Below are 56604 nucleotides of genomic sequence, written 5' to 3' on the forward strand. Positions count from 1 at the left end.
CCGGTCCCGGATCGAGGTGAAGTCCGGCAGGATCACGTCCACGCCGGGCTGGGTCTCCTCGGGGAACAGCACGCCGCAGTCGACGATGAGCAGCTTGCCCGCGTGCTCGAAGACGGTCATGTTGCGGCCGATCTCACCCAGGCCGCCCAGGGCGATGACCCGCAGCCCCCCTTCGGGAAGAGGCGGGGCGGCTTTCAACTCGGGGTGCGGATGACTCATACCCTGACGGTACCCGGAGAGCGGGACAGGATGATCCATCGCCTGTGCGATCTCCTTTTCCCGACGGAGCGGGACACCCGCAGCGGGTGCCTCGGCACGATCGGATCAGGTCGGCGGCCGGAACAGGCGAGGGTGAAAAGCGCTATCACCTTCCGTGGCCGAACCGTTTGCCCGGTGCTGGAGAAGATCTCGTGCACCCTGTCGTGTATTCCGGCGTGCGCCACCTCCCGTTGGGCCTCGGCACTGGTCCACTCGAAGTGGTCGAGACGCGGGTGCCGTCGGCGCTCAGGAGCAAGTGGGCCGAGAGCGCCCCGAGGCAGCTTCCCTTGCCGGGCGTGACAGTTGGCTGTGTCCCCGAAGCGCTCGCCGCCCCCGCCAGCCATGCCGGAACCTGGTGACGTCCGTGAACGCGAGGAGCAGCCCCGCACGCCGTCCGGGTGGCGTGGGACTGCGGCGCAGCCGCAGCGATGCGCGGAGCTCCCGCCCGTGATCACCCAGAAGAAACACGTCACCCGCAGCTCTAGAAGAACCCAAGTTTCTTCGGACCATATGAAACAAGAACGTTCTTCGTCTGCTGGTGGTAGACGGGTGCCGCACGCGTTGACCTGCACAGATGACGCAAACCGGAGGCTGGCCCAGTGCCTCGGTCCCTGAATGGTCCGGATCTTGAATCGGTAACGCTGTGTGATTGGCCGGGCTTCAGGCTCCCCGGCGTCGCCCAGACCTTGCCAGTGGGCTGGATGGTGAAGGCTGCTCGGCCCTCCGGAGGATGCCCCCACTCGACCGGCAGATCCGGACCAGTGGACGGGGATGCAGGGATCGCCTCGGCGGTGCCTCACCAGTCGCGTGGTGACTGCCTTGTGTAGAGACTGCGTCCGGCCGAGTCGAGGATTACTCACCGGTGCTCGTCGTCGGTGAAGGCGGTGCCGGCCAGTGGGCCACGCCGCAACAGCGACCGGACGCCCTCAAAGGGGTATCGAGCACGAGTCGATACGCGCCGGAGGGCGGATGCCGTCTCGGGTGACGGCGTCAGGGCGCGGCCGAAACCTGCCGAGAAGGCCAGTGGGAGCCACGGCAGGCACGGCCGGGACCCTGGCATCAGCGTGAGCCGCTTCTCCGCAGGATCTGGTCGACGCCGACCGCGACGACGACGAGGGTCCCGGTCGCGACATCCTGGTAGAGACTGTCGATGCCCGCCTGAGTGAGACCGGAGCGGAGTACGTTGACGATGAGGGCCCCGATGAGCGTGCCGATGATGCTGCCCCGGCCGCCGAACAAGCTGGTGCCGCCGAGCACGACGGCGGTGATGCTCTCCAAGTTGGCCGTCTGGTAGGCGTTCGGGTCGGCGTTGGCGATCCGGCCGAGGGCCTGCCAGGCGGCGATGCCGTAGAGGAATCCGGCGGTGACGTAGACCGAGAGGACCGTGCTCCCGACGTTGATGCCGGTCAGACGGGCGGACTCAGGTGCGTCGCCGACGGCGTAAACGTGCGGGCCCCAGGCGGTGTTGGCAAGTACGTACCAAAAGAGCGCGTAAAGGCCGATGAGCATGAACGTCCCCCAGGTGAGGCGCACCGCTCCGAGCTGGATGCCGTACCCCCAGAACAGGAGCAGATCGGAGGTCACCTGATAGCTGCGCGAATCGGCGTAGAGCCGGCTCACCGCGAAGATGACGGTCAAGGCACCCAGGGTCACGATGAAGGGGGGCAAGCCCAGCCGGGCAACGAGCAGGCCGTTCACCAGTCCCAGGAACGTCGCCACGGCCAGACCGAGAAGCAGGGCCACCCCGGGGTTGCTGCCCTCGAAGGCAAGTTTGGCCATGACGATCGTGCCGAGGACCGCGATGGCGCCGTTCGAGAGGTCGATGCCGCCTGTGAGGATGATCAGGGACTGGCCCAGTGCCAGAGTGCCGATCACGATGGACTGCTGGAGCACCAGCGAGAGGTTCTGCGACGTCAGGAACGTATCCGTGGTGATCGAGAAGACCACCACGGCAATGAACAGAGCGGCGAGAGGGCCGACGGCCGGCGTGCGCAGGGCGTACCGGAGTCTCTCCCGGAGCCGGGCGTGCCGTTCATTGCCGACGGCGCGTCCGGTGGCAGGTGTTCTCATCGGTCAGCCTGATCCCCTTCGACCGCTCGACGTCGGTAGGTCATCCCCAGCAATGCTTCAGTCCCCAGTCCGTATTCTGAGACGCCAGTCCGTCCACTGGCTTGTCGGTGATGAGCACGGTGCCCGTGTCCGAGAGTCGGTGCGGCTTCTTCCCGCTCCTGGCGTACTCGACGACCGAGTCGACGCCTCGCGTGGCCATCCTGACCGGGAACTGCATGACCGTGGCGGCGTACTTGCCGGACCGGACGTCGCGGACGCCGTCGCACCCACCGTCGATGGAGCCGATGGTCACCTTCTGGGTGAGGCCGCGGGCCGCCATGGCCGCGGAGGCGCCGCCGGCCACCGGCTCGTTGATCGTGTAGACCGTGTTGATGTCGCTCGTGCGCTCCAGAAGGTTCTCCGTCGCAGCCTGTGCCGGATTGCGTTCTCCATTGGTGTTCGCCTGTCCGCGAATCGCCGGGGAGTCGTTCGCGATGCCGAAGCCCTTGAGGAACCCCTCGTGACGCTGCTCGCTGACGGTGGAGTCGTCCGTGCCGTCGAGCATGATCACCTTGGGCGGCCGGCCGGCGAGAGCAGCCCGGAGGTAGGCACCCTGGAGGCGTCCCGCTTTGACGTTGTCCGTCGCGTAGGTGGCGTCGGTCGCGCTCGGCGGCTCGGTGGTGGAGTCCAGCGCGATCACCACAATGCCCCGTCGGCGGGCCTCCGCGATGGTGCTCAGGAGCCCCGTGCCGTTCGACGGGGTGATGAGGATGCCCTTCACACCGGCGGAGATGAGACTCTCCATCGCGGCGACCTGGCCCTCGTTGTCCCCGTCGAACCGGCCGGCCAGGGCGATGAGCTTGGCGCCGTTCTCCTTCGCCGCCGCTGAGGCGGCCTCGCGCAGGGTCACGAAGTACGGATTGGTCTCGGTCTTGGTCACTAGGCCGATCTTGACCTTCCCCGACCCCGCGCCACCGCTGTCACTTTGCCCCCCGCCGCATCCTGCGGCCCCGAGCAGAAGGCCACCCGCCATGAGGAGCGCCGCTCCCCGTCGGCAACGCCACTGACATGCGCGCTCGCGGCTCGAACGGTCGTGTGTCATGGTCACGCCCTCCTTCGGCCGGTCCAACGCCCCACGATTCCTACCTCCGCCTCACGTGTCGAGATTATTCCGAAAGGTCACGTAAGCGAGCTTTGACCTACCGTTGACCACGGGGCGGATTTCCGCCGAGACCTTGTACTCTCGGCGCCGTCGCACGGAGGAGGCGAGGTACGCGTGACCGGTTCGCCGCTGCTCGCACTGCGTGGCATCTCCAAGCGGTTCGGTGCCGTGCAGGCCCTCAAGGACGTCGAGCTGGAAGTCCACCCCGGCGAGGTCGTCGCCCTTCTGGGGGACAACGGCGCCGGCAAGTCCACTCTCGTCAGGGTCATCGCGGGCGTCGCACCGGCCGACGACGGCGTCATCGAGTGGGAGGGTCGGGCGGTGCAGATCAGGACCCCTCAGGCCGCCCAACACCTCGGTATCGCGACCGTGTACCAGAACCTGGCGCTGTGCGACGGCCTCGATGTGGCCGAAAACCTTTTTCTCGGCCGGGAGCGGATACGCCCCGGTGTCCTGGGCCGCCTCCTCCGGCACATGGACAAGAGCAGCATGCGCGTGGAGGCACGTCGGCAGCTGGACGCACTGGGCATTCGCGTCCCCGACGTGCGCACCCCCGTCGCCACGCTGTCGGCGGGCCAGCGGCAGACGGTCGCGATCTCCCGGGCGCTCCTGGGCAAACCGAAGGCCGTCCTGCTCGACGAGCCCACCGCGGCACTCGGCACACAGCAGGCGGGCCATGTCCTCGACCTGGTCGACGAGCTCCGCGAACAGGGGATCGGGGTGATCCTCATCAGTCACAACATGGGAGACGTCAAGGCCGTCGCGGACCGGGCCGCGGTGCTGCGGCTCGGCTACAACAACGGTTTCTTCCACGTGCCGACCACATCTCAGGACCGGATCATCTCCTCCATCACAGGCATCTCGAGCAGCCCCTGATCCGCGCAGGATCCGCCCCACGCGGGACCGGAAAGCCGGTGCTGAGCTTGTCCCACCCGTTCCGGTACTCCAGCAACGTTTTACTGTCTGGCCTGGTCAGAGGCATTGTCCGGAGTGTAGTTGGATGGTGTGCGTCAGGGGCGTCTTGCCGGACCACCCCTGCAACGAGTGGATTCGTTGCTGACGCAGCGGGAGCGTCGCTTTCGGTAGGCGGGCCGCAAGCTGTTGCCGGACCGGGAGGTGCTGTGCGGGGTCTCGGGCGGAGGCGCTGCGGGACGCTGGCGGCGTTCCACTCCCACAGCCCCGGTCAGCAGGTCATGGCCGAGCCGCAGCCCAGCTCCTGGTGCGTCGCCGATCCCGGCGGCCCCAGATGTCGCCCTCCGCCTGCGCGAGGCACGCAATCGGGCTCGACCCAAGATTGGCGGGATTTCCCCCGATGGTCTGAGTCGCCATCCGACCAGGTCCGCCACCTTTCCCAGTTGCGGTGAACGTCGAAGCGGGGTCGCGGTCGCAGGTATCGGCCGAGGGAGCCGGGTTGGCCTCCGGTATCGGGCGGGCAGTTCGGGCTTGGCTGCGGTCAGGGCGACTGAGGTGGGGGTGCGGGCCCAGACACTGGGGGATGGCCGACCTTCGACCGCGCCGGACGCACCCCTCGGAAGTGGTTCCAGGAGGGGTGCCATTGGCTCGCGGCCGACCCGGGGCGGTGACCTGGAGTTGGAGCGTGACACCTGTATCGGATTGCCTGGAGCGCAACGATGCCTTCAGGCAACCGACTTGAGGCTTTAGAAGAACCCAAGTTTCTTCGGACTGTATGAAACAAGAAGGTTTTTCGTCTGCTGGTAGTGCTCCAGCATCATCTTGTGGGTCTCACGGCCGATCCCCGACTGCTTGTACCCGCCGAAGGCGGCGTGGGCCGGGTAGGCGTGGTAGCAGTTGGTCCAGACGCGGCCCGCCTGGATCGAGCGGCCCGCTCGGTACGCGGTGTTGATGTCGCGGGTCCAGACGCCCGCGCCGAGGCCGTACGACGTGTCGTTGGCGATCTTGACGGCGTCGTCGAAGTCGTCGAAGGACGTCACGGAGACCACCGGACCGAAGATCTCCTCCTGGAAGACCCGCATGCGGTTGTCGCCCTCGAAGATGGTCGGCTGGACGTAGTAACCGCCCTTCAACTCGCCCTCTTGGTCGAGGCGTTCACCGCCGGTGAGGACCTTGGCGCCCTCCTTGCGGCCGATGTCCAGGTAGGAAAGGATCTTCGCCAGCTGATCGCCGGATGCCTGGGCGCCGATCATGGTGTCGGTGTCGAGGGGGTGGCCGGGCTTGATCAGCTCCGTGCGGGCGACGGCTGCCTGAAGGAAGTCGCCGTAGTTGCCGCTCTGGATCAGCCCGCGCGACGGACAGGTGCACACCTCGCCCTGGTTGAGCGCGAACATGGTGAAGCCCTCGAGTGCCTTGTCGCGCAGGTCGTCGTCCTTGTCCCACACGTCGTCGAAGAAGATGTTCGGCGACTTGCCGCCGAGCTCCAGCGTCACCGGCTTGAGGTTCTCCGCGGCGTACTGCATGATCAGCCGCCCCGTCGACGTCTCCCCGGTGAAGGCCACCTTCGCCACCCGCGGACTGGATGCGAGTGGCTTTCCGGCCTCCGGGCCGAAGCCGTTGACGATGTTCACCACGCCCGGCGGGAGCAGGTCCGCCACCAGACTCATCCAGTAGTGGATGGACACCGGCGTCTGCTCGGCCGGCTTGAGGACGACCGCGTTGCCCGCCGCGATCGCCGGGGCGAGCTTCCACGCCGCCATCAGGATGGGGAAGTTCCACGGGATGATCTGCGCGACGACGCCGAGCGGCTCGTGGAAGTGGTATGCGACCGTGTCGTCGTCGACCTCGCCCAGCGAGCCCTCCTGAGCGCGGATCGCACCCGCGAAGTAGCGGAAGTGGTCGATGGCGAGCGGGATGTCGGCCGCCAGTGTCTCCCGGACCGGCTTGCCGTTCTCCCAGCTCTCGGCGACCGCCAGTGCCTCCAGGTTCGCCTCCATGCGGTCGGCGATCCTGAGCAGGACGTCCGAGCGCTCGGCGGCGGACTTGCGGCCCCAGCCGGGCGCCGCCGCGTGCGCCGCGTCGAGCGCCACCTCCACGTCCTCCGCCGTACCGCGTGCCACCTCGGTGAAGGGCTGTCCGTTCACCGGGCTGGGGTTCTCGAAGTACTGCCCGCGGGCCGGGGGCACGTACTCACCGCCGATGAAGTGGTCGTAGCGCGCCTGGTAGGAGACGATCGCGCCTTCCGTGCCGGGCGCCGCGTAACGGGTCATGCCGGTCTGCCTCCTTCAGCAGCGCTGCCCGCCGTTGGGCAGCTCTCGTCGGCGAGGCTAGGGAAGCGGACGTTGCAACCAGGTTGCGCCGCCGTCAGGGGGTAGGAGGTCAGGGAGCCGCCAGCTCGGACTCCAGGGCTGCCAGCCGGGACCGTACCGTCGCCGTCGGCCGTACCGCTGCCAGCGCACGCCACACCTCGACGTCGTCCTCACCCCAGGGCGTGTGGGCCCAGTCCGCCAGCAGGTCGGGGTCGCGTCGGGCTGTCAGCGCGGCCCGCAGCTCGTCGGCGAGGCGGTCGCGGATCCGAGCCACGGCCGGTGCGCGCGAGACGGGCAGCAGGGGACCGGCGTACGCCGTCGCGGCCGCCGTGACCGCACCGGCCGCCAGGCGCCGCTCCACGACGGCGAGGTCCGATTCGACCGGCACGGTGAGCCGGTACGGTCGCGAGGCCAGCAGCGCCGGCCCGAGGACCCCGCGCAGCCGGGCCAGTTCGGCGCGCAGGGTCACCGGCGTCACCGACTCGTCCTCGTACAGGGCGCACAGCAGCTCGTCACCGGTCAGTCCCTCCGGACGGCGGGACAACAACACCAGCAGCTCACTGTGCCTGCGGCTGAGCCTGATGCTGCGGCCGTCGGCGACGAGCAGTGCCTCGTCGCGGCCCAGCACGGTGAGTCGGAGCGCGTCGAACGCGGGCGGTTCCGGGGCGAGCAGCGCCAGGTGGGCCTCCGCGGCTCGGGCCACGGCCTGGACGAAGCCCAGGCTGTGCGGGTGCGCGAGACCGTCGCCGCCGGTGACGTCGACAGCGCCGAGCACCCGCCCGGTCCGCGGATCGTGCACCGGTGCCGCCGCACACGTCCAGGGCTGCACCCGGCGGATGAAGTGCTCGGCGGCGAACACCTGCACCGGGCGGTCGACGGCGACCGCAGTGCCGGGAGCGTTCGTCCCGACCGCGGACTCCGCCCAGCGCGCGCCGGGTACGAAGTTCATCCGCCCCGCTCTGCGCCGTGTCGCCGCGTGGCCTTCCACCCACAGCAGCCGACCGTGCGCGTCGCACACCGCGAGCAGATGCGACCCGTCGGCGGCGAACGTGCCCATGAGTTCCCGGAACAGCGGCATGACCCGCGCCAGCGGATGCTCGGCGCGCACCGCGTCGAGGTCGCCGTCCGCGATCTCGACGCTCGCGGTGCCGTCCGGCCCGACACCGGCCCGCGCGGAGCGCCGCCAGGAAGCGGCCACCACCGAACGCACCGGCCGCGCCACCGTGCCCGCCTCGGTGAACGTCTCGTGCGCGCGACGGAGGACCCGCGTACGTTCGGCGGGGTCGGCCCCGGACTCCAGGGCCACCCAGGGATCGGTCAACGCGGCCTCCCTCAGGGCGATGCGGCTGGGGACATCGTTGCGCCGGGTGCCCGCGCCGACAACCGTTTCGGCCATCGTCCCGGCCCCGGGACACTGTCAGGCGAGGTTGACCATTCTCAGATAGCGCACCCAGTCCCAGAGCGGCCCGGGGTCGGTGTGGTCGCTGCCGGGTACCTCGTAGTGCCCGATGATGTGCTCCCGGTCCTTGGGGATGCCGTATCTGTCACAGACCCACGCCGTGAGTCTCGCCGACCGCGCGTACAGGGCGTCGGTGAAGTAAGCGGGCCGGTCCACCCATCCCTCGTGCTCGATGCCGATGCTGCGCGTGTTGTGGTCCCAGTCGCCCGCGTGCCAGGCGACGTCGCTCTCCCGCACGCACTGCGCCACGTACCCGTCGACGGACCGCACCACATAGTGCGCGGACACGCCCTTGCCGGGGTCCCGGAAGATGGACAGGGCCTCGGAGTAAGTGGTCTGAGTGACGTGGATGACGACGCGGTCGACGGTGTAGTCCGCGGGGCGTCCCGCGGGGGTGTAGTTCGAGGGGGTCGCCGGCTGCCACTCGGCGAGGGGGTAGTCGACCGCCGCCTGTGCGCCGGCCCGGGTGCCGCTGAGCCATGCGTACGGCACGGCGGCGAAGGCCGCGCCCTTCAGGAGCCGTCGTCTGCTGGGACGCGGCCTGGCTCGTTCCATGGAGGGTCCCTTCGGTGCTGGGGTGGGGCGAGGGTGGAGGTCACGCACGGAGACGGGGACCGGGATATCCGGGACCGGACGGTCGAAATGCCGGGGTCACTCATCGCATGGGGCTCCGTTCTGCGCACAGCGGGCGCGTCTCGTGTGCATCACGGTACGGCGCTCCCCGATCATGCGGACGGGAGCGGCGCGTTTCCGTGGACAGCCACGGGCTTGTGGACAACTCGCCCACTCGAATGGGTGATTCCGGTGTAGCCCGCCGTATGGTGACGGGCCGTCAGGCCCGGTCCGCCGCCACCGCCGCCGGATCGTCCAGTACGGCCCGCACCACCGAGTGCGCGGCCCCCAGCAGCGGCCCTTCGGAGCCCAGCCGGGACACCGATACGGGGCAAGCGGGCCCCGCCGTGCGCCGCGCCAGTTCGCTCCGCAGGGCCGGCACGAGCCACGGAGCGAGTCCGGCCAGCGCACCGCCGAGGACGACGCCCTCGGGGTCCAGCAGGTTCACGGCCCCGGTCAGGGCGACGCCGAGCGCCGTACCGGCCTCGCGCAGGGCTCGCCGTACGTCCTCGTCACCGTCGGTGGCGCGTCCCGCCAGCAGCCCGACGCGGTCCTCGCCCAGCTCCAGGCCCGCGGCGCGCAGCACCGCCTCCTCGCCGGCGTACTGCTCCAGGCAGCCGCGTCCGCCGCACGCGCACTCCGGCCCGTCCGGCCGTACCGGCACATGCCCCAACTCGCCGGCGAACCCGCGTGTTCCCCGCAGCAGGTGCCCGTCCACGACGACGGCCGCACCGATGCCGATCTCGGCCGACACGTGCAGGAAGTCCCTCGGGGTGTCCTCACCGAGCCAGAGTTCGGCGAGTCCGCCGAAGTTGGCCTCGTTGTCCACGGTGAGCGGGAACTCCGCGGGCAGCAGGGCGCCGAGGTCGGTGTCGTGCCAGTCGAGGTTCGGGGCGCGTACGACGGTCCGCGCGTCGCGTGCCACCAGTCCGGGAACGGCCACCGCGAGCCCGGCCGGCCACAGCCCCTCCTGCTCCGCCTCGGCGACGACCCGGCGTACCAGCTCCGTGAGTTCCCCGATCACCGGCTCCGGGGCGCGGCCGCGGTTCGTGCCGTGCCGCACGGCACGCGCCCGCACCTTTCCGCGCAGGTCGACCGCGCAGACCGCGAGGTGGTCGACCCCCACCTCGGCGCCGATCCCCGCCGGACCGTGCCCACTGACCGTGAGCGCCGACCCCGGACGGCCCACTCGTCCGGGCCGCGCCCCTCCCGCGCGGCCCACCCCGCCGGGCCGTTCGGGACCCAGCTCCTCGAGCAGGCCGGAGCGTATGAGCTCGTCGACGAGAGTGGACACCGCCGCACGTGTCAGCCCGATGTGTGAGGCGACCGCGGCACGGGACAACGGCCCCTCGGCGCTGACGGCGTGCATCACCCGGGCCAGGTTGCGGCGGCGCATGCCCTGCTGGGTGTCGGGCAGCGCACGTCCGGGACCGGCCGAGTTGGTCTCGTGCGGCGGTGCGGTCATGCCTGTCGATCCCTCAGTGCGCGTCCGTGCCCCGCTCCAGCAGCGGGGCCGCGTCGGAGAGTACCCCGGCGATCCTGGTCAGCGTCTCCTCGTCCCTCTCCACGGCGTCCAGGACCGGTCCCTGAGCGGTGTTCCAGCGCCGGGCGACGGCGGCCGGGTCCTCGCCGGTCAGGAGGCCGGCGGCCTGTGCGGCGGCGCCGAGTGCGACGAGTTCCTTGGCCTCCGGAATCTGGACGGGGCGTCCCGACAGCCGTCGTACGGTCTGCTGCCAGGCCCTGCCGCGGGCGCCGCCACCGATCAGCAGCAGCGGCGCGGAGCGGTCCGCGTCCGCGTCGAGGACCAGGTCGAGCGCACCGAGCAGCGAGTGGACGGCGCCGTCGTAGGCGGCCTGGAGGAGCTGGCCGGCGGTGGTGTCGTGGCGCAGGCCGTGCAGGAGTCCCGAGGCGCCCGGCAGGTTCGGGGTGCGTTCGCCGTCCAGGTACGGCAGCAGCGTGATGGCGGTCGTCGGTTCCACGGCTTCCCGGTCCAGGCCCAGCAGGGCCGCGAGGCGGTCCACGGCGAGGGTGCAGTTCAGCGTGCAGGCCAGCGGCAGCCAGTCGCCGTGGGCGTCGGCGAAGCCCGCCACCGTGCCGGTCGGGTCGGCGGGGCGCTGCCGGGAGACGGCGTACACCGTGCCCGAGGTGCCCAGGCTCAGCACCGGCGTGCCGGGGCGCAGGCCCAGCCCCAGCGCGGCCGCCGCGTTGTCGCCGGTGCCGGGGGCCACCAGGGTGCCCTTGGCGAACGGCAGGTCATGGCTGTCGCGGACGGTGCCCGCCACCTCGCCCGGCCGTACGACGCGGGGCAGCAGAGCCGGGTCGAGCCCCACGTGCGCGAGGGTATCCGCGTCGTACGACTCCGTCCCGGACGCCCACCAGCCCGTGCCGGAGGCGTCGCCGCGGTCGGTCGTGCCCTGCCCGGTGAGGCGCTCGGTCAGGTAGTCGTGGGGGAGGCGTACGGCCTTCGTCGCGCGGACCGCCTCCGGCTCCTGCTGGGCCAGCCAGGCCCACTTCGTGACGGTGAAGGACGCGCCGGGCACGCTTCCCGTGCGCTCGGCCCAGGCCTTCGGGCCGCCCAGCTCCTCGATCAGCCGGCGCGCCTGCGGCGCCGAGCGCACGTCGTTCCACAGCAGCGCCGGGCGCACGGGCTCACCCCGTTCGTCGAGCGTGACGAGACCGTGCTGCTGACCGCCGATCGACACCGCCGCGGCCTCGTGCGCCGCGTCCCCGCACTGGCGCAGCGCCTCGCACAGAGCGTCCCACCACTGACGCGGGTCGCTCTCCCGGCCGGCCCCTGAGGACACGATGTGCGGGGCCTGACCGCTCGCGACGACCTGCCCGGTGGCCGCGTCGACGACGAGCACCTTGGTGGACTGGGTGGACGAGTCCACGCCGACGACGAGCGGACCCTCGGCTGCTGACATCGGGTTCTCCCTTTTTCCGCGGCTCCGCAGGCTCTGACCTGCATGTTCTTCATCTTTTCCGAGTCGCCCGGACCCGGAACCCACCCCTCGGGGACCTCTTGTCCCTTCCCAGAGCTGCGTCGGCATACTAATTTGTAAACGGCCATGACGAAATAGCCAGCAGCAAGGAGCCGCGGCATGAACTACCAGCCCACCCCCGAGCACAGGTTCACCTTCGGCCTGTGGACCGTCGGCTGGCAGGGGAGGGACCCGTTCGGCGACGCCACCCGCCGCGCCCTCGACCCCGTCGAGACGGTGCAGCGCCTGGCCGAGCTCGGCGCGTACGGTGTGACCTTCCACGACGACGACCTGATTCCCTTCGGCTCTTCGGACTCCGAGCGCGAGTCGCACATCAAGCGCTTCCGCCAGGCGCTCGACACGACCGGCATGACCGTTCCGATGGCCACCACCAACCTGTTCACCCACCCCGTCTTCAAGGACGGCGCGTTCACCGCCAACGACCGTGATGTGCGCCGCTACGCCCTGCGCAAGACGATCCGCAACATCGACCTCGCCGTCGAGCTGGGCGCGAAGACGTACGTCGCCTGGGGTGGCCGCGAAGGTGCCGAGTCCGGCGCCGCCAAGGACGTGCGCGTCGCGCTCGACCGCATGAAGGAGGCCTTCGACCTCCTCGGCGAGTACGTCACCTCGCAGGGCTACGACCTGCGCTTCGCCATCGAGCCCAAGCCGAACGAGCCGCGCGGCGACATCCTTCTGCCCACCGTCGGCCACGCGCTCGCCTTCATCGAGCGCCTGGAGCGCCCCGAGCTCTACGGCGTCAACCCCGAGGTCGGCCACGAGCAGATGGCCGGGCTCAACTTCCCGCACGGCATCGCCCAGGCCCTGTGGGCGGGCAAGCTCTTCCACATCGACCTCAACGGCCAGTCCGGCATCAAGTACGACCAGGACCTGCGCTTCGGCGCCGGCGACCTGCGCTCGGCCTTCTGGCTGGTCGACCTGCTGGAGAGCGCCGGTTACGACGGCCCGCGCCACTTCGACTTCAAGCCGCCGCGGACCGAGGACCTCGACGGCGTGTGGGCGTCGGCCGCGGGCTGCATGCGCAACTACCTCATCCTCAAGGAGCGCGCGGCGGCCTTCCGCGCCGACCCGGAGGTCCAGGAGGCCCTGCGTGCGTCCCGTCTGGACGAGCTGGCGCAGGCCACCGCGGCGGAGGGCCTTCAGGCGCTGCTCGCCGACCGCTCCGCCTTCGAGGAGTTCGACGTGGAGGCGGCCGCCGCCCGCGGGATGGCCTTCGAGCAGCTCGACCAGCTGGCCATGGACCACCTCCTGGGGACCCGCGGCTGAACGCACACGCGCGTGCTCGCGCCTGCGCCTACTGCGCGCGTACCGACGTGTACGCGCGCAGAGCGGTGATCGGCCCCCACGCGGAATGCTCCGGAATCGTGCGATCCATGGCATGAGTCCGTATCAACTCCCGCGCGGGGGTCGCCCACCGCCCGGTCCGAGACGACCCTGGGCGCCATGGCCAAGCCGCCCGTACCGCCCCAGCCGCCCGGACCGCCGGGTGACATGCCGCCTCCGGGCGGCTTCGGACCGCCCACTCAGGTCCTCGTCTCGGCCGGAGGTCCGAGAAGGCGTCCGAACCCCCTCTTCATCCTGCTCGTCGTGCTCGTCGCGATCGCAGCCGTCTCCGCCGTGGTGCTGCTGGCGTCCAACAGGGGCGACTCCCCGGGCGGCAAACCGTCCGGAGGGGGCAGCGCCAGTCCCAGCGGCTCGGCCGACCCCTCGTTCGGCATTCCGAGCGAGCTGCCCAGCGGACTGCCGAGCCGGATTCCCACTCTGCCGTCGCAGTTCCCCACCGAGCTGCCGAGCGGTCTGCCGAGCGATCTCGAGTCACTGGTGCCGTCCTTGGACGACCTCCTGCCGTAGCCGAGGTTCAGGCTCCTGCCGTAGCCGAGGTTCAGGCCTTGTCCTCATCGGGGCCCGGCTCCAGCGAGGCCAGGGCCGTCGCCGGGTCCCGGGCCGGCCCTCCCGCGGGGACCCAACGACCACGTTCCTCGCGGTACGGCCACCAGCGTCCGTCCCGGCCGAGGCGCAGCTGGTGGGGTGTGCCGACGACGGTCCACCGGTTGCCGCCCGTCTCCAGCGGCGGCTGTTCGTCCTGCTCCCAGGCCGCCTCCAGGGCGGCACGCGCGCGTGCCAGCGCCTCGCCCCGAACGGGCCACTCCTCCTCGAGGACCGACAGCCCGACCGCGCCCCCGTGGTGCCAGGCCCGCACGGCCGCCGCCAACTCCTCCCGGTCACGCCCCGACCCCTCGGCCAGCCGGTCCGCGATGACCTCCTCCGGCCCGCCCGCGGCAAGGCGGACGGCGTCCTGGGACACGGTCGGCTCAGCCCCGAGCGGCTGCTGCCGCCCCTGGAGCGCCTCGGCGAGCAAGCGGTGTGCCTCCGCCGCGGTGCGGGCCGCCACGAACTCCAGCGCGACCGGATCGACCCCCGGCGCGGGCTGCGCCTCCGTGTCGAGCGACGGTGGCACGCCGGGTTCCTCGGGCAGCCCGGGCAAGCCGGGCAGGGGCGGCAGGATCTCACCGGTCGCGTACGCCTCCGCCGCGTCCACGCCCTCGGCGTCCGCTGGGACAGGCGCCTCGGGCGGTGTGCGGGTGCCAAGGGCCTGGAGATCGTCCAGGACCGTCCGTTCACCGCGCCCCCGCATCAGCAGCAGGACGAACGGGTCCTGGTCGAGCAGGCGCGCCACCTGGTAGCAGAGTGCCGCCGTGTGTCCGCAGTGGTCCCAGGCCCCGCAGCCGCACTCCGGCTCCATGTCACCCATGCCGGGCAGCAGGTCGATGCCCGCGGCCGCCGCGTCCTCGACCAGGTGCGGCGGCATCTCGCGGTCCAACAGCGCCGCCACATGACCGGCCCGCTGCGAGGCCATGTCCAGGAATCGCTCCCACTGCGCGTCGGACAGCTCGTCCAACAGGACATCGGCCCGATGCGTGGAGCGGTCCGGGTCCTGTACGACGGCCGTGATCCGCCCAGGTCGCACCGACACCGCTCCCACGGCGCCCGCGCGCGCGAGTCTGCGGCCCGTCTTCACCTGCTGTCCGTCCAGCGCCCCCTCCTCCAGCGCCTTCAGCCAGGCCCGGCCCCACCACGTCTCCGCGAAGCCCCGACCGTGCGCGGGCGGCATCGCGGCGAACGTCCGCTCCGTCTCCCTGTCGTTCCGGCTCATCGGTTCCCCCCTCGCAGCTCGACCAGATCGGCGAGTTCCGCATCCGTCAGTTCGGTGAGCGCGGCCTCGCCGGAGCCCAGTACGGCGTCGGCGAGCCGCTGTTTGCGGCTGAGCATGTCGGCGATGCGGTCCTCGATCGTGCCCTCCGCGATCAGCCGGTGCACCTGCACGGGCCGGGTCTGGCCGATGCGGTACGCGCGGTCGGTGGCCTGCGCCTCGACGGCCGGGTTCCACCAGCGGTCGTAGTGCACGACGTGCTCGGCCCGAGTGAGGTTCAGCCCCGTGCCGGCCGCCTTCAACGACAGCAGGAAGACCGGCACCTCGCCGTCCTGGAAGCGCTGCACCAGCGCCTCTCGCTCGGCGATCGGTGTCCCGCCGTGCAGGAACTGTGTGGGCACTCCCCGGGCCGCGAGATGTCGCTCGATGAGGCGGGCCATGCGCACGTACTGCGTGAAGACCAGGACACCCGCCCCCTCCGAGAGGATCGTGTCGAGCAGCTCGTCCAGCAGCTCCAGCTTTCCCGAGCGCCCTGGGATGCTCGGCCGCTCCTCCTTGAGGAACTGCGCCGGGTGGTTGCAGATCTGCTTCAGACCCGTCAGCAGCTTCACGATCAGCCCCCGGCGTGCCATGGCGTCGGCGGCCGAGATCTCCGCGAGCGTCTTGCGTACCAGGGCCTCGTACAGGCCCGCTTGTTCCCTGGTGAGCGACACCGGGTGATCGGTCTCGGTCTTGGGCGGCAGTTCCGGCGCGATGCCAGGATCCGACTTGCGGCGGCGCAGCAGGAACGGACCCACGAGCCGGGCCAGCCGCTCGGCGGCGGCCGGGTCGCGGCCACCCTCGACCGCCTGCGCGTACCGCGTCCGGAAGGCGCCGAGCCGGCCCAGCAGGCCCGGCGTGGTCCAGTCGAGGATCGCCCACAGCTCGGAGAGGTTGTTCTCCACCGGTGTACCGGTCAGCGCCACACGCGCGCGTGCGCCGATGGAACGCAGCTCCCGCGCGGTGGCCGAGTACGGGTTCTTCACGTGCTGGGCCTCGTCCGCCACGACCAGTCCCCACGGCACCTCGGCGAGCCGCCGCGCGTCCTGGCGCATCGTGCCGTACGTGGTGAGCACGAACTCCCCGTCGGACACCTCCGCCAGATCCCGCCGCTGTCCGTGGAAGCGGCGCACGGGCGTCCCGGGGGCGAACTTCTCGATCTCCCGCTGCCAGTTGCCCATCAGCGACGTCGGGCAGACCACGAGGGTGGGGCCTGTCGTCGACGGATCGGTCTGCCGGTGCAGATGCAGGGAGATCAGCGTGATCGTCTTCCCGAGCCCCATGTCGTCGGCCAGGCAGCAGCCGAGCCCCAGGGACGTCATGTGGGCCAGCCAGCTCAAACCCCGCTGCTGGTAGTCCCGCAGCGTGGCCGCGAGCGTGGCCGGTCGGCCGACCGGCTCCTGGGCCTCGGGGTTGGCGATCCGTTCCCGCAGGGCCGCCAGCCATCCCGTGGCCTGTACGTCCACGCGGCGGCCGTCCACCTCCGCGGAGCCCGTGAGAGCAGCGCTCAGCGCGTCGACGGGCGTGACTTTGCGATCCTGCTGCGCGCGAGCCCGGCGCACCTCCTGGGGGTCGATCAGGACCCACTGGTCACGCAGGCGCACGACCGGCCGGCTGGCCTCGGCGAGACGGTCCAGCTCCTCGTGCGTGAGCCGCTGGTCGCCGAGGGCGAACCGCCAGTCGAAGGCGAGCAGGGCGTCCGCGGACAGGAACGACGGCACGTCCGACGAGGCCTTCTCGGGCCCCTCGCCTTCGTCCGGCGGACCGACCACCACGCGGGCGGTCAGTTCACGCGCGAGGCCCTTGGGCCAGTGCACGTCGACTCCCGCGGCGGCAAGGGCCCGTGAGCCTTCTCCGAGCAGCTCGGTGACCTCCTCGTCGGCGAGATCGAGGGCGTCCGGCACGGCCGTCCCGAGCAGAGGGGTGAGCGAGGGCCAGGCCCGGCCCGCGCGGCGCAGGGCGAGCAGCGCGTCCATTCGCGCGCGTGGGCCGAAGGCCGCGCCGGTGTCGCCGGAATCGGCCCATACGTCGGAGACGTCCGCGACGAGAGCTGGGTCGCTCAGGCTGTGCACCTGGAGCACGGCCCGGAACGTGACAGCGGTGTCGCCGGGCTCGGCGGTGCCGTGCTTGCCGGTGGCCCGGGGAACGTGCACGCCGGTACCGGTCACCTCGGTACCGGTGATGCCCATCGTGTCCGCTTCCTCACCGGTGATGCCGATGCCCCTCACCCCGCTGCCGGGCGCGCCGATACCCGAGACCTCGACCCGGAGTGAGATCCGCACGCCGGCGTCGTGGCCTGCGGCCACATCGGCGGCCCAGGCCCGCTGCTCGGGCATGTGGTGCGGCTCCCGTGCGGCGTAGGCAGGGCCGCCCGTGGCCAGGTGCGCGGCGGGGGAGCGGGGCAGCGTGTCGGCCACCGCGTCGAGAAAGGCCCGCACCGAGCGCTCCGGGTCGGGCAGCCGCAGCGGCACGGCGCCGGCGACCGGCAGGGCGTGTGCCTCGGGCGGCATCGCGGCGGCGAGATCGCGGACGCGGTCGGCGTCCTCCGTGCCCAGCGGGCCCACGCGCCAGGCGTCGTGGTCGCTCGCCGACAGGCCTGGCAGGAGCAGTCCGCGTGCCGTGAAGTGGAGCGCGAGCACGGTGGCGGCGCCCCAGAACCTGGTGGCGCGGTGCCCGTGTGCGTCGGTACGCGCGTGCGCGAGGACGGGCAGGGCCGCGCGCACCGGCAACAGCAGGGCGGGCACCGTCACCGCCTCGACGCCCTCGTCACCGGGCAGGGCGACGACCAGGTCCCCGGCGGAACCCGACGCGACGTCGGGGGGAGCGTCCCCGTCGGGGCGCCAGAAGGCGACGGTGCCGGTACGGGCCGGATCGCCGGGCACGAATACGGCGCAGCAGCGGGCCAGTTCGGAGATGTCGGACGGTGTTGCCTCGGGAACCCACTCCGCGGTGATGAGCCCACTCCTCAAATTTGACTACTGGGTCGAGTCGCTGATTATACAGCGCGTTGATACTCTGCCTCGATCGACTGTCTTATGATCTGCGTCACCCTCGCCGGTTGGCTGGGGCTCACCTCAGGGGTATGTAAGGGGTGTGTCAGGGGTGTCTCAGGGTCGCGGACGGAACTGTGGCATGCACGGGCCCGTTCTCAGAGCAGAGAGCGGCAGTGGCCGCGAAGGAGGCGACGCACATGTCCAAGAACGCGAAGATCGCCGCAGGGGGTGTGGCGGTCGGGCTCCTCTTGTTGATCTGGTTGCCCTGGTGGGCCTCACTCCTGATCATTCTGGGAGTTCCGGCGGTCGCCTACCTCACCCTGGACCCCTCGCAGCGGCGCAGGCTCAGGCGGGCGACGCGCAAGGAGCTCGGCCGCTGAGGCACCACCGCCGCGGGCCGCAACGGCCGTGCGGCGCGCCCGAGGCGATCGCATCCCCGTCCGCGGTCCACGGCCGTCCGGCCGTACGGCCCGCGGACGGAGCGGTGCCACGCTCCACGGCGTCGAGTCTCCAGCACACCGGGTCCTGAGCGCCGGGTCCTCAAGCACCGAGTCCGAAAGCGCCGCATCAGAACACCCCGCATCGGAACGCGCCGAGTCCGAGCGGTGGCTCAGCTGGGCCGTACGGCCATCTTGTCCAGCGCCTCCAGTAGGCCCGGCAGCTCAGGTCCCCGGCCCACTGGCAGTACCTCGCCCGGCTCCTCGTCGAGCAGCACGAACGCGATGTCGTCGGTGCGGGCCACGAGCGACCAGCCCGGGCCGTCGGCACGCAGGGTACGCGCGTCGCCCGACGCGAAGGCCGACCGGACGCGCCCCAGGGGCGGTGGGGTGTCCACGTAGGCGCGCGCCTCCGCGAGGACACGCCGGACGCCGTTGTGGCCCTTGGGCGCGCTTGCCGTGCTCTGTGCCCCCCGCGTGCCCTCCTCGGCCCCCGGGCCCTCCTGTGCGCCGTCCGAGGGCGCGGGCGAGGCCTCCGAGGGTGCGAAGTCGGCGTCGTCTATCTGCTCCCGCCACATCGCCCACTGGAGCGCGATCTCGTCCGCGCCCAGGCGTCGCTGTGCCGGACCCCAGGTGGCCGTGTCGGGCGGGGTCAGCGGGGGGCCCTCGCCGGCCTCCGGGCCGGGATCGTGCGGCGCGGGCACGCCGGGGGCCGCCACGGCGACCGCCAGCGGCCAACCCGGCAGCCCGGCCACGACCGACCGCTCGTCGGGCGAGAGGTCGTACTCCATACCGCAGTCCCAGGACGCGATGGCGACGGCCACCAGTGACACGTCGTCCACGACGACGGTCCAACGCGCGCCCTCCCCGTCCTGGCCCAACACCAGGCCGTACCCGTCGGCAAGTGGTGGGAGCCCGAGCGCCGCGCAGGCCTCCGGGTAGTCGTCGCCCAGCACACTCGGGAACTTCGCCGGCGTCAGCAGCACCGCCGTGAGCACGTAGAGCGCATCGTCCTCGGCGGCGACGGCGTCCTCGCCCGTCCCGGCCATCCCAGCCTCCCCATGGGTTTGTCCAACGGCGCGCACCCTAGTGCGACCGGAAGGCCCTTGTCACGACTCCCCACCACACCGGAGCTGCAGTTTTCCACCTGGACGGGGCGAATCGGCCATCCACCGCCCGGATGATCAAGCAGCGGGCAGTCCGAGCAGCGCACGGGCCACGGCCCGCGGCGACTCGTCGCGCTCCCGCGCGAGGGCTATCACCGCGCGGCACGCCAGTTCGTTGACGCCGAAGGACAGCGCCTCCGGCGACACCCAGCCCGCCGCCTCGTCGATCCGCTCCTGGTCGTCGTCCGCGCACGCCGAGACGTACGCGGCCGCGGCCTCAAAGAGGTTGTGGGTGCGCTTCTCCGGGGTGCTCCGCCCACCATCGGTGTCCGTCCCCACGCGCGCGGCGTCCTTCGCGCGCGTGGCGCCCAGAAAACGGGCACACGCCTTGCGAAACGTGTCTGACATGCCGACCACCTTCCCCATCGGGTTGCCTGACCGATCTCCCAGTTCCTGCCCCACAACGTAGAGTTGGAGCTTCGGCCGCAGAAGGGGGAGAGCGCGATGAAGCGCTTCGAACGGCTCGCACAGATCCGGCGGATGGATCCGTACGAGGACGCTTCCGACATCTACCGGCTCACCTCGGCGTACGAGTTCCCCTGGGACGTCACCCGCGCACTTGAGTTGGCTCTGTACCGCACCTACGCCGTACCCAGCATCGGCCGCCTGCTCGCCGAGACGGGGGAGCTCACCGACCGCGCACAGAAGCGCTACGACGACACCTCGCTGCTCCTCGACGCCGTGGTCGAGCACGGCTTCGACAGTCCGCAGGGGCGCACGGCCGTTCGCCGCATCAACCAGATGCACCGCGGCTACGACATCGGCAACGACGACATGCGGTACGTCCTGTCGACGTTCGTCGTGATGCCCAAGCGCTGGATCGACGCCTACGGGTGGCGCAGGATGTCGCGTCACGAGGTCGTCGCCTCCGCCGTCCACTATCGCACCCTGGGACGGCACATGGGCATCGGAGACATCCCCGAGACCTACGAGGAGTTCGAGGATCTGCTCGACACCTACGAGGAGGCGCACTTCGCCTGGGACCCGGGCGCGCGCCGCGTCTCGGACGCCACGCTGGACCTGATGGCCTCCTGGTACCCTCGCCCGCTCGCACCGCTGCTGCGCTCCTCGACGCTCGCCCTGCTCGACGAGTCCCTCTTGAGGGCCTTCCGTTACCCGCCGCCCCGTGCCGCCACCCGCGCGCTGGTGCGTCGCGCGGTGCGCCTGCGCGGGCGTGCCGTCCGTCTGCTGCCGTCGCGCGGCGCCCCCCACCACGCGCGGCAGAACCGGGAGATCAAGGGCTACCCGAACGGCTACCGGCTGGAGGAACTCGGCACCCGTCCGGTGCCCGGTGTCCGTGGGTGCCCCGTGCTGCACGTGGGCGACTCAGCCGCCCAGTGAGGCGAGCGTGTCCCGCAGCCAGGTGAGTTCGGCCCGGGACGTGGCGCGCGCGATGGTGAGGATGCCGCGCCGGAACGGATCGTCCAACTCCTCGGCGCGCAGCGGCCGGTCGCCCTCGTAGAAGAAGCTCGCCGGTTCCTCCAGGAAGGTGAGGCGGCGCCGCAGGACGGCCGACTGGGCGTCGGGGTCTTCCAAGTGCCGGAGGAAGGCGAGAACCGTGAACCAGCGGTTCTCGTCTGAGATGTCGCGCTGGACGGGGTCGGCGAGCCGGTGGCGCAGCTCCTGCCTGCCCTCGTCGGTGAGGGTCAGTGTGTGACGGGGGGCTGCCACGGCACCGGGCTCCGTGGCACGTGCCAGGAAGCCCGCCTTCTCCAGCCGCTTGATGGCGGGATACAGCGTGCTCTCGGCAACGGGACGCACATGCCCCGTCAAGGCTGTGAGGCGTTTGCGCAACTCGTAGCCGTGCAGCGGGGCGTCGTACAGGAATCCGAGGATGGCGAGTTCCAGCATGCCCGCATTCTCTCCCATACGCGTGGTACATCGAGTACGGAGTATTACTGTATGGGAATACCTCGGTACCGATGTATTGTGTGGTCGTGACGCCGACCGGGCGGACAGGGGAGGACACGATGAAGCAGGCCGAGTTCGACGACCAGGGAAGCCGCATCCGCTGGACGGAGGTGGCCGGAGCCGAGCCCGCGCGTGTGTATGTGCACGGGCTGGGAGCGGCGTCCGGCGTGTACCACGCGCACATAGCGGCGCGCCCCGAACTCGCCGGCCGACGCAGCCTGTTCGTCGACCTTCCGGGGCACGGCATCAGTGACCGGCCGGCTCACTACGAGTACACGCTCGAGGACCACGCCGACGCCCTCGCGGCCGCCCTGGACCAGGCGGGAGTGAAGGGCGCCGAACTCATCGCGCACAGCATGGGCGGCTCCGTGGCCCTGGTGCTCGCCCACCGTCGGCCCGACCTGGTCTCCCGGCTGGTCCTCACCGAGGCCAATCTCGACGCCTTCCCGCCGCCTACCGCCGGGAGCAGCGGCATCGCCTCGTACGAGGAGGACGCGTTCGTCGACGGTGGGCACGCACGCGTGCTGGAGAAGGTCGGCCCGCTGTGGGCCGCCACCATGCGCCTCGCCGATCCGCGCGCCCTGCACCGCAGTGCCGTGGGGCTGAGGCGCGGATCCGACCCGATCATGCGGGACATCATCGAAAGGCTGCCCATCGAGCGCGTCTATCTCCAGGGCGGGCTGAGCGGGGAGCTCCCCGGCACGGATGCCCTGGAAGCGGCGGGCGTGCGCGTGGTGACCGTGCCGGGTGCGGGGCACAACGTCATGTTCGACAACCCCGACGCCTTCGCGGCAGCGGTCGCCGGAGAGGTGTGACGAGCGGTCAGGCTTCCCGTACGGCCAGGACCAGGAACCGTACGTCCTCGTCGACGTAGGACGTCATCCGCCACCCGGATGCCGCCAGCAGGGGGCGGAGACGGGGCTCCGCGCGCAGGTCGTCCGGGGTGATCCGGCGGCCCTGGCGGGCCGCGAGCGCCGCCCTGCCGATCGGATGGAAGAGCGCCAGCGTGCCGCCGGGCCGCACCACCCGAGCCAACTCCCGCAGGTTCGCTGCCGGATCGGGCAGGTGCGAGATGAGGCCGGCCCCGAACACGGCGTCGAGCGACTGCGAGCGCAGCGGCAGCGCGGTCACGTCGGCGAGCATCAACCGTCCGTCCCGATCCCGTCCGGCTCGTACGGCCTGCTCCAGCATGGCCGGGGTCAGATCGGCTCCGACGACCACTCCCGAGGGCCCCACGGCCGCCCGCAGTGGTGGCAGCGCCCGCCCGGTCCCGCAGCCCGCGTCGAGCACTCGGTCGCCCTCGCGCAGAGCGAGATCGGCGACCGCGGCCGCGTAGGCGGGGCCGTCGTCGGGGAAGCGGCTGTCCCAGTCGGCCGCGCGGGCGGTGAAGAACTCCTGCACGTGTGTGTGATCGTCGCTCATGTTCTGCATGATCCCTCACCGGTACGGAGGATGACTCTGCGCACATGTTCGAGCGGGACGCGATCGTTCCGGCGCATTTCTGTGTCATATTCCAGCACCTTTCGAAACGCGCCCCCTTTGTGCCTCCGTCCCCCCTAGCGTCCCTGGGCCATGGGACACCTGGACCACGCCACCTTCGGCTGGCTGACCCCCGTGCTGTCGTACGCGATGGCCTGCACGGGCGCCGCGCTCGGCCTGCGCTGCACCGTGCGTGCGCTCGGCGCCACCGGCCGGTCGCGCCGCAACTGGCTCGTCACCGCCGCCTCCGCTCTCGGCACCGGCATCTGGACCATGCACTTCGTGGCCATGCTCGGCTTCGGCGTCAGCGGCACGGACATCCGCTACGACGTGCCGCTGACCGTCCTCAGCCTCCTCGTCGCCATGACCGTCGTCTGCGCGGGCGTCTTCGCCGTCGGCTACAGCCGTGACCGCACGCGCGCACTCCTCCTCGGTGGGCTCACCACCGGACTCGGGGTCGCGAGCATGCACTACCTCGGCATGGCCGCGGTGCGCCTGCACGGGGACGTGACCTACGACCCGGTGCTCGTCGGGCTCTCCGTCCTGATCGCGGTCGTGGCGGCGACGGCGGCCCTGTGGGCGGCCCTCAACATCAAGTCGCCCCGCGCGGTCACCCTCGCCTCGCTCGTCATGGGGGCGGCGGTGAGCAGCATGCACTACACCGCGATGTTCGCGGTGCACGTGCGCGTCGCCCCCTCCGGCGAGGTGCTGCCCGGGGCCACGGCGATGCAGTTCATCTTCCCCCTCGCCGTCGGCCTCGGGTCCTACCTCTTCCTGACCTCCGCCTTCGTCGCGCTGTCGCCCACCTCCGGCGAACGCGAGGCGTCCGCCTCGGCCCAGCGACCTGTCGAGCGCGTCGCCGGCTAGGGGCGGGCGTGCACCCCGACGGGCCACACGGCACGCGAACCACATCCGAGCGAGGAGGCCATGCGTACACCCCGTAGGACCCCTGCAGCCGGCGTCGAGACGCCACCACCCGTACGCGGCCGCCGCGCGCACGCCGGACCGCCCGCCCACGAGGGACCGGACGAGCAGACGGACACCGCGGCGAACGACGCCCCCACGCGCGCGGGGGGACTGCACCTGCGCCCGCGCACCGTCCGGGCCAAGATCGTCTGCCTGCTGATGGTGCCGGTCGTCTCCCTCCTCGCCCTCTGGGCGTACGCCACGGTCACCACGGCCCAGGACGTCTCCCGCCTGCGCCAGTTGCAGCGCGTGGACTCCCAGGTCCGGGCGCCCGTCGCCGACGCGGTCGCCGCGCTCCAGTCCGAGCGGGCCGCCGCCGTCGACCACGCGACCGCTCCCACCGCCGGGCGGGGCGACAGGTACCAGCAGCTCTCCAAGCGCACCGATCTGGCCGTCGCGAAGCTGCGCCTCGGCGACGACCGAACCGTCGCCGACGGCCAGGAACTGCCCGGTGCGGTGGCCCAGCGCCTCGAGACGTTCGTCAGCGGCGCGGAGGAACTGCGCTCCCTGCGGAGCGCGGTGCTCGACGGCCGCGCGGGCTGGGACGAGGCGTACGGGCGGTACACGAAGAGCATCTCGGCGGCCTTCGCGGTGGGTGGTGCGCTCTCCGGCATCCAGGACGCCGAACTGGGCTCCGAAGCCCGCGTGCTGCTCGAGTTCTCCCGCGCGGCGGAAGCGCTCGCCCAGGAGGACGTCGTGTTCGCCGGCGCGCGGCTCGCCGGCCGCCTCGACGGCGAGCGGCTGCGGCTGTTCACGGGCGCCGTCGACACACGCCGCGCCCTCACGGAGTCCGCCGCGGCGGACCTGCGCGGCCCCGAGCGCGCCGCCTGGCAGAACCTCGCCGCCTCCGACGCCTACACCGCACTCGGCGAAGCCGAGGACAAGGTACTCACCGGCAAGCCGGGAGCACACGCGATCGCCGCGGTCCCCAAGGCCGGATGGGACAACCCGCGCACGCGCGTGCAGGACGACATGCGGACCATCGAGAAGGACGCCGGACACGGCGTGGCGAACCGGGCCGACCCCTTCACCCGCGGCCTGCTCACCCCGGCCGGCGCCGCGGTCCTGCTCGGCCTCGCCGCCGTCGCGGCCTCACTCGTCATCTCCGTGCGCATCGGACGCGGCCTCGTGGTCGAACTGGTCAGCCTGCGCAACAGCGCCCTGGAGATCGCCCGCCGCAAACTCCCCGAGGCCATGCGGAGGCTCCGCGCGGGGGAGGAGATCGACGTCCGGACGGAGGCGCCGCCCGGACCACCCGCCGAGGACGAGACCGGACAGGTCGCCGAGGCCCTGGGCACCGTGCACCGCGCCGCGTTGCGCGCCGCCGTGGAGCGCGCCGAACTGGCCAGCGGCATCTCCGGCGTCTTCGTCAACCTCGCCCGACGCAGCCAGGTCCTCGTCCACCGTCAGTTGAGCCTCCTCGACAGCATGGAACGCCGATCCGAGGACCCGAGCGAGCTCAGCGACCTCTTCCGCCTCGACCACCTCACCACCCGCATGCGGCGCCACGCCGAGAGCCTGATCATCCTGTCCGGAGCGGCCCCCGGCAGGGCCTGGCGCATGCCGGTCTCCCTGACCAACGTGATCCGCGCGGCGGTGTCCGAGGTCGAGGACTACGCGCGCGTGGAGGTACGACAACTTCCGGAGGCCGCTGTCATCGGCGCGGCCGTCGCCGACCTCACCCACCTCCTGGCCGAGATCGTCGAGAACGCGGCCCAGTTCTCGCCCCCGCACACGCGTGTGCGCGTCACCGGCGAGCCCGTCGGCAACGGCTACGCCGTCGAGGTGGAGGACCGCGGTCTCGGCATGGGCCAGGAGGCCCTCGCCGATGCCAACCGCCGTATCGAACAGTCCGAGGCCCTGGACCTGTTCGACAGCGACCGGCTCGGCCTCTTCGTGGTCAGCAGGCTGGCGGCACGCCACGGCATCAGGGTCCACCTGCGGACCTCGCCCTACGGCGGCACCACCGCGGTCGTCCTGCTGCCCACCGCGCTGCTGCACAGCGGCGCGCCGGAACACGCCCCTCGGGTGGCCGACGCCGGACCCGAGCACGCACGCGTGGCCGACTCCGCCGCGCAACAGGAGTCCATGCCGGCCGCTGTCGACCGGCCCGCGCTGGTCGCCCCCGTCCGGGCCGTCGCGGAGGCCACGACCGACACCCCACCACCGGGAGTCACCACCTTGCGCCTGCACCGCCCCCCGGACGAATCCGAAGAATCCGACGACCTCCCGCGCCGAGTACGGCAGGCGAGTCTCGCGCCACAGCTGCGCGAGCCGCGCCCCGCGGAACCGGCGTCCGCCCCCGGCTCGGGGCGCGACGACCGGCGCAGCCCCGAACTGGTCCGGGACCGCATGGCCGCCTACCGCGACGGCTGGGCGCGCGGCGGAGGCAGACACCCCGGCCGCGGTGCCGGCCCGAGCTCCGCACCGAGCAGCGACAGCAGCGAAGGAGACCCCGCATGATCCAGGACCCGAGCATGAGGGCAGCCCAGAGGTCAGGCGAACTCGACTGGCTGCTGGACGACTTGGTGACGCGTGTGAGCGAGGTGCGGCACGCGGTGGTGCTGTCCAACGACGGCCTGGCAGTAGGTGCCTCGAGCGGCCTCAGGCGCGAGGACGCCGAACACCTGGCCGCGGTCGCCTCCGGCTTCCACAGCCTCGCCAAGGGCGCGGGACGGCACTTCGGCGCCGGCGGTGTGCGCCAGACCATGGTCGAGATGGACGACGGCTTCCTGTTCGTGGCGGCCGCCGGCGACGGCTCGTGCCTCGCCGTCCTCACCGGGGTGACCGCCGACATCGGCCTGGTGGGGTACGAGATGGCGCGACTGGTCAAACGCGTCGGCGAGCACCTCTACACGCCCCCGCGCGCCGGCGCGCGGCCCCCCGCCGCAGGATGACATGAGAGGGCGGCCCGCACCGATGACCGAGGACACGACGGGAGCCCCGCGCGAGCCGGGCAGCCAGTGGTACGACAACGAGGCCGGACCCCTGGTCCGCCCGTACGCCATGACGGGCGGCCGGACGAAGCCCGGCCCCACGGGGGTGCGCTTCGACCTGATCGCCCTCGTCACCCTGGACCCGGCCGCGCCCGACGTCGCCGACGACCTGGCTCTCGGGCCGGAACACCGGACGCTGATCGCCCTGTGCCGTGCCGAGACACAGTCCGTCGCCGAACTCGCCGCGGGCGCCGACCTGCCCGTGGGCGTCGTCCGGGTGCTCCTCGGCGACCTCCTGGAACTCGGCCGCGTCACCGTCAGCCGTCCGGTGCCCCCCGCCCAGCTTCCCGACGAACGGATCCTGCGCGAGGTCATCGAGGGGCTGCGGGCCCTCTAGATGAACGCTGCGCGCCATGCCGGCACTCCCGAGAGAAGTGATCGATGATCTCCGAGCACTCCGACGCCACGGCCGACGAGACGGCCCCACTGGCATTGAAGATCCTGGTCGCCGGCGGATTCGGCGTGGGCAAGACGACCCTGGTGGGCGCGGTCAGCGAGATCAGACCGCTGCGCACCGAGGAACTGCTCAGTCAGGCCGGTCAGTTGGTCGACGACACCGACGGCGTGGACCAGAAGGTCACCACGACCGTGGCCATGGACTTCGGGCGCATCACCATCCGCTCGGGCCTCTCCCTGTACCTGTTCGGCACGCCCGGCCAGGACCGCTTCTGGTTCCTGTGGGACGAACTGGCACAGGGAGCCCTCGGAGCCGTGGTCCTCGCGGACACCCGACGCCTGGAGGACTGTTTCCCGGCCGTCGACTACTTCGAGCACCGACGCATCCCCTTCGTGGTCGCCGTCAACTGCTTCGCGGGCGCCCGGACCTACGGCTCCCAGGACGTCTGCAGAGCCCTCGACCTGGACCGGGGAACACCCGTGGTCCTCTGCGACGCCCGAGACCGCGACTCGGGGAAGGAGGTGTTGATCCGGCTCGTGGAGTACGCCGGACGTATGCACACCGCCCGGCTGCTCGACTCGGTCGGCTGACCGTCGGGCGCACCCGTTCCATTCCGGTCACTCCACGACGGAAGGCCGCTCAGTCCGCGAGGGACTTCTGCGCCAGCACCTTGTCGATCCTGACGCGGACCAGCAGTTCGCCCGGTACGCCGTTGCGCGCGCCGAACTCCTCGGCGCGTTCCTCGCCCATGTAGCGCGCACCGAGGCGTCCGGCCCAGGGGCGCAGCTCGTCGAGATCCTCCGAGATACGGGTGCGTACCTGCAGGATCACGAAGTCGAACGGCGGCCGGTCGTCGTCCACACAGGGCGACCCGGCCGTCCCGGGCCAGATTGCGCCCCTTCACCGTCTCTTTTCCGGTGCTGAACACCACGTCGTCCCCGTCGAGCAGGAACCAGATCGGGGCCACATGCGGACTCCCGTCGGCCCGAACGGTGGACAGCTTCGCGGTGCGCGTGCCGTACGACACGAACGCCCGCCACTCTCCATCGGTCATCTTGTGTGCCATGTACCCGTCCTCCTTGCCCGGCGGGCAGTCGTGGGGAAGGCTGGCGAGGAGATCCTCCTGCCCAGGGGGAGACGTCGCACGGGGAGATCGGATCATGGCGCAGAGCCAGGGACTCGGCTGGTTGCTGGACGACCTGACCGAACGGGTCGAGCACGTACGGCACGCACTAGTACTGTCCAACGACGGGCTGGTGACAGGGGCGAGCACGGGACTGAGGCGCGAGGACGCCGAACATCTCGCCGCCGTCTCGTCCGGACTGCACAGCCTCGCCAAGGGCTCCGGACGGCACTTCGGGGCCGGCAGAGTCCGCCAGACGATGGTCGAGTTCGACGAGGCGGTGCTCTTCGTCACCGCTGCGGGCACAGGCAGTTGTCTGTGCGTTCTCAGCGGTGCGGAGGCCGACATCGGCCAGATCGGCTACGAGATGACGCTGCTCGTCAACCGGGTCGGCGAGCACCTCGCCGTGGACGCCCGGCAACCCGAGCGGACTCCGACAGCGGACATGTGACCTGCTGTTTTGTCGTTCCCCGTGGAGTTATCCACAGGCCCGCCACGAAAAGCGCCGGATTGGCTACCGTCTTTTCACGGCGAACGCACTCGGCGTGAGCCACCCACTCCACGGGGGAGACCGACCATGTCCGGCGACACGCTCACCACACCGCACGACCTGACTCGCACGCCCAGCCGTGCCGCACGCGAACTGGCACTCAAACGCAGTGAGTTCGATCTCGCGGTGCACCTCGGGCGCATTCGGACCGTGCCCGACGAAGGAGGCGGGGGACGCCGTCGTGTCACGCTTACCGAGATCGAGCGGCTGCGCTCGGCGGAGGGCTTTCCCGAAGCGCTCAGGGAGAGCGTCAGGGCCGTGGGCACCACGGAGGGCGCGGCCATCCTGGAGGTGACGCCCGCCAGGTTCACCCGCCTGGCGCGGCTCGGCCTCGTCGTTCCGGTCAAGTTCTACCTCAATCGCTACCGCACCGTCGTCTGGCTCTATCTCGCCGACGAACTCGAGCAGTTCGCCAAGGGCGGCGGCAACGACCAACTGCTGAGCGGCCGCACACCGGAGAGGATGCGGGACCAACTCGCGGCGGGCGTGGACCTGCGGCCCCGGAACTGGCGGGGAAGGTACCTGGGATTCCTGCGGCGTCAGACCGCCGATCCCTGGCAGAGCGCCGGGGCCGTGGCCGCCCTGCTCGACCCCCTGCAGATCGCGGAGATCGTCCAGGACCCCTACGAACGCGCCTGTCTCAACCGGTTCCGGCCCTCTCCGCCCGCCCACGGTGCGCCGGGTTCGCCCGCCGCGCACCTCGTCGAGAGGATCATGACGGCGGACGACCCCGACGAGATCAGCTGGCTGAGGTCCGACCTGGAGCAAGCCCTGGACCAGGCACGGGCCCATCGGCCCGCCCCGCGTCCGGCCCCCAGGGCGACCGTCTCCGCGCCGCCCGAACCGTCCGCGCCGCCCGAACCGTCCGAAGCACCCGAGCGCACACGCGGCCTGCTGGGCTGGCTGCGCCGCAGAAGCTCCTGAACCGTCCGGACGCTACAGCGCCCGGAACAGCCCCTCCTGGACGACGGACACCAGCAGGCGTCCCTGAAGGTCGTAGATCCGCCCCCGGGCCAGGCCCCGGCCCCCGGTGGCGATCGGCGACTCCTGGTCGTACAGGAACCACTCGTCCGCGCGGAAGGGCCGGTGGAACCACATCGCGTGGTCCAGCGACGCCATGTCGAAGTTCCGCGGCCCCCACAGCGGCTCGACCGGGAGGCGGACGGCGTCCAGGAGCGTCATGTCGCTGGCGTACGTCAACGCGCAGGTGTGTACGAGCGGATCGTCGCCGAGGGGCCCCACCGCGCGCATCCACACGGCGCTGCGCGGCTCGGCGTCCTCGACGTCCTCGGCTCTCCAGCGCAGCCGGTCCACGTACCGGATGTCGAAGGGCTGACGGCGCGCCATCCGCTCCAACTGCTCGGGCAGTGCGCCCAGATGCTGCCGGACCTCTTCCGTGACCGTCGGCAGGGACTCCGGGTCCGGCACCTTGCGGGCCGGCGGCAGCTGGTGCTCGAAGGATCCTTCCTCAGGCTTGTGAAAGGAGGCGGTCAGATTGAAGATCGTGCGGCCCTGCTGTACGGCGGTGACCCGGCGGGTCGTGAACGACCGGCCGTCGCGCACCCGCTCGACCTGGTACACGATCGGCACCCCCGGCCTGCCGGGGCGCAGGAAGTACGCGTGCAGTGAGTGCACCGGGCGCTCGCCGTCCGTGGTACGGCCCGCGGCGACCATCGCCTGGCCGGCGACCTGGCCGCCGAAGACCCGCTGCAGGGACTCCTGCGGGCTGCGGCCACGGAAGATGTTGACCTCGATCTGCTCCAGGTCGAGCAGGTCCACCAGCCGCTCCGCGGGATTCGTCATGACGGGGATTCTCCTTGACTCACAGCTGGCCGACGTCGGTGACGCGGATGACGGCACGGCCCTCCGCGTCGGAGGCGGCGAGATCGACCTCGGCACTGATGCCCCAGTCATGATCGTCGTTCGGGTCGTCGAAGATCTGCCGGACCCGCCACAGGCGGTTCTGCGGCTCCTCCTCGATCACCAGCAACTTGGGGCCGCGCGCGTCGGGGCCGGTTCCCAGGTCGTCGTACTCGTCCCAGTACTTGTCCATCGCCTCGCCCCAGGCGTCGGCGTCCCAGCCGGACTCCGCGTCCATGTCGCCCAGTTCCCCGACCTGGTCGAGGGCGGCGAGTTCCGCCCGGCGGAACATGGCGTTGCGGACCAGGACCCGGAACGCACGCGCGTTGCTGGTGACCGGCTTGACCTGGTCGGCCTTCTCCTGCGCCTCCTCCGCGGTCATCTCCTCCGGGTTGGCGAGCTGCTCCCACTCGTCCAGCAGGCTGGAGTCGACCTGGCGCACCATCTCGCCCAGCCACTCGATCAGGTCCTGGAGATCCTCGGACTTGAGGTCGTCCGGGACGGTGTGGTCGAGGGCCTTGAAGGCGCTCGCGAGGTAGCGCAGCACGATGCCCTCGGTGCGCGCCAGCTCGTAGTGGGACACCAACTCGGTGAAGGACATCGCCCGTTCGTACATGTCACGGATGACGGACTTCGGCGACAGCGGGTGGTCCCCGACCCAGGGGTGGCTCTTGCGGTACGTGTTGTACGCGTGGAAGAGCAACTCCTCCAGCGGCTTGGGGTAGGTGACGTCCTGGAGGCGCTCCATGCGCTCCTCGTACTCGACTCCGTCCGCCTTCATCGCGGCCACGGCCTCGCCGCGTGCCTTGTTCTGCTGGGCGGCGAGGATCTGCCGCGGGTCGTCCAGCGTGGACTCCACGACCGACACCATGTCCAGCGCGTACGACGGCGACTCCGGGTCCAGCAGCTCGAACGCGGCCAGCGCGAAGGTGGACAGCGGCTGGTTCAGCGCGAAGTCCTGTTGCAGGTCCACCGTCAGGCGGACGACGCGCCCGGTGGCGTCCGGCTCGTCCAGCTTCTCGACAATGCCGCCGTCCAGCAGCGAGCGGTAGATCGCGATCGCGCGACGGATGTGCCGCAGCTGCTGCCTGCGGGGCTCGTGGTTGTCCTCCAGGAGGCGCCGCATCGCCTCGAAGGCGTTGCCGGGTCGCGCGATCACCGACAGCAGCATCGTGTGCGTCACGCGGAAACGGGACGTCAGCGGTTCCGGCTCGGAGGCGATCAGCTTCTCGAAGGTCGAGTCCGACCAGGCGACGAAGCCCTCCGGCGCCTTCTTGCGGACGACCTTGCGACGCTTCTTCGGGTCGTCGCCCGCCTTCGCCAGCGCCTTCTCGTTCTCGATGACATGCTCGGGCGCCTGCGCGACGACGAAGCCCTCCGTGTCGAAGCCCGCGCGCCCGGCACGGCCGGCGATCTGGTGGAACTCACGGGCCCGCAGCGTGCGCACGCGGTTGCCGTCGTACTTGGTCAGGGCCGTGAACAGCACCGTACGAATGGGGACGTTGACACCGACACCCAGGGTGTCCGTGCCGCAGATGACCTTCAGCAGACCGGCCTGCGCGAGCTTCTCCACCAGACGCCGGTACTTCGGCAGCATGCCGGCGTGGTGGACACCGATGCCGTGGCGCACGTAACGGGAGAGGTTGCGGCCGAACTTGGTGGTGAAGCGGAAGTTGCCGATCAGCTCGGCGATCTGCTCCTTCTCCTCCTTCGAGCACATGTTGATGCTCATCAGCGCCTGCGCCCGCTCCACGGCCTGTGCCTGCGTGAAGTGCACGATGTAGACGGGCGCCTGCCTCGTCTGCAGCAACTCCGTCAGCGTCTCCGTGAGCGGGGTGCGCTGGTACTCGTACGACAGCGGGACGGGGCGGGTGGCCGAGCGGACCACCGCGGTCGGGCGGCCGGTGCGCCGGGTGAGGTCCTTCTCGAACATCGACATGTCGCCGAGCGTGGCCGACATGAGGATGAACTGCGCCTGCGGCAGCTCCAGGATCGGAATCTGCCAGGCCCAGCCGCGGTCGGGTTCCGCGTAGAAGTGGAACTCGTCCATGACGACCTGGCCGACGTCGGCGTCCTTGCCGTCGCGCAGCGCGATGGAGGCCAGCACCTCGGCGGTGCAGCAGATGACGGGGGCGTCGGCGTTGACGGACGCGTCGCCGGTCAGCATGCCGACGTTCTCCGTGCCGAAGATCTTGCACAGTTCGAAGAACTTCTCCGACACCAGCGCCTTGATGGGAGCCGTGTAGAAGGTGACCTCGTCGCGGGCGAGCGCGGCGAAGTGGGCGCCCGCCGCGATCATGCTCTTGCCGGAGCCGGTGGGGGTCGACACGATCACGTTCGCGCCGGACACCACCTCGATCAGCGCCTCCTCCTGGTGGGGGTAGAGCGTGAGACCCCGCTCCTGCGCCCACGACTCGAAGGCTTCGTAGAGGGCGTCGGGGTCGGCGGTCGGCGGCAGCTGATCGATGAGGGTCACGCACCCATCTTGCCTGCCCGCCCCCTCGATGGGGGAATCGGATGCCGGTCCGAAGATCACGACCGCTACGCTGTGTCGCCGACGGAATGTCATCGCACCCGGTCAACTGGACAGCGGCACACGAGGAATGAGGCGGGCAACGGCCATGATGGGACCAGCACACTCACTGTCGGGCGCCGCGGCCTGGCTCGGCGTCGGAGCGGCGGCGGCCGCGGCCGGACACCCGATGCCCTGGCCGGTCCTGCTGTGCGGTGCGCTGATCTGTGCAGGTGCCGCACTCGCCCCGGACCTCGACCACAAGGCCGCCACCATCTCCCGCTCCTTCGGCCCGGTCTCGCGGTGGCTGTGCGAGATCGTCGACAAGCTCTCGTACGCCGTCTACAAGGCGACCAGGAAGCAGGGCGACCCGCGCCGCTCCGGCGGGCACCGCACCCTGACCCACACCTGGCTGTGGGCCGCCCTGATCGGCGCGGGCGCCTCGGCTCTGGCGATCACCGGCGGCCGGTGGGCCGTGCTGGCGATCCTCTTCGTGCACATGGTGCTGGCCATCGAAGGGCTGCTGTGGCGGGCGGCACGTGGCTCCAGCAGCGACGTCCTGGTCTGGCTGCTGGCCGCGACCAGCGCCTGGATCCTGGCCGGGGTGTTGGACAAGCCGGGCAACGGCGCGGACTGGCTGTTCACGGCGCCGGGCCAGGAGTACCTGTGGCTGGGGCTGCCGATCGTGCTGGGCGCCCTGGTGCACGACATCGGGGACGCGCTGACCGTGTCCGGCTGCCCGATCCTGTGGCCGATCCCCTTGGGCCGCAAGCGCTGGTACCCGATCGGCCCGCCCAAGGTCATGCGCTTCCGGGCGGGCAGCTGGGTCGAGCTGAAGGTGCTGATGCCGGTGTTCATGCTGCTCGGGGGAGTGGGCGGCGCGGCCGCGCTCAACTTCATCTGAGGGGCGCGGCCCTCCTCGGCTCAGCCGGCTCAGCGAGCTCAGCCGGCCCCGCCGGCGCCGTAGCGCCGCTCGAAGCGGGCGACGCGGCCCTCCGTGTCCACCGTGCGGGCCTTGCCGGTGTAGAAGGGGTGGCTCTCCGAGGAGATCTCCACGTCCACGACCGGGTAGGTCTCGCCGTCGTCCCACTCGATGGTCTGGTCGCTGCTCGCCGTGGACCGGGTCAGGAAGGCGTAACCGGCCACGCGGTCGCGGAAGACGACGGGGTGGTACTCAGGGTGCTTGTCCTGCTGCATGAGCGCTCCTCGTGCGGTGGGGACGTGGGCCACGCGCCGCTGCGGAGGCCCGGAAGGGTCCGGTCAGCCGGAAACGGTGTCCTCGTCGACGATGTGCACCGCGGCCTCCTCGGCGGAGGCGGCGCCGCCGTCGATGCCCACGTCGGTGGCGACCAGCGCGGCCTCCTCGTCCTCGTGCGCTCCCTCGTCCGGGGCCACGAGCCGGCCGGAGCGAGCGGCGCCGACCTCGTTGTCCAGGGCTTCGCCGTCGGTGTCGCCGACGTCGCCGATGCCGTCACCGTCCGGTGCCGCGAGGTCCGGCGCCTCCTCGGCGAGCCGCTGGTCGAGGGTCTCGCCCTGGTGGCGCTCCGACGCCGTCACACCGGTGTGCTCCACGGCCCAGGGCCTCTCCGGAGGGGACCAGCCCCGGTCGAGGGGGTCGTCGACACCGTCGTTCTCCAGCGTGTCCTCCGCGTCCAGCAGCCCCGCGTCGTCCTGGATATCGGACGCGTCGGGCTGGTACACGTCGTCTCCCCATCCGTCGGCGCTGTTCACGGGTACCTCCAGGGAGTGGGGACGGGCCCGTGCCGGCCGCGGTCGGCGCCGGACCGCCGCCGCACGGGACACCGGCTGCGCGCGACGCGAACCGAGACCTTCCGGGACGCTTCTCGAGCGGGTGCCGCTACCAGCGTTCCACTCCGAATCGGGGCCGCGCAACGGCAGACGGTGAGGAAGGACGACGAAGCGGCCGCAACCTGCGGCTCGCGGCGGGGGCACCGCGGAGGGGCAGCGCACGGGTGGCGCCCGCCGCCGGGTCGGCAGCGGGCCGGATCCGTTCGCCAGGGGCTCCGGCAGCGCGTGCGGGCCCTCCCGCAGGGGACGGGCCCCCGATCGGCCGACGCCGACCTCACCGCCCCGTCGGTGCCCCCCTCACCCGTGCCACGACCTCCACAGCGCCGCGTACGCGCCGTCCGCCGCGACCAGGTCGTCGTGGCTGCCCAGCTCGGTGATGCGGCCGTTCTCGACGACGGCGATGACGTCCGCGTCGTGAGCGGTGTGCAGGCGGTGGGCGATGGCGACCACGGTGCGGCCGTCCAGGACGCGGGCCAGGGACCGCTCCAGGTGACGGGCCGCGCGTGGATCGAGCAGCGAGGTCGCCTCGTCCAGCACCAGCGTGTGCGGGTCCGCCAGCACCAACCGGGCCAGCGCGATCTGCTGAGCCTGGGCCGGGGTGAGTGCGAGTCCGCCCGAGCCGACGTCTGTGTCGAGGCCGTCGTCGAGCACGCGCGCCCACTCGTCCGCGTCGACCGCGCCGAGCGCCGCCCACAGCTCGGCGTCCTCCGCGTCTCCGCAGGCCAGCCGCAGGTTGTCGCGCAGGGAGCCCACGAACACGTGGTGCTCCTGGTTGACCAGGGCGACGTGCGAGCGCACCCGCTCCGCCGGCATGCGGGACAGTTCCGCACCGCCGAGGGCGACCCGGCCGGCGCGGGGCGCGTAGATCCCGGCGAGCAGCCGGCCCAGCGTCGATTTGCCGGCGCCCGAGGGGCCCACCAGTGCCAGCCGGGTGCCGGGGGCGACTTCCAGGGACACCTTCCGCAGCACGTCCACCCCCTCGCGGTAGCCGAAATGGACCCGCTCCGCGAGCACCTCCCGCCCCTCGGGCGTCAGCGTGGCGTCCCCGGCGTCGGGCTCGATGTCACGGACCCCGACCAGCCGGGCCAGCGACACCTGGGCCACCTGGAGCTCGTCGTACCAGCGCAGGATCAGGTTCACCGGGTCGACGAGCATCTGGGCCAGCAACGCCCCGGTCGTCAGCTGACCGACCCCGATCCAGCCCTGGAGTACGAAGACGCCGCCGAGCATCAGGACGGAGCCGAGCACCGTCACATGGACGACGTTGATCACCGGGAAGAGCACCGACCGCAGCCAGAGGGTGTAGCGCTCCCACGCCGTCCACTGCCGGATCCGCAGCTCCGACAACTCGACGCGACGGTCGCCGAGGCGGTGGGCCTCCACGGTGCGTCCGGCGTCGACCGTCTCCGCGAGGGCGGCGGCCACGGCGGCGTAGCCGGCGGCCTCCGAGCGGTAACCGGCCCCGGCCCGCTTGAAGTACCAGCGGCAGCCGGCCACCAGCAGCGGCACGGCGACCAGTACGGCCGGGGCGAGCGGCGGCGCCATGACGACGAGGCCGCCGAGCAGCAGCCCCGCCCACATCACCCCGATCGTCAGCTGCGGCACGGCCTCGCGCATCGCGTTGGCGAGTCGGTCGATGTCGGTGGTGATGCGGGACAGCAGGTCACCCGTCCCCGCCCGCTCCAGGACGCCGGGCGGCAGCCGGACCGACCGTACGAGGAAGTCCTCGCGCAGGTCCGCCAGCATCCGCTCGCCGAGCATCGCGCCGCGCAGCCGCACCTGTCGCACGAACGCGGCCTGCACGACAAGGGCGAGCACGAACACGGTGACGGTGAACCCCAGATGGAGCTCGTGCGCTCCGTCCGACACGCGCTCGACGAGGTCGCCCAGCAGCCACGGCCCCACCATCGAGGCGACCGTGGCGGCCGTGTTGACCGCGACGAGGAGCACGAAGGCACGGCGGTGCCGTTGGAGCAGCTCGCGCACGTAGGCGCGCACGGTCGAGGGGGCGCCGACGGGCAGCGTGTTCGCCGTCGTCGGCGCGGCCGGGTCGTACGCAGGTGGCGCCACGCCGATCATGCGGTCTCCTCGATCTCTTCGAGTTCCTTCTCTTCCAGTTCCTTCAGCACACCGTCGATGGCGACGTCCTCGTCCCGCAGCGCGACCTCCTCCTCGGTCTCGCGCGTCACCACCGCGCGGTACCGGCGGTCCTCGTGCAGCAGTTCGCGGTGCACGCCCACGGCCGCGACCTCGCCCTCGTGCACCAGGACGACGCGGTCCGCGCGGTCCAGGAGCAGGGGGGAGGAGGTGAACACGACGGTGGTGCGCCCCGCGCGCAGTTCCCGGACACCGGTCGCGATCCGTGCCTCGGTGTGGGAGTCGACGGCGGAGGTCGGCTCGTCCAGGACGAGGACATGGGGGTCGGTGATCAGTGAGCGGGCCAGGGCGAGCCGTTGGCGCTGGCCGCCCGAGAGGGACCGTCCACGCTCGGTGATGCGGGCGTCCATCGGGTCCTCGGCGTCGACCGACCCCTGGACGAGAGCGTCCAGGACGTCGCCGCACTGGGCGGCCCCGAGCGCGTCCGGGGCGGCGACGTCGCCCGAGGCGGGTACGTCGAGGAGTTCGCGCAGGGTGCCGGAGAGCAGCACGGGGTCCTTGTCCTGGACGAGGACGGCGGACCGTGCCGAGTCCAGCGGGAGTTCGTCGAGCGGGACACCGCCGAGGAGCACGGACGGACCGTCCTCCGTGGGGTGGCCGCCCAGCCGTTCGGCGAGACGCCCGGCCGCGTCCGGGTCGCCGCACACCACGGCGGTGAGCCGGCCGGCGGGCGCGAGGAGTCCGGTGGCCGGGTCGTACAGATCACCGGCGGGCGTCTCCGCCGGACGTGATCCGTCGGCGTCCGTCGCCCGCTCCAGTGACAGCACCCGTGCGGCCCGCTGGGCCGAGGGGCGGGAGAAGGAGTACGCCATGGCGATCTCCTCGAAGTGCCGGAGCGGATACGTCAGGACCATGACGGAGCTGTACACGGTGACCAGTTCACCGACGGTGATGCGGCCTTCGCCGGCGAGGTGGACGCCGTACCAGACGACCGCGACCAACAGCAGTCCGGGCAGCAGTACCTGGATGGCCGAGATCAGCGACCACATGCGGGCGCTGTGGACGGCGGCTCGGCGGACCTCCTGGGAGGCGCGGCGGTAGCGGTCGAGGAACAGCTCCTCTCCGCCGATGCCGCGCAGGACGCGCAGGCCGGCGACGGTGTCGGAGGCCAGCTCGGTGGCGTAGCCCGCCTTCTCGCGCTGGAAGTCGGCACGGCGGGTCGCCCGGGGCAGCAGTGGCAGCACCGCGAGGGCCAGCGCGGGCAGGCCGACGGCGACGACGAGTCCGAGGGCCGGCTGGTAGACGGCCAGGCCCACACAGACGAGCACGATGGTCAGGGCGGCGGCGGTGAACCGTGAGACGGCCTCCACGAACCAGCCGATTTTTTCCACGTCACCGGTGGACACCATGGTGATAGCCCCGGCACTCAGGCGCATCTCGGCGGTGTCCCCGGAGTCGGCTCGCTTCCTCTTGCCTTTGGCGGGCTTATCAGGTTGCTCATCCTCCCCCGTGGAGACGGCCACGACTTCGCCGGCGGCGACGCGCCGGGTCAGTGCGGAGCCGAGCTGCGCGGCCTTGCGGGCGAGAAGTTGCTGGACGCGGGCGGCCGCGGTGATCCAGTTGGTGACGGCGGCACGGTGGAGGAACGTGTCACCGATGGCGATACCGGCGCCGAGGAGGGCCATCAGCGCGCCCGCGAGGGCGAGCCGGGTGCCGGAACGGTCGACGACGGCCTGGACGGCGAACCCGACGCAGAACGGCTGTGCGGAGACGGACATGAAGTGCAGCAGGCCCCAGGCCAGTGACTTCGTCTGACCGCCCAGTTGGTTCCGGCCGAGCCACCAGAGGAATCGAGGTCCCGAGCGCGCGTCCGGCACACCTGGGTCGGAGTACGGAAGGTCTTGGATCTGCATGGCGTCCCAGTGGCTCGTGTCAGGGGATGGTGGGGGGAGGGATGTCGAGGGCAGGGCGGGAGGCGCCGGCCACACGGCGGTCGGCGGCAACAAACCGTGAAAGGTTCGCGTCACACGGTGGTCAAAATCAACCTGTTTTTCGCTTCACCGCCGGGATCCGGCTACCGTCCGTCAGGGAATGCGACGATGGAGTGATGCGGAGTCGTGGTGTACGGCATGCTCTGGTCGCGATGACGGCCGTGGGGACCCTCTCGGCCGCGCTGGCCGCGTGCGGCGGCGGAACCGGGGCGGCGAGGGGCAGCGGTGGCGAGGCCGCGCGCCCGGCTCACACGGCCGCCGACGACCCGAACCGGGTCCCGGACGTCGGGGACCGGTGGCAGCGCCGGATTCCGGCGGACTCCCGTCAGGTGGTGGCGGTCTACGGAGACGGCAGGGACTCCGCGGACGCCACCGTGGTGCTGTACACGAAGTCGGGTACAGCCTGGGAGCGGACCCGCAGTTGGCCGGCGCACAACGGCAAGAAGGGGTGGACGACCGACCACCGCGAGGGCGACAAGCGCAGCCCCGTGGGCGTGTTCACGCTCAGTGACGCAGGCGGTGTGCTCCCGAACCCCGGCGCGAGGCTGCCGTACACACGGTCGGCCGCGTTCGCGGCCCCGCATTGGTGGGCCGCGTCGCACTGGCACGACTTCGACTACGTCATCGCCATCGACTACAACCGTGTCAAGGGCACCCCGCCGAACGACCCGACACGCCCCGACGGAGAGGAGAAGGGGGGCGGCATCTGGCTGCACATGGACCACGGCAGCGGTACGTCGGCCTGCGTCAGCCTGTCCAAGCCCGCGATGGAATACCTGCTGCGCACGCTCGATCCAGACCGGCATCCGGTGGTGGTGATGGGGGACAGGGCCGACCTGTTGGCCTAGCACCGACGGGGGAGGCCTCATTGCGGAGGGTGCCCGACTCGCCGTAGAACACCGGCCATGAGAAGCCGGATCATCATGTCCATGCTCGCGGGAGCGACCCTCCTGGCGGGCACCCTCCTCACAACGGGCTCCGCACAGGCCACCCCGGTCCGAGCCATCCCCGTCTCCGCCGACGCCTCCACCGACGTACCCGCCGAGTTCGGCACCGACTGGCACGACCCGGTCACCGCTGCCCCGCCCGTCGCCAGGCCCGCCGGGAAGACCTGCGAGGTCACCGTCGCGGAGGCCCAGTTCCGGGACTTCACGCCGTACAAGGGCACGTACACACCGCCCGAGGGCTGCGGCGACCGCTGGAGCAAGGTCGTGCTGCGGCTCGACGGCAAGGTCAAGGGACGGCAGTTCGACCGGCTGGGGTATCTGCACGTCGGTGGGGTGGAGATCTTCCGCACCTCGACGCCGGAGCCCTCGCCGGACGGTGTCGAGTGGTCCGTCGAGAAGGACGTCACGCGCTACAGCGACACCTTGCGAGGCAGTCACGACGTGGAGATGCTCATAGGCAACGTCGTCGACGACACGTACACCGGCGTCATCGACGTCAAGGTCACGCTCACCTTCTACGAGGGGAGACGCGCCGCGACCCCCGACCGGGTCCTCACCCTCGGCGACGACTCGACCCTCACCACCCCGCGCAACAGTGAGCGCGTCCTCGCCGAGGTGTACGCCACCGGCTCGGGCGGCGGCTGCGAGGAGTACTGGTATCTGACGGTGCCCAAGGAGGCGCCCTACTCCTGCCAGGCCGACGGCGGCCCCTACCGCGAGGTGCAGATCAAGGTCGACGGCAGACTCGCCGGCATCGCCGCGCCGTTCCCGCACGTGTGGACCGGCGGCTGGTCGAACCCCTTCCTCTGGTACGTCGTCCCGGCGCCGCGCGCCTTCGACATCAAGCCGATCACCTACGACCTGACGCCGTTCGCCGGGATCCTCAACGACGGCCGGCCGCACCGCGTCGATGTCTCCGTCGTCGGTGTGCCGGCGGGGCAGAGCGGCTGGAGCGCGCCGGTCAACGTCCTCGTGTGGCAGGACGCCAGGAAAGCCAGGGTCACCGGTGGGCTCACCGTCGAGCGGACGGGCGACCTCACCGACTCCTCGACCTACACGCCGGGTGCGGAGCACCGCCTCGACACGAAGGGCGGTCACCGCCTGACCGTCGCCGGATACGTCGACACCTCACACGGACGGGTGACGACCACCGTCGAGCGATCGCTGGCGAACACCTCCACCCACCGTTGGACCGACGGCGAGAACATGGACGGTCTCGACGCCACCTGGACGGACGACGAGTCGGTGACCGTCGACGGACGCGGGCCCGCCCGCACCACACGCGCGCACCGGACCTACACGATGAACGGCACGACCACGGTCGGCGCGGACGACCGACTGCGCACGGTGCTGACGCTGGGGGACCGGGCTACGAGCGTCGAGGCGCACGGCGGACACCGCACAGCCTGGACGCGGCTCGACGACACCTACACCGGGGACGCCACCTACACGCTGAACGTCCCGCGCGACCAGCGGCACGCCGTCGCGACGACGAGCGAGCGCTACCGCCTGAACGGCTCGGCGGGCTGCTACGACCGTTCGCTGACCACCGTGCAGGGGGTGCTCACGGAGGATCACACGCACTGCTGAGGCGGGACCGGACGGACTGCTGGGGCCCCTGTGAGTGGTGCCGCACTCGTGACGGATTTACACGGATGCAACGCAGGGGTCTTCCGCAGGATCAACAAAGCCCCCAGAGTGGTCACCAACGGAAGCTGCTTTCCGTATCGCAGAAGTCCCCCTCTTCTGTGGTCCCCGTCCCTCTAGGAGTGTTCGTGCCGCAGTCCGTCCCCTCCCTGCCGCGACGCGCCGCACGCCTGCTGCGTACCTCTCTCTTCACGCAGGTCGCCTGCGCGCTCGTGCTCGGCATCGTCGTCGGAAAGCTGTGGCCCGACGTCGCCACGGATCTCCAGCCGCTCGGCGACGGCTTCACCCGGCTCATCAAGACGATCATCTCCCCGCTCGTGTTCTGCGTGGTGGTCGTCGGGATCGCCAAGGCCGGTGACCTGAAGGCCTTCGGGCGGATCGGGCTCAAGGCCCTGATCTGGTTCGAGGTCGCGAGCACGTTCGCCCTGATCATCGGGCTCCTCGCCGCCAACCTCGTCCAGCCGGGCTCGGGGATGAACGTCGACCCGTCCACGCTCGACGCCTCCGCGGTCGACGCGAAGACGGGCGGCGGTTCACTGCCGTCGACGGCCGAGTTCGTCGTGGAGGCGCTGCCCCAGAGCTTCATCGGCGCCTTCGCCGAGAACTCCCTGCTCCAGGTCCTCATCCTGGCCTGTCTGGTGGGCGCCGCCCTGCTGCACCTGGGCCACACCAAGGTGCCGCAGGTCCTGCCCGCCATCGAGCAGGCCCAAGAGATCATCTTCGCGATCGTCGGCTTCGTGATGCGACTGGCGCCGATCGCCGTGTTCGGCGCGATGGCCGTCCTGATCGGCCAGTACGGGCTCGGTGTGATCGAGACGTACGCCAAGCTGATCATCCTGTGCTACGCGGCCGCCGCGCTGTTCATCGCGCTGCTCGCCGTCGCACTGCGGCTGGTCACCGGGCTGAGCCTGTGGAAGTTCCTGCGCTACATCCGGGAGGAGATGCTCCTCGCGCTCGGCACCGCCTCCACCGAGGCCGTCATGCCGCGCGTGATGCAGAAGCTGCGCAAGGCCGGAGCCCGTGACGACGCCGTGGGGCTGGTGCTGCCGACGGGGTACTCCTTCAACCTCGACGGCGCCTCGCTCTACCTGTCGATCGGCACCCTGTTCATCGCCCAGGCCGTGGGTGTGGACCTCAGCCTGGGGCAGCAGATCACCGTGGTCCTGGTGCTGATGCTCACCAGCAAGGGCATGGCGGGCATCCCCGGCTCCGCCTTCCTCGCCCTGTCCGCGACCGCGTCCTCGCTGGGGGCCATCCCGGCCGGCGCGGTCGCCCTGCTCCTGGGCGTGGACCGGATCATGGACTCGATGCGCGTCGTCACCAACCTCCTGGGCAACTGTGTCGCCGTCCTCGCCGTCTCCCGCTGGGAGGGCGCGCTGGACACCGTACGGGCGAAGCAGATGCTGAACCGGGAGATCGAGTTCGTGCCGGACGCGGACGACAAGGCCGGTGTGGACGCGGAGAACGCGGACGGGATTCCCGCGCAGCCGCACAAGGAGCCCGCCCCTGAACTGAGTTGACGCGGGCGTCGTCACGACGGGCCGTGTGCCCACTCCGGACCACGGAGTGGGCACACGGCCCGTCGCCGTGATCGGCCGGCGTCAGCAACCCGGCACGGGCGCCCCGTCGATCAACGTGTCCAGCAACGCGCCGAACACCTCCCGCTGATCTTCCGTCAACGGCGCCAGGATCTCCCGCGCGGCGGACCGGCGGGCGCCGCGCAGCTCCCGCAGGGCCTTCAGGCCATCGTCAGTGAGCTCGATCCGGATCACCCGGCGGTTGGTCGGGTCGGGCACCCGGCGCACCCTGCCGCCCTCCTCCAGCGCGTCCACCAGTGAGGTCACCGCCCTCGGCACCACCTCCAGGCGCTCGGCGAGGTCGGCCATGCGCGGCGGGGAGCCGTAGTGCGCCAGTGTGCGCAGCAGCCGCGACTGGGCCGGCGTGACACCCAGTCCGCACTGCTCGATGTGCCGCTTCTGGATGCGGTGGACGCGGCGCGTGAAGCGCAGCAGTTGCTCGGCGAGCAAACCGTCGGGATCGGCGGTGGTCATGCGGGAACAATATCAGGAGGTGGTTCATTGTGAGTATAGGTAACAATGGGCTAAGCTCCGGCGGTCTCACCGCCGCCGGCCCCATCGCCCTCCCCGAAGGAGCCCATGCACCCCGACAACGCACCCCGCTGGACGCCACCCGCCGACGCCGAGGAACAGCCGCGGCAGGTGCGGCGCATCCTGCGGCTCTTCCGTCCCTACCGCGGCCGGCTCGCGGTCGTCGGCCTGCTCGTCGGCGCCTCGTCGCTGGTCTCGGTCGCCACACCCTTCCTGCTGAAGGAGACCCTCGACGTCGCGATCCCCGAGGGACGTACGGGCCTGCTGAGCCTGCTCGCCCTGGGCATGATCCTCAGCGCCGTCCTCGCCGGTGTCTTCGGCGTCCTGCAGACCCTGATCTCCACGACGGTCGGCCAGCGCGTGATGCACGACCTGCGCACCGCCGTCTACGACCGTCTCCAGCGCATGTCCCTGGCGTTCTTCACGCGCACGCGCACCGGCGAGGTGCAGTCCCGCATCGCCAACGACATCGGCGGCATGCAGGCCACCGTCACCTCCACCGCCACCTCCCTGGTCTCCAACTTCACCAGCGTGGTCGCCACCATCGTCGCGATGGTCGCCCTCGACTGGCGCCTCACCGTCGTCTCGCTGCTCCTGCTGCCCGTCTTCGTGTGGATCAGCCGCCGCGTCGGCAACGAACGCAAGCGGATCACCACCCAGCGCCAGAAGCAGATGGCCGCGATGGCCGCCACGGTCACCGAGTCCCTCTCGGTCAGCGGCATCCTGCTCGGCCGCACCATGGGCCGCTCCGACTCCCTCACACGGTCCTTCGCCGATGAGTCCGAGCGCCTGGTCGACCTCGAGGTGAGGTCCAACATGGCCGGCCGCTGGCGGATGGCCGTGATCGGGATCGTCATGTCCGCCATGCCGGCCGTCATCTACTGGGCCGCGGGCATGGCCCTCCAGCTCGGCGGCCCGGACGTCTCCCTCGGCACCATCGTCGCCTTCGTCTCCCTCCAGCAGGGCCTGTTCCGGCCGGCGGTCAGCCTGCTGTCGACCGGCGTCCAGATCCAGACCTCGCTCGCCCTCTTCCAGCGCATCTTCGAGTACCTCGACCTGCCGATCGACATCACCGAGCGGCCGGACCCGGTCCACCTCGACCAGGTCAAGGGCGAGGTCCGTTTCGAGAGCGTCGAGTTCCGTTACGACGGCAAGGGCGGCCCGATCCTCGACGGCATCGACATCACCGTCCCGGCGGGCGGCAGCCTCGCGGTCGTCGGCCCGACCGGCGCCGGCAAGTCCACGCTGGGCCACCTGGTGCCGCGGTTGTACGATGTGACGGGCGGCCGGGTCACCCTCGACGGCGTCGACGTGCGCGACCTCGACTTCGACACCCTCGCGCGCGGGGTGGGCGTGGTCTCGCAGGAGACGTACCTCTTCCACGCCTCCGTGGCCGACAACCTGCGCTTCGCCAAGCCGGACGCCACCGACGAGGAACTCCACGCGGCTGCACGCGCGGCACAGATCCACGACCACATCGTCTCCCTGTCCGAGGGGTACGACACGGTCGTCGGGGAGCGCGGCCACCGCTTCTCCGGCGGTGAGAAGCAGCGCCTGGCGATCGCGCGCACCATCCTGCGCGACCCGCCGGTGCTGATCCTCGACGAGGCGACCAGCGCGCTGGACACCCGTACCGAGGCGGCCGTCCAGGACGCCATCGACGCGCTGTCCGCCAACCGGACCACGCTCACCATCGCCCATCGTCTGTCGACCGTCCGGGACGCCGACCAGATCGTGGTTCTCGACTCCGGGCGCGCGGTCGAACGCGGCACGCACGAGGAGCTGTTGGAGCGGGACGGGCGGTACGCGGCCCTCGTACGCCGGGACGCTCAACTGGAGTCGACAAGCTGAAGATATGCACGGTTTGTAGTGATATGCGGGTTACCGTGCCCGCATGCAGATGAACACTCCGCCACGGAGCACGATTCGACTGACGCGCCGGGGCCGTCTCGCCCTCGTCCTGGCCGGCGCCGTCGTGGCCGGCACCGCCGTGGCGGTGCCGCTGCTGACCCTGGACACCGGCGAGAAGGCCAAGCCCACCACGCTGGTGATCCCGGAGGGATGGCGGGCCGGCCAGGTCTACGAAGCCGTCGACACGGCACTCGAACTGCCCCCGGGCACCGCCAGGAAGTCGGTCGACGGTGCCAACCTCAGGCTGCCGAACGACGCCGAGGGCAACCCGGAGGGCTACCTCTTCCCGGCGACCTACCCGCTCGGCGCGAAGGCGAGCCCGCAGTCGCTGCTGAAGGCCATGGTGGACACCGCGAACGCCAAGTTCCAAAGGGCCCCGATCGCCGCCGGCGCCCAGCGCAACGCGATGAACGTCTACCAGGCGGTCACCATCGCGAGCATCGTCCAGGCGGAGGCCGCCGACAAGGCCGACATGGGAAAGGTGGCCAGGGTCGTCTTCAACCGGCTGGAGCGGGGCATGCCGCTGCAGATGGACTCCACCATCAATTACGCCCTCAACCGCACCACGCTGCGGACCACCGAGGCGGACACCCGGATCGACAGCCCCTACAACTCCTACCAGCGCATGGGGCTGCCACCCACACCGATCGACAGCCCCGGCGAGGACGCCCTGCGCGCCGCGATCAGCCCGCCCCCGGGCGACTGGCTGTACTTCGTCACGGTCAAACCGGGTGACACCCGCTTCACGGCCGATTACGCCGAGCACCAGCGCAACGTCGCCGAGTTCAACCGCAACCAGCACACCGCGTCGGCGGCCGCGGGCTGACGGAGTCAGACCCACGGGGGCGGGCGGCTCCGGCCGCGGGCTCAGGCGGCGACGGGCTCCTCGGCCAGCAGCCGTTTGATGTCCCGTACGGCCGAGCGTCCGGCGCGGTTGGCGCCGATCGTGCTGGCCGACGGGCCGTAGCCCACCAGATGGACCCGCGGATCGGCGACCGCGCGCGTCCCGTCGAGCCGGATCCCGCCGCCCGGCTCGCGCAGCCGCAGCGGTGCCAGATGGTCGATGGCGGCCCGGAATCCGGTCGCCCACAGGATGACGTCGGCGTCCACGCGCCGCCCGTCCGCCCACTCCACGCCCGTCGGCGTGATCCGGTCGAAGATGGGCCGGCGGTCCAGGATCCCGTCCTCCAGCCCCTGCCGGACGGCGTCGTTCAACGGCAGTCCGGTCACCGAGACGACGCTCCGCGGCACCAGCCCCTGCCTGACCCGTTCCTCCACCAGCGCGACCGCGGCCCGGCCCGCGTCCTCGTCGAACGGGCCCTCGCGGAACACGGGCGGCCGCCGTGTCACCCAGGTGGTGGCGGCCGCGTACGGGGCGATCTCCAGCAGGTGCTGGGTGCCGGAGGCGCCGCCGCCCACCACGATCACCCGCTGCCCCGCGAACTCCTCGGGACCGGGGTACTGCGCGGTGTGCAACTGCCGTCCCCGGAAAGTCTCCTGGCCCGGGTAGCGCGGCCAGAAGGGCCGGTCCCAGGTGCCCGTCGCGTTGATCAGAGCCCGTGTCGACCACACGCCGTCGGACGTCTCGACGAGCAGCCGCCCGTCCGGACCCTCCGTCACGGTCCGGACGTCGACGGGCCGCCGCACCCGCAGGTCGAAGGTGCGCTCGTATGTCTGGAAGTACGCGGCGACGACCTCGGAGGAGGGCCGGGAGCCGTCCGCACCCGTGAGCTCCATGCCGGGCAGGGAGTGCATCCCGTGCACCTTGCCGTACGTCAGCGACGGCCACCGGAACTGCCAGGCGCCGCCCGGGCCGGGGGAGTGGTCCAGCACCACGAAGTCGCGCTCCGGTTCGAAACCGCCGCGCCGCAGGTGATAGGCGCTGGACAGGCCCGCCTGACCAGCGCCTATGACGACTACCTCGACCTCGCGTGTGTTGTTCACGTTTCTACCAACAGCGGTCAGGTCGTGGATCTTCCCGGACGGGGTCACCGCCCGCTTGCGACCAGGGTCACACGAAATGGGCGACGCCCAGCGCGTGGCACCCCTCGATCAGGTCGGCCACGTCGGGCGCGTAGGCGTGCCGGTCCACCAGCGGCGGCCGTCGCCGCCCGTCGGCAGGAACCAGTGCGGACGGGCGGTCACGACGGCTCCTTGAAGACCCGCGGAGCGGTCCCGTGGACGGCGGCAGACCGCCGTTGCAGCGGGTGTCGACGAAGTCGCCGAAGCCCACCTTGCGCGGGTGTCGACCGCGACCGGGACGCGGGAGGCGTGGGCGCGCCACCGCGGCCGGCGCCGCTTCGTACGACGGCCCATATCCTCAGCCCACACCTTGGCCCACTGGACTTGCCCTTGAGTTGCTTCGCACCGGTCAGCTTCGAGCCGTTGGGTACGAGGATGGTGCCGCCCTGGACGTGCCGGGGAATGTCGGGCTCGGTGGAGCGGTGAGGTGCATGGCTGATGCTCATGGGTGCTCCACGGGTGGGTTGGGAGAGGTGCGAGCAGGGTGAAAGGTGAGAGGCGTCAGCGGCCGCGTCGACACGCGGCGGAGGCCACCCGCAGCAGGTCGATGTGACCGCGCGTGGTGAGCAGGGCTGAACGCAACATGCCGCCACGTAGTCATCCGGCGTGCTCATGGTCAACGGCGTCTCGCGGAGCGGACCCCGGTGTCGAGGGCCGAGCAGGCCCTCGCGTGTGAAACCCGGCAGATGGGTCAGGATGGGGGCATGTCAGATGCCTTCACCACCCGAGTCCTGAACGTCGGTACCGGTTCCGCGGAGAGGATCGTCGACCTCACCCGCGACTGCGAGGCCTTCCTGCGGGAGGCGGCGGCTGGACGCGACGGCTTGCTGAACGTCTTCACGCCCCACGCGACCACCGGCGTGGCGATCATCGAGACTGGCGCGGGCAGCGACGACGACCTCCTCGCGGCCCTGCACACCCTCCTGCCCGCCGACGACCGCTGGCAGCACCGCCACGGCAGCCCCGGTCACGGCCGCGACCATGTCCTCCCGGCCCTCGTCCCGCCCCACGCCACCCTGCCGGTCCTCAACGGGCGGCTGGAGCTGGGGACATGGCAGTCGGTGTGCCTGGTGGACACGAACAAGGACAACCCCGAACGTCAGGTGCGGTTGTCGTTCCTCGGCTGACGGGTCAGTGCCCCGGCAGCCACGCGGACAGGGCGTCGATGAGGCGGTCGAGCGCGGGCTCGTCGGCGGAGCGGTCCGTGACGACCGTACGGCCGCCGTACTGGAGCGCGTACTGGAACTGGTCGGCCGCGCCCCTGTCGATCGTGAACGCCGGTACGTCGGCCAGCGCCGGATCGCCGAGCAGGGTGCGCAGCTTCCCGAACTGGGCCGCGCCCGTGCGGCGCACCGCGGTCCTGCCCCTGTCGGTGGTCACGACGGTGCCGTCGCCGCGCAGGACCACCCGTTGCGCGACCCCCGCGAAACCGCCGCTGACGGTCATGGTCACCAGCTTCTGCTCGGGCCCGGGCACGGGCACCGGCGAGGGGCTCGCGGGAGCGGAGGCCGACGAGGAGGGGGCCGACGAAGCGGAAGCCGGCCTTGAGGGGGTGGCCACAGTGGCGGACGCGGTACGGGACGGCTCGGCCGAGCCCCTGCCGCCCCCGCCGGAACAGCCGGCCAGGGCCGGTACAACGGCTGCCGCGCACATCATCGCCGTACGTCTGGAGAGCACCGCGTCCCCCGGGTGTCGTCCGCTGAATGACCGTCCCCCAGGGTGCCACGCCGTCAGTTGCCGAGATAGGCCAGTTCGGGGAAGTGGCGCTGATAGGCGTCCAACAGGCGTTTGGCGACGGCATAGGAATCGATGAGCGGGTGGATCGTCAGCGCCTTGACGGCGTGGGCGCGGTCCGCGGTCGTGGCGGCGTGGATCACCGCGCGTTCGACGGCCTTGACCGCGCAGACCAGGCCCTGCCCGTGGTCGGGCAGCGGGGCCCCGGCGATGGGACGGGCACCGTTGGCGTCCACGTGGCAGGGGACCTCGACCACGGCGTCGTCGTCGAGGACCGGGATGCGGCCGCGGCCCCGGACGTTGAGAACGAGGGTGGTCCGCTCGTCCAGCGCGATGGCCCGCATCAGGGCGAGGGCCACCTGCTCGTACCCGCCCGACTCCAGGTCGCAGGAGTCCCGTTCGCCCATGCCGACGGCGTCGCGGTTCTCGGCCATGTAGGTGGTCTCGCGCTCCAGCCGGGTGGCGTCCCAGGCGTTCCAGGCGGCGCGCGGCGCGGGCGGGCGGCCGGCGCCGGTGCCCAGGGTGTCGTAGAAGCGCTGCTGCTGGGACTGGAGGAAGGCGCCGCGGGTCTGCTCGGAGGCTCGCGCCGAGCCCAGGGACTCGCGGTGGAAGTAGTAGTAGTGCAGGTACTCGTTGGGCAGCGCGCCGAGCGTGCGCAGCAGGTCGGCGCCGAAGAGCTTGCCCTCCTCGAACGAGGTCAGCGCGTCCTCGTCGGCGAACAGGGACGGCAACAGGTCCCGGCCGTCGGCGTACAGGCCGCACAGCCAGCCGAGGTGGTTCAGGCCCACGTAGTCCAGCCGGACCCGGGCGGGGTCGGCGCCGAGCGCTCCCGCCACGCGACGGCCGAGGCCGACCGGGGAGTCGCAGATCCCGATCACCCGGTCACCGAGGTGGGCGGTCATGGCCTCCGTGACCATGCCGGCCGGGTTGGTGAAGTTGATGACCCAGGCATCGGGGGCGAGCGCGGCGATGCGCCGGGCGATCCCGACGGCCACGGGGATGGTGCGCAGCCCGTACGAGATGCCGCCCGCGCCGACGGTCTCCTGACCCAGGACGCCCTCTTCCAGGGCGATCCGTTCGTCCGCCGCCCGTCCGGCGAGCCCGCCTACGCGGATCGCGGAGAACACGAAGTCGGCTCCGGTGACCGCCTCGTCCAGGTCGGTGGTGACGGTGACCTCGGGCGGGTCGGGGTGCCCGGCCGCCTGGTCGGCGAGGACCTGGGCGATGGTCGTCAGACGGCGCGCGTCCAGGTCGTACAGGGTCACGTCGGTGACGCGACCCGCGCCGCGGTCGCCCAGCAGCGCACGGTAGACCAGCGGGACCCGGAAGCCCCCACCGCCCAGGATCGTCAGCCTCATACCTCGACCACCTCCACACCCGCCTCCCGCAGCCGGCCACAGGTCTTCTCGTCCCCCGGCGCGTTGGTCACCACGACGTCGATCTCCTGCGGACCGCACACCCGCGCCATCCCGGTGCCGGGGAACTTGCCCGCGTCCGCCACCAGGACCACCTGGGCGCTGGCGGCGATCATCGCCCGCTTGACCGGCACCTCGACGGCGGTGGTGTCCAGCACCTGACCGTCGGGGCGGATCCCGCTGGTGCCGAGGAAGAGCCGGTCGGCGTGTACCTGCCGCAGGTTGTCCTCGGTGAGGAAACCGACCAGGGAGCGGTAGTCGCGCCGGACCACACCGCCCAGCAGGATCAGCTGGACGTCCTTGTCGTCCTGGAGTTCCTCGTAGACGGCCAGGTTGCTGGTGATCACGGTCAGCGACCGGCCGTGCAGATGGCGGGCCACCCGGTGGGCCGTGGTGCCGATGTCGAGCAGCACCGTCTCGCCGTCCTGGACCAGGTCGGCGCACCATGCGGCCAGCGCGTCCTTGGCCTCGACCCGGACCGCGGCCACGTCGGCGAACGGATCGTCCTGACCGTCCACGGGCGTGGCTCCGCCGTAGACGCGCTTGAGCAGTCCCTCGTCCTCCAGCTGCGCGAGGTCGCGTCGGATCGTGGCCTGGCTGGCCCCGATCCGCTCGGCCAGGGCGACCACCGTGGTGGGCCCGTCCGCGCGCAGGGCACGCAGGATCAGCTGATGTCTTCGGTCAGGGAGCATGCCGCAGACCATACTCGCCAACGCGCCAAACTCAAGCAAAGTCGCGCATGAATGTCTCGATTGCTGCTTGACCCTTGTCAAACTCGCTCACCGGGTGCACTCTCTTGCGTAATTCGGAGCCAGGTCCGGACCCCACTCCGGTCGGCCGAAGCGGATCAACGGCGCATTCCGCCGTGACGGACGCGTCGGCACCGTCTGAGAGGACCAGGTCACACGCCCCGGGTGGCTGAAGGGTTCAACACCACGCCGATGCTCTTCAGCCATCCGGCCCCGCCGCGCCCCGCGCGACCACGACTCACCCGTCCTCTCGGACATGGCCTGACACGCCTGACACGCCAAAAACAGGAGAAGAACGTGGACCTTTCCCGCAGACGATTCCTTCAGGCCGCCGTACTGGCGGCCGCCACGGCCGGCGCCACCGCGGCGTGCGGGGGTGGCGGCTCCGGGTCGAGCGGCAGCAAGGACAGCAAGAACCTGACCCTCTGGTACTGGTCCGGCGGCCTGAGCGACAAGGTCGTCGCGGACGCCAAGAAGCACTTCTCCGACATCACCCTCAAGACCTCCGTGGTCGGCGGCGACTTCAAGACCAAGCTGCTCACCGGCCTGCGGGCCGCCCAGTCCGCCCCGGACATCACCGGCATCAAGGGCGAGGACATCGCCTCCTTCCTGCCCAACGCCAACCGCTTCGTCGACCTGAAGACCGTGGGTGCGGACAAGCTGGTCCCGGAGTACCTGTCGTGGAAGCTGAAGCAGGCCACCACGCAGGACGGCAAGCTCATCGGCTTCCCGATCGACATCGGCCCGTGCGCCACGTTCTACCGCGAGGATCTCTTCGCGAAGGCGGGGCTGCCCACCGACCCCGCCAAGGTCTCCGCCGAGCTGGCCACCTGGGACGACTACTTCAAGGCCGGTGTCGAGTTGCACAAGGCCGTGCCCAAGACCTTCCTCGTCAACAACATCGGCTCGGTCTTCACCATGGTCATCGGCCAGGGCACCCGGCGGTTCATCGACGAGGACAACAAGTTCATCGGCGACCAGGACCACATCCGCACCGCCTGGACCACTGCCGTGAAGCCGTACACCCTAGGCATCGACGCCAAGATCAACGACAACACCTGGAACGCAGCCGTCAGCGGCGGCGCCCTGGGCACCGAGATAGGCGCCGCCTGGCACGCGCTGGACATCAGCAACGCCGCTCCGGGCACCAAGGGCAAGTGGCGGGTGGCGAGCCTGCCGGGCGGGCCGTCCAACCTCGGTGGGTCCTTCCTGGCCATCCCCGCCACCAGCGGCAACCCCGACGAAGCCTTCAAGATCATCAGCTGGATCCTCAGCCCCGAGAACCAGGCCCGCGGCTTCACCGACGCGGCGCTGTTCCCGACCGCCCCGGCCGCCTACAAGCTGCCGGCGCTGACCGGCGGTGACCCCTTCTTCGGCGGCCAGAAGACCATCGAGATCTTCGGCCCGGCGGCGGAGAAGATCCCGGCCGCCTTTGAGGCCCCGGCCGACGCGGCCGTCTCCGCGCCCTTCTACAGCGAGCTGACCAGCATCGAGGCCAAGGGCAAGGACCCGGAAGCCGCCTGGAAGGACGCGGTCAGTCAGGCCAAGCAGATCGCCCAGCGGCAGGGAGTGAAGTGACATGTCGTCAAGCCCGGTAGCCGGCCCGGCCGCCACCGGACCGTCCTCCGGATCCGACACCGCGCCTGTCGGCCGACCGGTTCCGGACCGCCCGAGCGGCGGTCCGGGCCGGCACGGCCGCCGGATCCGGCCGGTGTCGGCCGGGGCCCGGCCCGGGCCGCCGCGGCGGGTCACCAGGTACTGGCCGCAGTACCTGGCCATCTCGCCGTACTACCTGCTCTTCTCCGTCTTCATGTTCTTCCCGGTGATCTACACCGTGTATCTGGCGTTCCAGAAGTGGGACGGCATCGGGGAGATGCACTTCGTCGGGTTCCAGCAGTTCCGTTTCCTGTGGGACGACCCGGTGTTCTGGCTCTCCGTCCGCAACACCCTGGTCATCTGGGTGCTGTCGACGGTGCCGATGCTCTTCCTGGCGCTGGTGCTCGCGGTGCTGGTGAACTCCACCAAGCGCTTCACGGCGTTCTACCGGGTCGCCCTGTTCATCCCCAGCATCACCTCGCTGGTGGCCATCGCGATCTTCTTCGGCGCGATCTTCAGCAACAACTTCGGTCTGATCAACGCCATCCTCCGGTCGGTGCACGTGTCGGCCGTGCCGTGGATGAGCAACGAGTGGACGATCAAGCTGGTGATCGCGGCGCTGATGACCTGGCAGTGGACCGGCTACAACGCGATCATCTACCTGGCCGGTCTCCAGGCGATCCCCTCGGAGCTCTACGAGGCCGCCCGGATGGACGGGGCGGGCCCGGTGCGGATCTTCTTCTCCATCACGATCCCGCTGCTGCGGCCCATCATCCTGTTCACCGTGGTCGTCTCCACCGTGACCGGCCTGCAGAGCTTCACCGAACCCCAGGTGCTCTTCGGCAGCGAAGCGGCCACCAACCCCAACTCCGGCGGACCGGGCCAGGCGGGTCTGACCACGTTGCTGTACTTCTACCACCAGGCCTTCGACAACAACGACTTCGGCTACGGCGCCGCCATCGTCTGGGCCTTCTTCCTGCTGATCCTCCTCATCGTCCTCGTCAACTGGCGCCTGGTGCAGCGGAAGGAGCGACGGCCGTGAACGGCTTGAACCGCAAACGCGTCCGGGGGCTGAGCGTTCACGTGATCCTCATGCTCGGCGTGGTCGTCTCGGTGTTCCCGTTCTACTGGATCGTCGTCATGGCGACGAACACCTCGCAGGACATCTACAGCTACCCGCCGAAGCTGTGGTTCGGCGGAAACCTGCTGACCAACATCCAGCACCTGTTCGACAAGATGGACTTCTTCGGGTCGCTGTTCAACACGGTGATCGTCTCGGTCTGCACGACCTTGCTGGTGCTGTTCTTCGACTCCCTGGCGGCCTTCGCCTTCGCCAAGTACGAGTTCCCCGGCAAGAAGATCCTGTTCGCCCTGCTGGTGTCGATGTACCTCCTGCCGACCCAGCTGGCGATCATTCCGCAGTACGAGATCATGGTGCAGCTGGGCTGGCTGGGCACCCTCAAGGCGCTCATCGTGCCGGCCGCCGCGAACGCCTTCGGCATCTTCTGGATGCGCCAGTACACCAGCAGTGGTGTTCCCGACGAGTTGCTGGACGCGGCCCGGATCGAGGGCGCCGGGTTCTTCCGCCAGTACTGGCACGTGGTGCTGCCCTGTGTCCGCCCGGCCCTGGCGTTCCTCGGCATCTACACCTTCATCGCCGCCTGGAACGACTACGTCCTGCCGTTGGTGATGCTGGTCAACCCGGACCGGCTCACCCTCCAGGTGGCGCTGGCCCAGCTGTACGCGGGCCACTCGACCGACTACAGCATGGTGATGGCCGGGGTGCTCCTGGCGGTGATCCCGCTGGTGCTGGTGTTCACCTTCTTCGCCCGCGGCTTCATCGCCGACGCCACGAAGGGAGCCCTGCGCTAGGGCGCCGGCGGGGTGTCCGCGACGGCGCTGAGCGCGTCGGCGCGGTTGTCCGCGGCATCCCGACAGTGACTCGTCCCCTTGATGCCCGTATCCTCGTCAATGCCAGATTTTTTCCGATAAGCGGATTATCGCGGGTGTGCATGAGGCGAAACGTGGTGCGGTCCGGTGGGGAACCGGAGCCCCCGGAACGTTCGGCAGACAGCACGGGGCCCACCCGATCCCGTGAGCGGTTCCTGCAGGGCGAGCCGGTCGAGGTCGGCGTGCGCGCGTCGATCCTGGACTCATGGCGGCGCAGCCGGGCTCTGGCGCTCTCGCCGGACCAGTCCGACCTTCCCTTCCGGGATGATTTCGACCCGGACGGCCGGATCGTCCGCGCCGCCGTGCCGGTCCTCGACCGGCTGGAGGCCAGGTTCTCCGGCAGCGAGATGAACATCTCCGTCGCCGACGCGAACGGAACGGTCCTTCTGCGCCGCTTCGGAAAGGCGTCCATGGCCGACCGGCTCCCGGCGATCCAGACCGTCCCGGGGTTCGTGTTCGCCGAGCAGTTCGCCGGAACCAACGGCATCGGCCTCGCCCTCGCCGAACGGCAGCTCATCCGGGTCTACGGCGCCGAGCACTTCGCCGAGCGCTCCCAGGGCAGCGCCTGCCGCGCGTTGCCCGTCCGGGACCCGCTCAGCGGGCGCATCGAGGGCGTCCTGTGCCTGGGCTATCCGCGCAGCGCCGAGGACCCGGCCCTGACCACGGTGATACGCAAGGCCGCCGAAGCCATCGAGCGGCGGCTGCTGGGCCAGACCTCCGAGCGCGAGCGCGCCCTGCTGCGGGCCTACCTGGACACCGCATCCGCCCCTCACCCCCAGGGCATCGGGGTGGACGCACTGGCCCTCGATCTGCACCCCCGTGACCATGCGATCGTCATGGAGAAGGCCGCCGAGCTGATGTCCCACGCCCAGCGGGCGGCCGTCGACGTGCGCCTGCCCGACGGCCGACGGATCACGCTGGTGAGCCGCCCCATCACCAGCGCCTCCGGAGTGGAGGGCGTGGCCATCGAGGCCGTCCTCCCCGGCATCGCACCGGGAGACTTCTTCGTCATTCCGCGCCAGACGGAGGAACTGGCGCACCAGACGGACGGCTCCGCACTCCAGGACGACGAGCCCGCGCGTCACCCCGACGACCTGCGGTACCGCCGCAGCGCCGACCCGCGGCGTCGAGCCGCCGAACCGCCGCGCCCCGCCGAGGGACCACTGCTCCGCGTCACGGGACCGCTGCGCCACACCGACGGCCCGCGGCGCCCGGCCCACGAACCGCCGGGCCCGCCCGCCGAGCCCGCCGCCACCCCCGCCGCCCCGCTGTTCGGGGCCGTCCC

50 protein-coding genes and 2 pseudogenes (1 of these 52 only partly in view) are annotated in these 56604 nt (G+C 71.0%); 24 read left to right on the top strand and 28 right to left on the bottom strand.

Going from position 1 to position 56604, the window contains the following annotated elements; translation table 11 throughout:
- From IG99_RS26615 to IG99_RS26625, 3 genes and pseudogenes are all read right to left on the bottom strand, one after another.
- Positions 1-219: pseudogene (locus IG99_RS26615) on the bottom strand (RNase J family beta-CASP ribonuclease); the annotation flags it as partial.
- Between the two features lie 1098 nt (positions 220-1317).
- The gene (locus IG99_RS26620) at positions 1318-2328 is read right to left on the bottom strand and encodes an ABC transporter permease (RefSeq protein WP_037677892.1); all 1011 of its coding nucleotides are present in this window, start codon (positions 2326-2328) and stop codon (positions 1318-1320) included.
- Between the two features lie 40 nt (positions 2329-2368).
- Positions 2369-3409 carry a substrate-binding domain-containing protein gene (locus IG99_RS26625; RefSeq protein WP_394298050.1) on the bottom strand — a complete coding sequence of 347 codons (1041 nt, stop codon included), beginning with the start codon at positions 3407-3409 and terminating at the stop codon, positions 2369-2371.
- A 174-nt stretch (positions 3410-3583) separates the two neighbouring features.
- Between IG99_RS26625 and IG99_RS26630 the strand changes: the two genes are divergently transcribed.
- The gene (locus IG99_RS26630; RefSeq protein ID WP_037677895.1) at positions 3584-4345 is read left to right on the top strand and encodes an ATP-binding cassette domain-containing protein; all 762 of its coding nucleotides are present in this window, start codon (positions 3584-3586) and stop codon (positions 4343-4345) included.
- 782 nt (positions 4346-5127) lie between these two features.
- On the opposite strand, the gene exaC is transcribed toward IG99_RS26630, so the two are convergent.
- The 5 genes from exaC to xylB form a co-directional block, all read right to left on the bottom strand.
- Positions 5128-6651: an acetaldehyde dehydrogenase ExaC gene (exaC, locus tag IG99_RS26635; RefSeq protein WP_037677896.1), complete on the bottom strand. Its 1524-nt coding sequence runs from the start codon at positions 6649-6651 to the stop codon at positions 5128-5130.
- Between the two features lie 109 nt (positions 6652-6760).
- Entirely contained in the window at positions 6761-8011 is a 1251-nt protein-coding gene (locus IG99_RS26640) for a GAF domain-containing protein (RefSeq protein WP_037678016.1), read from the bottom strand.
- A 96-nt stretch (positions 8012-8107) separates the two neighbouring features.
- On the bottom strand, positions 8108-8704 hold the full coding sequence (locus tag IG99_RS26645) for an N-acetylmuramoyl-L-alanine amidase (RefSeq protein WP_037677897.1): 597 nt from the start codon (positions 8702-8704) through the stop codon (positions 8108-8110).
- Between the two features lie 277 nt (positions 8705-8981).
- Complete coding sequence (locus IG99_RS26650) at positions 8982-10226, bottom strand: ROK family transcriptional regulator (protein ID WP_037677898.1); 1245 nt, start codon at positions 10224-10226, stop codon at positions 8982-8984.
- A 13-nt stretch (positions 10227-10239) separates the two neighbouring features.
- Complete coding sequence (gene xylB / locus IG99_RS26655; protein ID WP_037677899.1) at positions 10240-11685, bottom strand: xylulokinase; 1446 nt, start codon at positions 11683-11685, stop codon at positions 10240-10242.
- 177 nt (positions 11686-11862) lie between these two features.
- Here xylB and xylA point away from each other — a divergent pair, with 177 nt between their 5' ends.
- Positions 11863-13029 (top strand): xylose isomerase, encoded by a 1167-nt coding sequence (xylA, locus tag IG99_RS26660; RefSeq protein ID WP_037677900.1) that lies wholly within the window; start codon positions 11863-11865, stop codon positions 13027-13029.
- A gap of 177 nt (positions 13030-13206) precedes the next feature.
- The gene (locus tag IG99_RS45855; protein WP_078947918.1) at positions 13207-13614 is read left to right on the top strand and encodes a hypothetical protein; all 408 of its coding nucleotides are present in this window, start codon (positions 13207-13209) and stop codon (positions 13612-13614) included.
- Between the two features lie 31 nt (positions 13615-13645).
- On the opposite strand, the gene IG99_RS26670 is transcribed toward IG99_RS45855, so the two are convergent.
- Entirely contained in the window at positions 13646-14917 is a 1272-nt protein-coding gene (locus IG99_RS26670) for an SWIM zinc finger family protein (RefSeq protein WP_037677901.1), read from the bottom strand.
- Positions 14914-17922 (bottom strand): DEAD/DEAH box helicase, encoded by a 3009-nt coding sequence (locus IG99_RS26675; protein WP_234311957.1) that lies wholly within the window; start codon positions 17920-17922, stop codon positions 14914-14916. The genes IG99_RS26670 and IG99_RS26675 overlap by 4 nt, the downstream gene beginning before the upstream one ends.
- 221 nt (positions 17923-18143) lie before the next feature.
- Between IG99_RS26675 and IG99_RS26680 the strand changes: the two genes are divergently transcribed.
- Positions 18144-18326, top strand: a complete 183-nt coding sequence (locus IG99_RS26680; RefSeq protein ID WP_037677902.1) for a hypothetical protein — start codon at positions 18144-18146, stop codon at positions 18324-18326.
- 230 nt (positions 18327-18556) lie between these two features.
- On the opposite strand, the gene IG99_RS26685 is transcribed toward IG99_RS26680, so the two are convergent.
- On the bottom strand, positions 18557-19432 hold the full coding sequence (locus tag IG99_RS26685; protein ID WP_037677903.1) for a hypothetical protein: 876 nt from the start codon (positions 19430-19432) through the stop codon (positions 18557-18559).
- Positions 19433-19567: 135 nt separating this feature from the next.
- Complete coding sequence (locus tag IG99_RS26690; protein WP_037678022.1) at positions 19568-19897, bottom strand: hypothetical protein; 330 nt, start codon at positions 19895-19897, stop codon at positions 19568-19570.
- 96 nt (positions 19898-19993) lie between these two features.
- On the opposite strand from IG99_RS26690, the gene IG99_RS26695 reads away from it, so the two are divergent.
- Entirely contained in the window at positions 19994-20890 is an 897-nt protein-coding gene (locus tag IG99_RS26695; protein ID WP_037677904.1) for an oxygenase MpaB family protein, read from the top strand.
- On the opposite strand, the gene IG99_RS26700 is transcribed toward IG99_RS26695, so the two are convergent.
- A complete protein-coding gene (locus IG99_RS26700) occupies positions 20876-21400 on the bottom strand; it encodes a PadR family transcriptional regulator (protein ID WP_037677905.1) in 525 nt (174 codons plus the stop codon). The two genes, IG99_RS26695 and IG99_RS26700, sit on opposite strands and share 15 nt — an antisense overlap.
- A gap of 119 nt (positions 21401-21519) precedes the next feature.
- On the opposite strand from IG99_RS26700, the gene IG99_RS26705 reads away from it, so the two are divergent.
- Positions 21520-22275, top strand: a complete 756-nt coding sequence (locus IG99_RS26705; RefSeq protein WP_037677907.1) for an alpha/beta fold hydrolase — start codon at positions 21520-21522, stop codon at positions 22273-22275.
- Between the two features lie 7 nt (positions 22276-22282).
- On the opposite strand, the gene IG99_RS26710 is transcribed toward IG99_RS26705, so the two are convergent.
- Complete coding sequence (locus IG99_RS26710) at positions 22283-22882, bottom strand: class I SAM-dependent methyltransferase (protein WP_037678023.1); 600 nt, start codon at positions 22880-22882, stop codon at positions 22283-22285.
- Positions 22883-23032: 150 nt separating this feature from the next.
- Here IG99_RS26710 and IG99_RS26715 point away from each other — a divergent pair, with 150 nt between their 5' ends.
- From IG99_RS26715 to IG99_RS26735, 5 genes are read left to right on the top strand one after another with little or no spacing between them, the layout of a single operon-like run.
- Positions 23033-23806: an MHYT domain-containing protein gene (locus IG99_RS26715; RefSeq protein ID WP_037677908.1), complete on the top strand. Its 774-nt coding sequence runs from the start codon at positions 23033-23035 to the stop codon at positions 23804-23806.
- A gap of 60 nt (positions 23807-23866) precedes the next feature.
- A complete protein-coding gene (locus IG99_RS26720; RefSeq protein WP_037677910.1) occupies positions 23867-26368 on the top strand; it encodes a sensor histidine kinase in 2502 nt (833 codons plus the stop codon).
- Positions 26365-26802 (top strand): roadblock/LC7 domain-containing protein, encoded by a 438-nt coding sequence (locus tag IG99_RS26725; protein WP_037677912.1) that lies wholly within the window; start codon positions 26365-26367, stop codon positions 26800-26802. Before IG99_RS26720 ends, IG99_RS26725 begins: the two co-directional genes overlap by 4 nt.
- A gap of 22 nt (positions 26803-26824) precedes the next feature.
- The gene (locus tag IG99_RS26730; protein WP_037677913.1) at positions 26825-27238 is read left to right on the top strand and encodes a DUF742 domain-containing protein; all 414 of its coding nucleotides are present in this window, start codon (positions 26825-26827) and stop codon (positions 27236-27238) included.
- A gap of 44 nt (positions 27239-27282) precedes the next feature.
- Positions 27283-27888 carry a GTP-binding protein gene (locus tag IG99_RS26735; RefSeq protein WP_037677915.1) on the top strand — a complete coding sequence of 202 codons (606 nt, stop codon included), beginning with the start codon at positions 27283-27285 and terminating at the stop codon, positions 27886-27888.
- Between the two features lie 49 nt (positions 27889-27937).
- On the opposite strand, the pseudogene IG99_RS26740 reads toward IG99_RS26735, so the two are convergent.
- Positions 27938-28364 (bottom strand): annotated as a pseudogene (locus IG99_RS26740) (PPOX class F420-dependent oxidoreductase).
- 94 nt (positions 28365-28458) lie between these two features.
- Here IG99_RS26740 and IG99_RS26745 point away from each other — a divergent pair.
- Positions 28459-28872 carry a roadblock/LC7 domain-containing protein gene (locus tag IG99_RS26745; protein WP_037677916.1) on the top strand — a complete coding sequence of 138 codons (414 nt, stop codon included), beginning with the start codon at positions 28459-28461 and terminating at the stop codon, positions 28870-28872.
- Positions 28873-28998: 126 nt separating this feature from the next.
- Positions 28999-29895, top strand: coding sequence for a DUF6397 family protein (locus IG99_RS26750; protein ID WP_037677918.1), 897 nt, complete (start codon positions 28999-29001; stop codon positions 29893-29895).
- Between the two features lie 12 nt (positions 29896-29907).
- Here IG99_RS26750 and IG99_RS26755 read toward each other — a convergent pair whose 3' ends face one another.
- Both IG99_RS26755 and IG99_RS26760 read right to left on the bottom strand, forming a co-directional pair.
- Positions 29908-30774, bottom strand: coding sequence for an acyl-CoA thioesterase (locus IG99_RS26755; RefSeq protein WP_037677919.1), 867 nt, complete (start codon positions 30772-30774; stop codon positions 29908-29910).
- 19 nt (positions 30775-30793) lie between these two features.
- Positions 30794-33307 (bottom strand): DEAD/DEAH box helicase, encoded by a 2514-nt coding sequence (locus tag IG99_RS26760; protein ID WP_037677920.1) that lies wholly within the window; start codon positions 33305-33307, stop codon positions 30794-30796.
- A gap of 145 nt (positions 33308-33452) precedes the next feature.
- Here IG99_RS26760 and IG99_RS26765 point away from each other — a divergent pair, with 145 nt between their 5' ends.
- Entirely contained in the window at positions 33453-34247 is a 795-nt protein-coding gene (locus IG99_RS26765) for a metal-dependent hydrolase (RefSeq protein WP_037677921.1), read from the top strand.
- Between the two features lie 38 nt (positions 34248-34285).
- Here IG99_RS26765 and IG99_RS26770 read toward each other — a convergent pair whose 3' ends face one another.
- The 4 genes from IG99_RS26770 to IG99_RS26785 all read right to left on the bottom strand — a co-directional run bounded on the left by IG99_RS26770 (position 34286) and on the right by IG99_RS26785 (position 39162).
- Positions 34286-34540 (bottom strand): type B 50S ribosomal protein L31, encoded by a 255-nt coding sequence (locus IG99_RS26770; protein WP_037677922.1) that lies wholly within the window; start codon positions 34538-34540, stop codon positions 34286-34288.
- A gap of 63 nt (positions 34541-34603) precedes the next feature.
- The gene (locus IG99_RS26775) at positions 34604-35074 is read right to left on the bottom strand and encodes a DUF5709 domain-containing protein (protein ID WP_037677924.1); all 471 of its coding nucleotides are present in this window, start codon (positions 35072-35074) and stop codon (positions 34604-34606) included.
- 375 nt (positions 35075-35449) lie between these two features.
- Complete coding sequence (locus IG99_RS26780; protein ID WP_037677926.1) at positions 35450-37231, bottom strand: ABC transporter ATP-binding protein; 1782 nt, start codon at positions 37229-37231, stop codon at positions 35450-35452.
- On the bottom strand, positions 37228-39162 hold the full coding sequence (locus IG99_RS26785) for an ABC transporter transmembrane domain-containing protein (protein WP_037677928.1): 1935 nt from the start codon (positions 39160-39162) through the stop codon (positions 37228-37230). Before IG99_RS26785 ends, IG99_RS26780 begins: the two co-directional genes overlap by 4 nt.
- Before the next feature lie 194 nt (positions 39163-39356).
- On the opposite strand from IG99_RS26785, the gene IG99_RS26790 reads away from it, so the two are divergent.
- The 3 genes from IG99_RS26790 (at position 39357) to IG99_RS26800 (ending at position 43354) form a co-directional block, all read left to right on the top strand.
- Positions 39357-40088: a L,D-transpeptidase family protein gene (locus tag IG99_RS26790; RefSeq protein WP_037677930.1), complete on the top strand. Its 732-nt coding sequence runs from the start codon at positions 39357-39359 to the stop codon at positions 40086-40088.
- Positions 40089-40145: 57 nt separating this feature from the next.
- On the top strand, positions 40146-41777 hold the full coding sequence (locus IG99_RS26795; protein WP_037677932.1) for a peptide-N4-asparagine amidase: 1632 nt from the start codon (positions 40146-40148) through the stop codon (positions 41775-41777).
- A 185-nt stretch (positions 41778-41962) separates the two neighbouring features.
- Positions 41963-43354: a cation:dicarboxylate symporter family transporter gene (locus IG99_RS26800; RefSeq protein ID WP_037678025.1), complete on the top strand. Its 1392-nt coding sequence runs from the start codon at positions 41963-41965 to the stop codon at positions 43352-43354.
- 81 nt (positions 43355-43435) lie between these two features.
- Here IG99_RS26800 and IG99_RS26805 read toward each other — a convergent pair whose 3' ends face one another.
- A complete protein-coding gene (locus IG99_RS26805) occupies positions 43436-43885 on the bottom strand; it encodes a MarR family winged helix-turn-helix transcriptional regulator (RefSeq protein WP_037677934.1) in 450 nt (149 codons plus the stop codon).
- A 105-nt stretch (positions 43886-43990) separates the two neighbouring features.
- Between IG99_RS26805 and IG99_RS26810 the strand changes: the two genes are divergently transcribed.
- Together IG99_RS26810 and mltG are read left to right on the top strand one after the other, a co-directional pair.
- A complete protein-coding gene (locus IG99_RS26810) occupies positions 43991-45793 on the top strand; it encodes an ABC transporter ATP-binding protein (RefSeq protein ID WP_037677936.1) in 1803 nt (600 codons plus the stop codon).
- A 43-nt stretch (positions 45794-45836) separates the two neighbouring features.
- Positions 45837-46679 (top strand): endolytic transglycosylase MltG, encoded by an 843-nt coding sequence (mltG, locus tag IG99_RS26815; protein WP_037677940.1) that lies wholly within the window; start codon positions 45837-45839, stop codon positions 46677-46679.
- Positions 46680-46720: 41 nt separating this feature from the next.
- On the opposite strand, the gene IG99_RS26820 is transcribed toward mltG, so the two are convergent.
- From IG99_RS26820 to IG99_RS52035, 3 genes are all read right to left on the bottom strand, one after another.
- On the bottom strand, positions 46721-47797 hold the full coding sequence (locus IG99_RS26820) for an NAD(P)-binding domain-containing protein (protein WP_037677942.1): 1077 nt from the start codon (positions 47795-47797) through the stop codon (positions 46721-46723).
- A gap of 67 nt (positions 47798-47864) precedes the next feature.
- The gene (locus IG99_RS48885; RefSeq protein WP_158973240.1) at positions 47865-48086 is read right to left on the bottom strand and encodes a hypothetical protein; all 222 of its coding nucleotides are present in this window, start codon (positions 48084-48086) and stop codon (positions 47865-47867) included.
- A gap of 290 nt (positions 48087-48376) precedes the next feature.
- Positions 48377-48460, bottom strand: coding sequence for a putative leader peptide (locus tag IG99_RS52035; RefSeq protein WP_313884353.1), 84 nt, complete (start codon positions 48458-48460; stop codon positions 48377-48379).
- 119 nt (positions 48461-48579) lie between these two features.
- Here IG99_RS52035 and IG99_RS26825 point away from each other — a divergent pair, with 119 nt between their 5' ends.
- A complete protein-coding gene (locus tag IG99_RS26825; RefSeq protein ID WP_037677944.1) occupies positions 48580-49002 on the top strand; it encodes a secondary thiamine-phosphate synthase enzyme YjbQ in 423 nt (140 codons plus the stop codon).
- 4 nt (positions 49003-49006) lie between these two features.
- Here the strand turns inward: IG99_RS26825 and IG99_RS26830 are convergent, their stop codons facing one another.
- From IG99_RS26830 to IG99_RS26840, 3 genes are all read right to left on the bottom strand, one after another.
- Positions 49007-49357 carry a hypothetical protein gene (locus IG99_RS26830; protein ID WP_234311958.1) on the bottom strand — a complete coding sequence of 117 codons (351 nt, stop codon included), beginning with the start codon at positions 49355-49357 and terminating at the stop codon, positions 49007-49009.
- Positions 49358-49605: 248 nt separating this feature from the next.
- Positions 49606-50967, bottom strand: coding sequence for a 6-phospho-beta-glucosidase (locus tag IG99_RS26835; RefSeq protein WP_037677948.1), 1362 nt, complete (start codon positions 50965-50967; stop codon positions 49606-49608).
- Entirely contained in the window at positions 50964-51716 is a 753-nt protein-coding gene (locus tag IG99_RS26840; protein WP_037678026.1) for a DeoR/GlpR family DNA-binding transcription regulator, read from the bottom strand. The genes IG99_RS26835 and IG99_RS26840 overlap by 4 nt, the downstream gene beginning before the upstream one ends.
- A gap of 354 nt (positions 51717-52070) precedes the next feature.
- On the opposite strand from IG99_RS26840, the gene IG99_RS26845 reads away from it, so the two are divergent.
- The 4 genes from IG99_RS26845 to IG99_RS26860 all read left to right on the top strand — a co-directional run.
- Positions 52071-53351, top strand: a complete 1281-nt coding sequence (locus tag IG99_RS26845; RefSeq protein ID WP_037677949.1) for an extracellular solute-binding protein — start codon at positions 52071-52073, stop codon at positions 53349-53351.
- A 1-nt stretch (position 53352) separates the two neighbouring features.
- Entirely contained in the window at positions 53353-54411 is a 1059-nt protein-coding gene (locus IG99_RS26850; protein ID WP_078947919.1) for a carbohydrate ABC transporter permease, read from the top strand.
- Between the two features lie 50 nt (positions 54412-54461).
- Complete coding sequence (locus IG99_RS26855) at positions 54462-55241, top strand: carbohydrate ABC transporter permease (RefSeq protein WP_078947925.1); 780 nt, start codon at positions 54462-54464, stop codon at positions 55239-55241.
- 152 nt (positions 55242-55393) lie between these two features.
- A protein-coding gene (locus tag IG99_RS26860) for a SpoIIE family protein phosphatase (protein WP_037677951.1) crosses the window boundary here: on the top strand, positions 55394-56604 show its start. 1915 nt of this gene lie beyond the right edge of the window; only the first 1211 of its 3126 coding nucleotides appear in the window; it begins with the start codon at positions 55394-55396; its stop codon lies beyond the right edge, outside the window.

This window comes from Streptomyces griseus subsp. griseus, from assembly GCF_000720255.1.
Taxonomy (GTDB): domain Bacteria; phylum Actinomycetota; class Actinomycetes; order Streptomycetales; family Streptomycetaceae; genus Streptomyces; species Streptomyces griseus_I.

What these genes read in the sequence shown, in the direction of transcription:
- IG99_RS26620 (WP_037677892.1), bottom strand. Translation starts at nt 2,328, where the DNA reads ATGAGAACACCTGCCACCGGACGCGCCGTCGGCAATGAACGGCACGCC.
- IG99_RS26625 (WP_394298050.1), bottom strand. Translation starts at nt 3,409, where the DNA reads ATGACACACGACCGTTCGAGCCGCGAGCGCGCATGTCAGTGGCGTTGC.
- exaC (WP_037677896.1), bottom strand. Translation starts at nt 6,651, where the DNA reads ATGACCCGTTACGCGGCGCCCGGCACGGAAGGCGCGATCGTCTCCTAC.
- IG99_RS26645 (WP_037677897.1), bottom strand. Translation starts at nt 8,704, where the DNA reads ATGGAACGAGCCAGGCCGCGTCCCAGCAGACGACGGCTCCTGAAGGGC.
- IG99_RS26650 (WP_037677898.1), bottom strand. Translation starts at nt 10,226, where the DNA reads ATGACCGCACCGCCGCACGAGACCAACTCGGCCGGTCCCGGACGTGCG.
- xylB (WP_037677899.1), bottom strand. Translation starts at nt 11,685, where the DNA reads ATGTCAGCAGCCGAGGGTCCGCTCGTCGTCGGCGTGGACTCGTCCACC.
- xylA (WP_037677900.1), top strand. Translation starts at nt 11,863, where the DNA reads ATGAACTACCAGCCCACCCCCGAGCACAGGTTCACCTTCGGCCTGTGG.
- IG99_RS45855 (WP_078947918.1), top strand. Translation starts at nt 13,207, where the DNA reads ATGGCCAAGCCGCCCGTACCGCCCCAGCCGCCCGGACCGCCGGGTGAC.
- IG99_RS26670 (WP_037677901.1), bottom strand. Translation starts at nt 14,917, where the DNA reads ATGAGCCGGAACGACAGGGAGACGGAGCGGACGTTCGCCGCGATGCCG.
- IG99_RS26680 (WP_037677902.1), top strand. Translation starts at nt 18,144, where the DNA reads ATGTCCAAGAACGCGAAGATCGCCGCAGGGGGTGTGGCGGTCGGGCTC.
- IG99_RS26685 (WP_037677903.1), bottom strand. Translation starts at nt 19,432, where the DNA reads ATGGCCGGGACGGGCGAGGACGCCGTCGCCGCCGAGGACGATGCGCTC.
- IG99_RS26690 (WP_037678022.1), bottom strand. Translation starts at nt 19,897, where the DNA reads ATGTCAGACACGTTTCGCAAGGCGTGTGCCCGTTTTCTGGGCGCCACG.
- IG99_RS26695 (WP_037677904.1), top strand. Translation starts at nt 19,994, where the DNA reads ATGAAGCGCTTCGAACGGCTCGCACAGATCCGGCGGATGGATCCGTAC.
- IG99_RS26700 (WP_037677905.1), bottom strand. Translation starts at nt 21,400, where the DNA reads ATGCTGGAACTCGCCATCCTCGGATTCCTGTACGACGCCCCGCTGCAC.
- IG99_RS26705 (WP_037677907.1), top strand. Translation starts at nt 21,520, where the DNA reads ATGAAGCAGGCCGAGTTCGACGACCAGGGAAGCCGCATCCGCTGGACG.
- IG99_RS26710 (WP_037678023.1), bottom strand. Translation starts at nt 22,882, where the DNA reads ATGAGCGACGATCACACACACGTGCAGGAGTTCTTCACCGCCCGCGCG.
- IG99_RS26715 (WP_037677908.1), top strand. Translation starts at nt 23,033, where the DNA reads ATGGGACACCTGGACCACGCCACCTTCGGCTGGCTGACCCCCGTGCTG.
- IG99_RS26720 (WP_037677910.1), top strand. Translation starts at nt 23,867, where the DNA reads ATGCGTACACCCCGTAGGACCCCTGCAGCCGGCGTCGAGACGCCACCA.
- IG99_RS26725 (WP_037677912.1), top strand. Translation starts at nt 26,365, where the DNA reads ATGATCCAGGACCCGAGCATGAGGGCAGCCCAGAGGTCAGGCGAACTC.
- IG99_RS26730 (WP_037677913.1), top strand. Translation starts at nt 26,825, where the DNA reads ATGACCGAGGACACGACGGGAGCCCCGCGCGAGCCGGGCAGCCAGTGG.
- IG99_RS26735 (WP_037677915.1), top strand. Translation starts at nt 27,283, where the DNA reads ATGATCTCCGAGCACTCCGACGCCACGGCCGACGAGACGGCCCCACTG.
- IG99_RS26745 (WP_037677916.1), top strand. Translation starts at nt 28,459, where the DNA reads ATGGCGCAGAGCCAGGGACTCGGCTGGTTGCTGGACGACCTGACCGAA.
- IG99_RS26750 (WP_037677918.1), top strand. Translation starts at nt 28,999, where the DNA reads ATGTCCGGCGACACGCTCACCACACCGCACGACCTGACTCGCACGCCC.
- IG99_RS26755 (WP_037677919.1), bottom strand. Translation starts at nt 30,774, where the DNA reads ATGACGAATCCCGCGGAGCGGCTGGTGGACCTGCTCGACCTGGAGCAG.
- IG99_RS26765 (WP_037677921.1), top strand. Translation starts at nt 33,453, where the DNA reads ATGATGGGACCAGCACACTCACTGTCGGGCGCCGCGGCCTGGCTCGGC.
- IG99_RS26770 (WP_037677922.1), bottom strand. Translation starts at nt 34,540, where the DNA reads ATGCAGCAGGACAAGCACCCTGAGTACCACCCCGTCGTCTTCCGCGAC.
- IG99_RS26780 (WP_037677926.1), bottom strand. Translation starts at nt 37,231, where the DNA reads ATGATCGGCGTGGCGCCACCTGCGTACGACCCGGCCGCGCCGACGACG.
- IG99_RS26785 (WP_037677928.1), bottom strand. Translation starts at nt 39,162, where the DNA reads ATGCAGATCCAAGACCTTCCGTACTCCGACCCAGGTGTGCCGGACGCG.
- IG99_RS26790 (WP_037677930.1), top strand. Translation starts at nt 39,357, where the DNA reads ATGCGGAGTCGTGGTGTACGGCATGCTCTGGTCGCGATGACGGCCGTG.
- IG99_RS26795 (WP_037677932.1), top strand. Translation starts at nt 40,146, where the DNA reads ATGAGAAGCCGGATCATCATGTCCATGCTCGCGGGAGCGACCCTCCTG.
- IG99_RS26805 (WP_037677934.1), bottom strand. Translation starts at nt 43,885, where the DNA reads ATGACCACCGCCGATCCCGACGGTTTGCTCGCCGAGCAACTGCTGCGC.
- IG99_RS26810 (WP_037677936.1), top strand. Translation starts at nt 43,991, where the DNA reads ATGCACCCCGACAACGCACCCCGCTGGACGCCACCCGCCGACGCCGAG.
- mltG (WP_037677940.1), top strand. Translation starts at nt 45,837, where the DNA reads ATGCAGATGAACACTCCGCCACGGAGCACGATTCGACTGACGCGCCGG.
- IG99_RS52035 (WP_313884353.1), bottom strand. Translation starts at nt 48,460, where the DNA reads ATGTTGCGTTCAGCCCTGCTCACCACGCGCGGTCACATCGACCTGCTG.
- IG99_RS26825 (WP_037677944.1), top strand. Translation starts at nt 48,580, where the DNA reads ATGTCAGATGCCTTCACCACCCGAGTCCTGAACGTCGGTACCGGTTCC.
- IG99_RS26835 (WP_037677948.1), bottom strand. Translation starts at nt 50,967, where the DNA reads ATGAGGCTGACGATCCTGGGCGGTGGGGGCTTCCGGGTCCCGCTGGTC.
- IG99_RS26840 (WP_037678026.1), bottom strand. Translation starts at nt 51,716, where the DNA reads ATGCTCCCTGACCGAAGACATCAGCTGATCCTGCGTGCCCTGCGCGCG.
- IG99_RS26850 (WP_078947919.1), top strand. Translation starts at nt 53,353, where the DNA reads ATGTCGTCAAGCCCGGTAGCCGGCCCGGCCGCCACCGGACCGTCCTCC.
- IG99_RS26855 (WP_078947925.1), top strand. Translation starts at nt 54,462, where the DNA reads ATGCTCGGCGTGGTCGTCTCGGTGTTCCCGTTCTACTGGATCGTCGTC.